At 59.4% G+C, this 57671-nt stretch carries 50 protein-coding genes, 1 tRNA gene and 2 pseudogenes (1 of these 53 running past the window's edge); 34 read left to right on the top strand and 19 right to left on the bottom strand.

Features of this window, described 5'->3' with window-relative positions; translation table 11 throughout:
* Positions 1-280: 280 nt before the first annotated feature.
* The 6 genes from B0G75_RS08025 (at position 281) to B0G75_RS08000 (ending at position 3404) form a co-directional block, all read left to right on the top strand.
* Entirely contained in the window at positions 281-1075 is a 795-nt protein-coding gene (locus tag B0G75_RS08025; RefSeq protein ID WP_106302912.1) for a metallophosphoesterase, read from the top strand.
* A gap of 326 nt (positions 1076-1401) precedes the next feature.
* Positions 1402-1659, top strand: a complete 258-nt coding sequence (locus B0G75_RS08020; RefSeq protein ID WP_106302909.1) for a hypothetical protein — start codon at positions 1402-1404, stop codon at positions 1657-1659.
* Positions 1656-1892, top strand: coding sequence for a hypothetical protein (locus tag B0G75_RS08015; protein ID WP_106302906.1), 237 nt, complete (start codon positions 1656-1658; stop codon positions 1890-1892). The genes B0G75_RS08020 and B0G75_RS08015 overlap by 4 nt, the downstream gene beginning before the upstream one ends.
* Complete coding sequence (locus B0G75_RS08010; RefSeq protein WP_106302903.1) at positions 1889-2107, top strand: hypothetical protein; 219 nt, start codon at positions 1889-1891, stop codon at positions 2105-2107. The genes B0G75_RS08015 and B0G75_RS08010 overlap by 4 nt, the downstream gene beginning before the upstream one ends.
* 142 nt (positions 2108-2249) lie before the next feature.
* Positions 2250-2492, top strand: a complete 243-nt coding sequence (locus tag B0G75_RS08005; protein ID WP_106302900.1) for a hypothetical protein — start codon at positions 2250-2252, stop codon at positions 2490-2492.
* Positions 2493-2933: 441 nt separating this feature from the next.
* The gene (locus B0G75_RS08000) at positions 2934-3404 is read left to right on the top strand and encodes a 3'-5' exoribonuclease (protein ID WP_106302897.1); all 471 of its coding nucleotides are present in this window, start codon (positions 2934-2936) and stop codon (positions 3402-3404) included.
* A 120-nt stretch (positions 3405-3524) separates the two neighbouring features.
* Here B0G75_RS08000 and B0G75_RS07995 read toward each other — a convergent pair whose 3' ends face one another.
* Positions 3525-3983: an HAD domain-containing protein gene (locus tag B0G75_RS07995; protein ID WP_106302894.1), complete on the bottom strand. Its 459-nt coding sequence runs from the start codon at positions 3981-3983 to the stop codon at positions 3525-3527.
* A 49-nt stretch (positions 3984-4032) separates the two neighbouring features.
* Positions 4033-4245, bottom strand: coding sequence for a hypothetical protein (locus tag B0G75_RS07990; RefSeq protein WP_106302892.1), 213 nt, complete (start codon positions 4243-4245; stop codon positions 4033-4035).
* A gap of 370 nt (positions 4246-4615) precedes the next feature.
* On the opposite strand from B0G75_RS07990, the gene B0G75_RS07985 reads away from it, so the two are divergent.
* From B0G75_RS07985 to B0G75_RS07930, 12 genes are all read left to right on the top strand, one after another.
* Positions 4616-7675 carry a type VI secretion system Vgr family protein gene (locus B0G75_RS07985; protein WP_106302889.1) on the top strand — a complete coding sequence of 1020 codons (3060 nt, stop codon included), beginning with the start codon at positions 4616-4618 and terminating at the stop codon, positions 7673-7675.
* Between the two features lie 45 nt (positions 7676-7720).
* The gene (locus B0G75_RS07980) at positions 7721-12421 is read left to right on the top strand and encodes an RHS repeat-associated core domain-containing protein (RefSeq protein WP_106302886.1); all 4701 of its coding nucleotides are present in this window, start codon (positions 7721-7723) and stop codon (positions 12419-12421) included.
* Positions 12418-12840 (top strand): hypothetical protein, encoded by a 423-nt coding sequence (locus B0G75_RS07975; RefSeq protein WP_106302883.1) that lies wholly within the window; start codon positions 12418-12420, stop codon positions 12838-12840. Before B0G75_RS07980 ends, B0G75_RS07975 begins: the two co-directional genes overlap by 4 nt.
* Before the next feature lie 113 nt (positions 12841-12953).
* On the top strand, positions 12954-13406 hold the full coding sequence (locus tag B0G75_RS07970) for a hypothetical protein (protein WP_106302880.1): 453 nt from the start codon (positions 12954-12956) through the stop codon (positions 13404-13406).
* A gap of 166 nt (positions 13407-13572) precedes the next feature.
* Entirely contained in the window at positions 13573-14103 is a 531-nt protein-coding gene (locus B0G75_RS07965) for a hypothetical protein (RefSeq protein ID WP_106302877.1), read from the top strand.
* Positions 14104-14236: 133 nt separating this feature from the next.
* Complete coding sequence (locus B0G75_RS07960; RefSeq protein ID WP_106302874.1) at positions 14237-14524, top strand: PAAR domain-containing protein; 288 nt, start codon at positions 14237-14239, stop codon at positions 14522-14524.
* Between the two features lie 244 nt (positions 14525-14768).
* Positions 14769-17450 carry a type VI secretion system Vgr family protein gene (locus B0G75_RS07955; protein ID WP_106302871.1) on the top strand — a complete coding sequence of 894 codons (2682 nt, stop codon included), beginning with the start codon at positions 14769-14771 and terminating at the stop codon, positions 17448-17450.
* Between the two features lie 2 nt (positions 17451-17452).
* Positions 17453-18880, top strand: a complete 1428-nt coding sequence (locus B0G75_RS07950) for a hypothetical protein (RefSeq protein ID WP_106302868.1) — start codon at positions 17453-17455, stop codon at positions 18878-18880.
* The gene (locus B0G75_RS07945) at positions 18877-19653 is read left to right on the top strand and encodes a hypothetical protein (RefSeq protein ID WP_106302865.1); all 777 of its coding nucleotides are present in this window, start codon (positions 18877-18879) and stop codon (positions 19651-19653) included. The genes B0G75_RS07950 and B0G75_RS07945 overlap by 4 nt, the downstream gene beginning before the upstream one ends.
* Before the next feature lie 320 nt (positions 19654-19973).
* Complete coding sequence (locus tag B0G75_RS07940) at positions 19974-20423, top strand: hypothetical protein (RefSeq protein WP_106302862.1); 450 nt, start codon at positions 19974-19976, stop codon at positions 20421-20423.
* Between the two features lie 275 nt (positions 20424-20698).
* Positions 20699-21097, top strand: a complete 399-nt coding sequence (locus B0G75_RS07935; protein WP_106302859.1) for a hypothetical protein — start codon at positions 20699-20701, stop codon at positions 21095-21097.
* Positions 21098-21143: 46 nt separating this feature from the next.
* Positions 21144-21905: a hypothetical protein gene (locus B0G75_RS07930; RefSeq protein WP_258194245.1), complete on the top strand. Its 762-nt coding sequence runs from the start codon at positions 21144-21146 to the stop codon at positions 21903-21905.
* A gap of 209 nt (positions 21906-22114) precedes the next feature.
* Here the strand turns inward: B0G75_RS07930 and B0G75_RS07925 are convergent.
* The 6 genes and pseudogenes from B0G75_RS07925 to B0G75_RS07895 form a co-directional block, all read right to left on the bottom strand.
* Positions 22115-22417, bottom strand: a pseudogene (locus tag B0G75_RS07925) (contractile injection system protein, VgrG/Pvc8 family); the annotation flags it as partial.
* A 210-nt stretch (positions 22418-22627) separates the two neighbouring features.
* The gene (locus tag B0G75_RS07920; RefSeq protein ID WP_106302853.1) at positions 22628-23506 is read right to left on the bottom strand and encodes a plasmid partitioning protein RepB C-terminal domain-containing protein; all 879 of its coding nucleotides are present in this window, start codon (positions 23504-23506) and stop codon (positions 22628-22630) included.
* Complete coding sequence (locus B0G75_RS07915; protein ID WP_106302850.1) at positions 23503-24405, bottom strand: ParB/RepB/Spo0J family partition protein; 903 nt, start codon at positions 24403-24405, stop codon at positions 23503-23505. The genes B0G75_RS07920 and B0G75_RS07915 overlap by 4 nt, the downstream gene beginning before the upstream one ends.
* Complete coding sequence (locus B0G75_RS07910) at positions 24402-25967, bottom strand: recombinase family protein (RefSeq protein ID WP_106302847.1); 1566 nt, start codon at positions 25965-25967, stop codon at positions 24402-24404. The genes B0G75_RS07915 and B0G75_RS07910 overlap by 4 nt, the downstream gene beginning before the upstream one ends.
* An 875-nt stretch (positions 25968-26842) precedes the next feature.
* Positions 26843-27316: a type VI secretion system Vgr family protein gene (locus tag B0G75_RS41985; RefSeq protein WP_106302844.1), complete on the bottom strand. Its 474-nt coding sequence runs from the start codon at positions 27314-27316 to the stop codon at positions 26843-26845.
* Positions 27300-27716: pseudogene (locus B0G75_RS07895) on the bottom strand (contractile injection system protein, VgrG/Pvc8 family); the annotation flags it as partial. The gene B0G75_RS41985 and the pseudogene B0G75_RS07895, both read right to left, overlap by 17 nt.
* 315 nt (positions 27717-28031) lie before the next feature.
* Here B0G75_RS07895 and B0G75_RS41980 point away from each other — a divergent pair.
* On the top strand, positions 28032-28412 hold the full coding sequence (locus B0G75_RS41980; protein WP_374956878.1) for a PAAR domain-containing protein: 381 nt from the start codon (positions 28032-28034) through the stop codon (positions 28410-28412).
* Between the two features lie 182 nt (positions 28413-28594).
* On the opposite strand, the gene B0G75_RS07885 is transcribed toward B0G75_RS41980, so the two are convergent.
* Both B0G75_RS07885 and B0G75_RS07880 read right to left on the bottom strand, forming a co-directional pair.
* The gene (locus tag B0G75_RS07885; protein ID WP_308705721.1) at positions 28595-29629 is read right to left on the bottom strand and encodes a reverse transcriptase family protein; all 1035 of its coding nucleotides are present in this window, start codon (positions 29627-29629) and stop codon (positions 28595-28597) included.
* A 970-nt stretch (positions 29630-30599) separates the two neighbouring features.
* Positions 30600-31466, bottom strand: coding sequence for a GyrI-like domain-containing protein (locus B0G75_RS07880; RefSeq protein WP_106302838.1), 867 nt, complete (start codon positions 31464-31466; stop codon positions 30600-30602).
* Between the two features lie 270 nt (positions 31467-31736).
* Here B0G75_RS07880 and eat point away from each other — a divergent pair, with 270 nt between their 5' ends.
* The 3 genes from eat to eutC are packed head-to-tail and all read left to right on the top strand — an operon-like array spanning position 31737 to position 35372.
* Positions 31737-33140: an ethanolamine permease gene (eat, locus tag B0G75_RS07875; protein ID WP_106302835.1), complete on the top strand. Its 1404-nt coding sequence runs from the start codon at positions 31737-31739 to the stop codon at positions 33138-33140.
* A gap of 43 nt (positions 33141-33183) precedes the next feature.
* Complete coding sequence (locus tag B0G75_RS07870) at positions 33184-34578, top strand: ethanolamine ammonia-lyase subunit EutB (protein ID WP_106302832.1); 1395 nt, start codon at positions 33184-33186, stop codon at positions 34576-34578.
* On the top strand, positions 34575-35372 hold the full coding sequence (eutC, locus tag B0G75_RS07865; protein WP_106302829.1) for an ethanolamine ammonia-lyase subunit EutC: 798 nt from the start codon (positions 34575-34577) through the stop codon (positions 35370-35372). The genes B0G75_RS07870 and eutC overlap by 4 nt, the downstream gene beginning before the upstream one ends.
* A gap of 5 nt (positions 35373-35377) precedes the next feature.
* Here the strand turns inward: eutC and B0G75_RS07860 are convergent, their stop codons facing one another.
* Both B0G75_RS07860 and adh read right to left on the bottom strand, forming a co-directional pair.
* Entirely contained in the window at positions 35378-35773 is a 396-nt protein-coding gene (locus B0G75_RS07860; protein WP_106303688.1) for a DUF779 domain-containing protein, read from the bottom strand.
* 65 nt (positions 35774-35838) lie between these two features.
* A complete protein-coding gene (gene adh, locus B0G75_RS07855) occupies positions 35839-37359 on the bottom strand; it encodes an aldehyde dehydrogenase (RefSeq protein ID WP_106302825.1) in 1521 nt (506 codons plus the stop codon).
* A 334-nt stretch (positions 37360-37693) separates the two neighbouring features.
* Between adh and B0G75_RS07850 the strand changes: the two genes are divergently transcribed.
* Entirely contained in the window at positions 37694-38743 is a 1050-nt protein-coding gene (locus B0G75_RS07850; RefSeq protein ID WP_106302822.1) for a helix-turn-helix domain-containing protein, read from the top strand.
* Positions 38744-38784: 41 nt separating this feature from the next.
* Here the strand turns inward: B0G75_RS07850 and B0G75_RS07845 are convergent, their stop codons facing one another.
* Positions 38785-41154, bottom strand: coding sequence for a heavy metal translocating P-type ATPase (locus B0G75_RS07845; protein ID WP_374956877.1), 2370 nt, complete (start codon positions 41152-41154; stop codon positions 38785-38787).
* Between the two features lie 79 nt (positions 41155-41233).
* Here B0G75_RS07845 and cadR point away from each other — a divergent pair, with 79 nt between their 5' ends.
* The 6 genes from cadR (at position 41234) to B0G75_RS07810 (ending at position 46759) form a co-directional block, all read left to right on the top strand.
* The gene (gene cadR / locus B0G75_RS07835) at positions 41234-41665 is read left to right on the top strand and encodes a Cd(II)/Pb(II)-responsive transcriptional regulator (RefSeq protein WP_012431139.1); all 432 of its coding nucleotides are present in this window, start codon (positions 41234-41236) and stop codon (positions 41663-41665) included.
* Between the two features lie 102 nt (positions 41666-41767).
* On the top strand, positions 41768-41968 hold the full coding sequence (locus B0G75_RS07830) for a hypothetical protein (protein WP_012431140.1): 201 nt from the start codon (positions 41768-41770) through the stop codon (positions 41966-41968).
* A 43-nt stretch (positions 41969-42011) separates the two neighbouring features.
* Positions 42012-43415 carry an ATP-dependent RNA helicase DbpA gene (gene dbpA / locus B0G75_RS07825; protein WP_012431141.1) on the top strand — a complete coding sequence of 468 codons (1404 nt, stop codon included), beginning with the start codon at positions 42012-42014 and terminating at the stop codon, positions 43413-43415.
* Positions 43416-43717: 302 nt separating this feature from the next.
* Positions 43718-44872, top strand: a complete 1155-nt coding sequence (locus B0G75_RS07820; RefSeq protein WP_106302812.1) for a pyridoxal phosphate-dependent aminotransferase — start codon at positions 43718-43720, stop codon at positions 44870-44872.
* Between the two features lie 124 nt (positions 44873-44996).
* Positions 44997-45782, top strand: a complete 786-nt coding sequence (locus tag B0G75_RS07815; RefSeq protein ID WP_106303685.1) for an ABC transporter substrate-binding protein — start codon at positions 44997-44999, stop codon at positions 45780-45782.
* 131 nt (positions 45783-45913) lie between these two features.
* Positions 45914-46759: an AraC family transcriptional regulator gene (locus B0G75_RS07810; RefSeq protein WP_106302809.1), complete on the top strand. Its 846-nt coding sequence runs from the start codon at positions 45914-45916 to the stop codon at positions 46757-46759.
* Positions 46760-46781: 22 nt separating this feature from the next.
* Here B0G75_RS07810 and B0G75_RS07805 read toward each other — a convergent pair whose 3' ends face one another.
* Together B0G75_RS07805 and B0G75_RS07800 are read right to left on the bottom strand one after the other, a co-directional pair.
* Positions 46782-47369: a LysE family translocator gene (locus tag B0G75_RS07805; protein WP_106302806.1), complete on the bottom strand. Its 588-nt coding sequence runs from the start codon at positions 47367-47369 to the stop codon at positions 46782-46784.
* Between the two features lie 168 nt (positions 47370-47537).
* Positions 47538-47613 (bottom strand) — tRNA-Lys (locus B0G75_RS07800).
* A gap of 204 nt (positions 47614-47817) precedes the next feature.
* Between B0G75_RS07800 and B0G75_RS07795 the strand changes: the two genes are divergently transcribed.
* Both B0G75_RS07795 and B0G75_RS07790 read left to right on the top strand, forming a co-directional pair.
* Entirely contained in the window at positions 47818-48222 is a 405-nt protein-coding gene (locus tag B0G75_RS07795) for a PaaI family thioesterase (RefSeq protein ID WP_012431371.1), read from the top strand.
* Positions 48223-48258: 36 nt separating this feature from the next.
* Positions 48259-49137 carry a patatin-like phospholipase family protein gene (locus tag B0G75_RS07790; RefSeq protein ID WP_106302803.1) on the top strand — a complete coding sequence of 293 codons (879 nt, stop codon included), beginning with the start codon at positions 48259-48261 and terminating at the stop codon, positions 49135-49137.
* Positions 49138-49239: 102 nt separating this feature from the next.
* On the opposite strand, the gene B0G75_RS07785 is transcribed toward B0G75_RS07790, so the two are convergent.
* On the bottom strand, positions 49240-50253 hold the full coding sequence (locus B0G75_RS07785; RefSeq protein WP_106302800.1) for a D-2-hydroxyacid dehydrogenase family protein: 1014 nt from the start codon (positions 50251-50253) through the stop codon (positions 49240-49242).
* A gap of 376 nt (positions 50254-50629) precedes the next feature.
* Between B0G75_RS07785 and B0G75_RS07780 the strand changes: the two genes are divergently transcribed.
* The 3 genes from B0G75_RS07780 to B0G75_RS07770 are packed head-to-tail and all read left to right on the top strand — an operon-like array spanning position 50630 to position 53929.
* Positions 50630-52486: a phosphoenolpyruvate carboxykinase (GTP) gene (locus B0G75_RS07780; protein WP_106302797.1), complete on the top strand. Its 1857-nt coding sequence runs from the start codon at positions 50630-50632 to the stop codon at positions 52484-52486.
* On the top strand, positions 52476-52790 hold the full coding sequence (locus B0G75_RS07775; RefSeq protein ID WP_106302794.1) for a hypothetical protein: 315 nt from the start codon (positions 52476-52478) through the stop codon (positions 52788-52790). Before B0G75_RS07780 ends, B0G75_RS07775 begins: the two co-directional genes overlap by 11 nt.
* Positions 52791-52825: 35 nt before the next feature.
* The gene (locus B0G75_RS07770; RefSeq protein ID WP_106302791.1) at positions 52826-53929 is read left to right on the top strand and encodes a LysR family transcriptional regulator; all 1104 of its coding nucleotides are present in this window, start codon (positions 52826-52828) and stop codon (positions 53927-53929) included.
* A gap of 162 nt (positions 53930-54091) precedes the next feature.
* Here the strand turns inward: B0G75_RS07770 and B0G75_RS07765 are convergent, their stop codons facing one another.
* From B0G75_RS07765 to dprA, 3 genes are all read right to left on the bottom strand, one after another.
* Positions 54092-56761, bottom strand: a complete 2670-nt coding sequence (locus B0G75_RS07765; RefSeq protein WP_106302788.1) for a DNA topoisomerase III — start codon at positions 56759-56761, stop codon at positions 54092-54094.
* Between the two features lie 249 nt (positions 56762-57010).
* The gene (locus B0G75_RS07760; RefSeq protein ID WP_106302785.1) at positions 57011-57388 is read right to left on the bottom strand and encodes a thioredoxin family protein; all 378 of its coding nucleotides are present in this window, start codon (positions 57386-57388) and stop codon (positions 57011-57013) included.
* 68 nt (positions 57389-57456) lie between these two features.
* Positions 57457-57671, bottom strand: partial view of a DNA-processing protein DprA gene (dprA, locus tag B0G75_RS07755; RefSeq protein ID WP_106302782.1) — the end only. The gene runs 1081 nt beyond the window's last position; 215 of the gene's 1296 nt are visible here — the last part of the coding sequence; its start codon lies beyond the right edge, outside the window; the stop codon is at positions 57457-57459.

Here is a 57671-nt window from a genome sequence, read left to right as displayed (position 1 = left end):
ATGCGCCGCTGGGATCTGGCGGAACTGCTGTTTGCAAAAAGGCACGAGGCATGGTTGCCTGCGCCCTCCGCAGCTAGACAGAATCGAAAATCAGACTGGGTTCGTTGATCTTGTGCGCGCGGTAGTGCGCCGGCTCAATCAATTGGTGCCGCTTGCGGCGGAACGCCGATGGAGTACAAAGCGCAGAATGGTCCTGATGCCGCCAGTGACCTGCTGCTATCAAACGCCCTGAATTGGCGCCAGCCAGTCAGCTCCGCAATCAAACCTTTGATGGGAAGCCATGAAGCTGCTTGTCCTGTCCGATCTGCACAATGAATTTGAGTCACTCGCGGCCGACGCTGAGATCATCGCGCAGGCGGATGCAGTTGTACTTGCCGGCGATATCCATACGAAGGATCGAAGCGTCGAGTGGGCGCAGTCATTCGTTAACGATCCAGCGAAACCAGTCTTTCTGGTGGCCGGGAATCACGAATTTTACGGGGGTCACTTTGACTACACGCTGGGCAAGCTTCGCGAGCGTGCGGACGGAACCAATATTCATATCCTGGAGAACGACACCCAGGCCCTGGGCGACGTTCGCTTTCTCGGATGCACGCTATGGACGGATTTCAGGCTATACGCCAGCGATGTTACCCCCGCGATCTGCATGCGGGATGCACAAAGTGCAATGCAGGACTTCCGGCTGATTCGCGCGACGCCGTCGTATCGGAAGCTGTACCCGGCAGATACGGTCCGGCGACATGAGTTGTCGCGCGCGTGGCTTGCCAACGCGTTGAATGAGCCATTTGACGGTAAGACCGTGGTCGTCACGCATCACGCGCCATCTCCAGGCTCTGTCGAGGTGCAGTATGAGGGAGATTCGTTGACACCAGCTTACGCGTCCGATCTTGAAAGTCTTATGGGACCCGCAGTCTGCTTGTGGATTCACGGTCACATGCATACAAGCTTCGATTACATCGCTCCGGCCGATGATGATTCCAATGGGTGTGGTACACGCGTGATCTGCAACCCGCGCGGGTATTCGCCGCGGCATCTGAACCCAGGCTTCAATCCTGGCCTGCTGGTCGAGGTATGAGCTGGGGTCCATTACCCACAACGAACATCACGGCGATGCGAATTTTTGTCGATACTGAGTTCACGATTTCATAGACAGCTAGCCGTTCAGTATTGCGCTGGAATATGGATATGACGACTGGCGCGCACTTTCCGGTGCATTGGATCGACGGTCGCAGAGTCGGACGGATGATGACCCCCTCCGCCGGAGTGGGCCCCGCGTCCGGCGTGGCGGGGAAGCCGGTCATTCCGCTGGAGCACCTACACGGCACGGTCCGGCGTTAAGACAACCCGACCGATGCTGCATGGCCGACAAACGACGAAATCTGACTGTAGGGATGACACAACATGAGCACCAAGGCGACCCTAGCGCATCACCACTCGGACGAAGCAGACATGCCGTCCTGGCACCTCTACGAAGATGTGTTTGATCCAGGCGTGGTTTATCTTCAGTTGGAAGGCGTGACCATGGAGTTGCGCACGCGGGAAGAAGGCGGAGCTGACGTAGTAGTACGATTGCCGATCGGAACGGCAAAACAGCTTGGCCTGGACACGAATGTGCCGCCAGGCCGTTGGGCGCTCGCGTGCGATACCGACAAGCCGTGAAAGCCGCCCACGTCCAGTTTGATTCCGCACTCAGACTGCTCGTCGGCACGTTCGACAACGGGCTGACCATCGAGAGCGCCGACCCGTGCGAGCTGGCCGAACGAATGTTTGCGGCCGGTGCTCGGCATGGACACGTCAGCATGCCCGACTGGCGCGAAGGTGACATCGCGCCCGCCAGCGGTCATAAAATTGCCTTTCAAGTGCGGCTTAACCAACTGGGTCGAACTGCATGACAGATGCCGAACGCCTCGCGCTGCAAGCCGTCCCGGTGCATGAGCACAAGGGCCGCCCGTACTACGTATGTCTGGGTGATATTCCTGCGCCGTGGCAGGACGCGTTTCGCGCGGCGCTGCGTGGGTCTGCCTGTCCCGTGATCGAAGGCAGGGGCGAATGCGCTTATGAGTGGGACTGGTCCGACTGGCTGCAGGGGCGATTTCCGCACGGGTGAAAGATGCTTTTCAACACCGGAATGAATGTCTCTTGATGGTCGAATTCACCCCGACAATAGAGTTCGCCAGTGTCAAGTGAAGAGCAGTGCACCTGATTGACCCACTCCGTTGGACACGGCAACGAACATTGGAGAGGTAATCATGGAGTCATCGGGCGCCGACGAATATCAGTGCTTTACCTGCAACCGCATGTTCGGCAATCCCGTGTTCAACATCACGCGGGAATCGGAGCGGACGCACTTCGATCAGGGGATATCGTCAGTCGAAATCCTAATAGTTATGGGCTTGAATGCTATTGCTCACGTGCAGGCGTCGACGCCCGGCGAGATATGGTTGTGCGCGACCAAGGAGTACCAATTCGACGTCTGGAATCGGCCCAATTGAATCCTGTGCGATATGTGGGAGGCCAGTTGATATGACCGAATCCCATCGTTCCTAGGTTGAAAGCGAGGAGATCGCAGTCAACATCTGATATTGAAGCCGGTCAACGTTGATTACCTGGCAGTGGTTTGCCGACAATGTCAGCCAATGAAATCCACGAATTCGGCGCTTCAAACTGAGAGATGTATTGATAGTCCAGGTGCGCAAGAATGAGTCAGGTGGATGGGGCCAATCCCGGCCTTCGACCGGTTCATCGCGATTCTGTTGAAGCACACGACGGATGGCTTTCTGCGTGGCTCGCGCCAGAACGGATCATCGTCGCTGCGGCGGTCGTCCTGTCGCATAATTGTAATTGTGGCCTCAGTCGCACGTACTCTGGCGCCCAACGCTTCAATCCGGCTCGCGCACCGCGACGGATCCAACCTGTCTTCAACGGGGTAACGCATGCGGCTTTTCGTGGACACGGAATTTACCGACTTCATCGACTGTGACCTCGTGAGCATCGCACTGGTGGCCGACGACGGCCGCGAGTTCTATGGCGAGCGATCGGATTACGATCGCGCGAGCTGCAATGAATTCGTGCGCGCGGCGGTACTATCCCAACTTGGCCAGTATCCCGGTCGAGTGTTCACTCGCGAGGCGCTACGTGCGGCGCTCGTCGCGTGGCTTGACCAGTTCGCGGACAAGCCCGATCGCGTGCTGTGCTTCGACTACGGCGGTGACTGGGAACTGCTGTGCGAACTGCTCGATGGCCCGCCTGCAGGATGGCAGGCGCACCACGTGGGCCAGCTACTCGATCCGGGACGCCAGGAGGAGTACTACCGCGAGCATCACGGGCGGCACCATGCGCTGGTGGATGCACGCGCAAACCGTTATGCGATGATGGGAAACGGACCCTCGCCGGACGCACCATAAAAGAGTCCGTGCGTTTTTGCCAAAAAATAAAATAGCGTGACCAAACTGTCGCGCGCTCCTGACGGCACGTGCATCATGGATAAACGCGCCGACAACGGGTCAGCGGACCCGGGTTCATGGCTAGCGAAGAAATTCCTCGACCTGCCTGATTACGCTCGGGTCATCGAGGCCACGGGCCGGATCGCAGGTAACGAGTCGAGGCAGGAGCGTGACCGCCGACGCAAATTCCTTTGGCGCGTCATCGAGTATGAGATATTCGTCGTGAGAAAGCCGCCGTCGCCGGACATAATTGAGAATACGAAGGGCCCGGCTTTCAATGCGTCTGTTCGTCAACAGGATTCGTGCCACTCGACCCAGTTGCGGCAGGTATTCCGCCCTAAGTGTTCTAGCGTCGAACATGTAAATCCATGTACTGTGGATTGCTATATCGACTGCTTTCCCTGAGACAAGCTCCGCCAGTTTTGCTTCAAGAGCGCACACGCCAAGTCCGGTCACCTTTGGCCCTTGTGGACCGTATTCGAGGTCGCCAACGGTGGACGGATGTAATACGCCGTCGATGTCCAGAAAAATCGTTTTCATTGCCACCGGGTTGAGAGTTTGACCGAAAGCATCAGGCGCAAGCCACGCGTCAGGACTCGTCGTGGGGCCAGACAGGATCGGTCGGGCCGTCGTAACCTTGGACCTTCCCGCGCAGCCGCTTCAGCAATGTCTCGGCGTCGCCGCCGGGAGCGCCGAATTCCCGGCCGACTGGTTGGGCCTCGGCCCATACTTCGCCTGCATAGGGCGCTGACGGATCGTATCGCGCGAGCAAATCGGCGAGCTTGAGTTTCTCACGTGTCATTCATGCCTCCGGCATAACACTGCAACCAGTGCATCGTGGCGATCGCTACTGTTCTAGATGCGCGCGATAGTCCCCCCGAGGTTAGCATATAGATGCTGCATGAATATCAACCTCGGAATTGGTACGAGAGTCAGTTCCGCCTCGATGTCGCAAACACCTAGGTCGCCTGAGATAGCCCGCTTTGCGTTAAGACAGCTGGGCGACGTTAGCGTCGACCACGTCATTAGTTCCGATATGAAGTCGCCCCGTCAAATCTGGAAATAAATTCCGATTTAACAATTGATTTTGAATGTACGATTGCGATCAGCCGGTAATCTTTTGTATTATCGCGCGGTAGCGCGGGGGCGCAATTTGCATAAAAAGAGGCAGTATGGGTGCGCAGGAGATAATCGCGGCAATAAAAGGTGGGCTCGCTCAAAGCGATCGGCTGCTTAAACTGGACACGCCGCTGGGTCCCGACGTCCTTTTGCCACAAAGACTGGCGGGCCGTTCGCGCCTCGGCCGGGATTACGAATTCACGCTGGATGCCGTTTCAACCAGCGACAATATCGAACTCAAGAAGCTGATCGCCCAGCCCGTTACGCTTTGGGTGCAGCAAACCGACCAGTCGTACGCCCCGCATCACGGTTATGTCCACACCGCTCGCCGTTTAGGTTCCGACAGCGCCATTACCAGCTATCAGATCGGTTTTGTCTCTTGGATGCATTTTCTGCATTTCAGAAAAGATGCACGCGTCTGGCAGGATAAAGCAGTCGATGAAATCCTCACCGATGTATTCAATATGCATCCTCAGGCGCAGGGCGCATTCCGCTTTAGCCTAAAAAACACATTGCCGCAGCGCTCATTCTGTGTGCAATACGAGGATGACTGGAATTTTTGCCACCGTTTGATGGAAACGGAAGGCCTGTTCGGCTATTTTGAACAGGCTGCGGATGGCAAATCTCATACCCTGGTGATTACCGACGATATTGGCAGTCTGCAACCCCTGTCGCCGCAGACGGTAGATTTCTACCGATCAGGCACTAACAGCGAAACCGATGCCTTCGTTCAGTGGAGCGGCACACGGACGCTGCAAAGCACCTCCCTCACTACACGCACGTTCGACTACAAGGCCCCGTCCGTACCTGCCAATCCCAAAGGAACAGCGATCCCGACGCTGACCACGCAGGGCGACCTGCCGCAGCAGGCCGAAGTGTACGAATACACGGGCGCTTACACCTACGGCAAGCAGGACCGCGGCGATCAACTGTCGAAAGTGCGGATGGAGGAGTGGGAATCGCGTGCGAAACGCTTTCACGGCGTAGGCGCGGTGCGCCGCATCGACGCCGGCCACTGGTTCGAACTGCAGGACCACCCGGAGCACAACTCGGGTAGCCAGCAGGACCGGCAGTTCGCGGTGATCGCGGTGGACTGGATCGTAGAAAACAATCTGCCGGTCTCTGCCGGCACAACAGACTTCCCGCATAGCCTGAACGAGACAATTTCTGCAGCCCGGGCGCAGCACGCGAGCGGTCCAGCGTTGCTCATCAAGGCGGCTGACGGTAGCGAAGGCTTCTTCATGGCTACCGTCGAAGCACAGCGCCGGGCCATTCCGTTTCGCAGTCCACTCGAGCACCACAAGCCGAAAATGCACATGCAGACGGCAACGGTGGTGGGCCCGGCGAATGAGGAAGTCTTCACAGACCAGTTGAACCGTATCAAGGTGCAGATGCACTGGGATCGACTGAACCCCGGCGATGAAAATGCATCGTGCTGGATGCGGGTGGTTCAGTCGGACACAGGTGGCAGTTACGGTGCAGTCCACGTGCCGCGTATCGGCGAAGAGGTCATCGTCTCGTTCCTCGACGGCGACTGCGACAAGCCGCTCGTGACCGGGCGCGTCTATAACGGTGCAAAAACACCTGACTGGCATTCGAACGGGATCCTGTCAGGCTACAAGTCCAAGGAATACCAGGGTAGCGGCTACAACCAGATCGTGATGGACGACGCGACCGGCCAGAATCGCGTGCAACTGTACAGCACGAGCGCCAACTCGCAGCTTCATCTGGGTTATCTGATCGCGCAAACCGGCAACGCGCGCGGTGCTTATCTCGGCAGTGGTTACGACCTGAAATCCGATGCCTTCGGTGCAGTGCGTGCGGCGCAGGGTATGTACGTATCGACCCATCCGACTACTGGCGCGGCGAGCCAACCTCTCGATGCACGCGACGCGAGCAATCAGCTGGTCAATTCGGAAAGCGTACTCGAGTCCCTAAGCCAGGCGAGCGAAACCCATCAGGCCGGAAGTCTGAAAGAGGGCTATGACTCATTGAAGGCCTTCACCGACGCGACGCAAAACAGCGTGACCGGCACCGCAAGCGACGGCGGCAACACTGCGGGCGGCGGCACCGGCAGCGCGAACGGCTTCAAGGAACCAATCATGCTGTTCGCGACGCCGGCGGGTATCGCAATGGCAACGCAGAAGTCGACTCACATCGCAGCCAACGAGCATGTCAACCTTGTCAGCGGCCAGAGCACGCACATCGCGACAGGCAAATCGCTACTGGCAAGCGTCGGCGAGAAAATCAGTCTGTTCGCTCAGAACGCGGGCATGAAGTTGTTCGCTGCCAAAGGCAAGGTTGAAATCAAAGCGCAGTCCGACGACGTGGAATTCACTGCGCAGAAAACGTTCAGGTTGCTCTCGGCAACCGAAAAAATCGAAGCGGCCGCCGACCAGGAAATCCTGTTGACGAGCGGCGGCGCATACATCCGTATATCTGGCGGCAACATCGACATCCATGCGCCGGGAAAGGTCGATGTAAAAGGCGCGCAGCACAGCTTCAACGGTCCGACCAGTCAGGGCTATCCGCTGCCGGCCGCGCGCCCTGATCAACCGGGGCAACTCGAGTTGCTGCACCAGTATGCGAATGGCGAGGCGTTCAAGGGTGGAACGTTCTCGGTGCTGGACGCCAACGGCGCAATTCTACGCAAAGGCGCACTGGACGGGAGCGGCCACACGATCGTAAGCGGCTTGCCGGCCGGTGCTGCACAGGTCCAGTTCGGCGAGGATCCGCGCAACCAGTACGACCCGTCCAGCGTATTCAAGACCGCGACATGGCCTGCACAGCCGCCTCAGTCAAGCGGCGTCGCCACATCGGCACTCTCGCAGCTTGGTGGGTTGTTGCCGTCCGCCACCGACGCCGGTACAGCGCTTTCCGGCGCAACGCAGTTCGCGAGTGTGGCGGGACAGGCGGCGCAAGGCAGGAGTGGGCTAACGCAGACGCTAGGCGGCCAGGCAGTCGGACTCGTTCAAGGCGCACTTTCGCAAGCCCTTCCGGGGCAAGCCAGTGCCGCCTTGTCGAAGGCGAGCCAACTGGGCGCCGCGGCGAAGCAGATCAGCACACTGGCGCAAACCGCGCGCGCGTCCGTACCTGCATTGACCTCTCTCTGAAGCACGCGTCAGACGCGAAACCTCACCTTCCCAGAAATAACCGCTATGGCCGAGTCTTCCGGTGTCCTACTTCCCAAACCGACAGAGGTGTTCGTCGGTCCGTTGCTCCAGATAGAAACTGTGGATGTGAGCGCTGGCATCAAGGCCTGTGATCGCTGGCTGCGCAGCATCAGCGATGACTTCATCACCATCGAGCGCATCCAGATGGTGGCCAACGCCTTGCCGGTCGTAGCAAACATCATGGCGGCCGTGGATCTTGTGCTCGACATCAAGGACATGGTCGAGCACGGCCAGCAACGGAAAGATCCCGATGTGTTCGACTGGATGAACCTCGGTCTCGACCTGATCGGTATCATCCCGATTCCGCTTGGAACTGCCGAATTTCGCATGGGCGCGCGGCCGGTAATGAAGCTGGTTCGACAAAAGATCGTCGAAAGCGGCAAAGCAGTCGGAGAGGCGACGTTGCAGGTGATGCAGACTGCACTGTTGCAAGCGGTGATCGACAGCCTGAGCGAACAGTTCGCCGGCCGGATACAAAGCTTCGTGGACGGCGTCAAAAAGGAACTGGACAGCCTGCTCAAGACCTGTGCGGAGTACATCGAGAAGTTCATGCTGGGCTTCGCTCATCTGTTCGCCCAGGCGGCAGGTGACGAGCCGCTCAGTGTAGCGGGAAATGTCCGCGCGGCTGGCCACCACCTGGACCAGGCCGCCGCTGGATTTGCGGCTCACGATGCCCGTAAAACCGCCAGCGGTCTCGGCCATCTGATCGTCGACTTCGTCAAGATCGAAGCGAAGGGGCTGATCAACACCGGCACGTACGTGGCGAAGGCGCTAGACGTCTCGTATCAGAAACCTTTACGTGAGATGGCGGCTGCGTTGCGGGCGATGGTGCCAATGGTCAAGGAGCGGATCCTGGCACTCGGCGGAACGGATGCTGGCAAGATCGGCTGGCTTATCAACCTCATTCAGGTCGCAATCGAAAAGAAGCGCGACATCCTGGCGCGTCAGCGCTTGCATTCGACTGGCATTAAAGAGCGTGGCACGGCGAAAGTGCATCGTCAGGAGGGTGAGGGGCAGAAGGAGACATTGCGGCATACGGAGGATGCGAAACATCCGGGACCCAACGACGGCAAAGTTCATTGTCCAAGACCATCCCCACCTGCTCGCACCGGTCACTCAGTGGGTTTTGCGCTGGGTGACGAGCGGCTGAATCATCAAGATTTCGTCCTCCCCGGCGCGATGGCGATCGATTGGACAAGAACTTACCGTTCGTTTTTCGACGCGAACGACGAGCGAGGCGAGCTGGGTGCACGCTGGATCACCGCGTACACCACGCGGCTCGATGTACGTCCCGACAAACTGGTGTATCACGACGCCACGGGACGAAGCCTCGATTACCCCCTTCTTGCACCGGGTGACGAGCACGACGATCGGTCCGAGGGGTTCACGCTCCTCCGTCTCGATGAGCAATGGCTGACGCTTGCGCGCGACCATGTACTGCTCGAAGTGTACGAAAAGCGAAACGACGCTTTTCGTCTCGCGTTCTATCGCGACAAGTCGGGAAACCAGGTCACGCTTGACTATGACGAGGCGCACCGTCTGTACCGGCTGATTACGCCGCAAGCCGTGGTGGCGTTCCGATACGACACCCACGATCGAATCATCGAGGTAGCTCACCACGACCTGGAGGGCAAACGAGTCGGCACGCTCGCTACGTACGCCTACAACGCCGACGGCGACTTGATCGGCGCAATGGATCGATTCGGCAACCGGCGTGAGTATGCTTATCGCCATCACCTGATTACGCGCTACACGGATCGGACCGGACGAGGAATGAATCTCGAATGGAGCGGCGCTGATCCAAAGGCCAAATGCGTCCGCGAATATGCGGACGACGGCAGTCGTGACACGCGACTGGTCTGGCATCCGGATTTCCGGAAGGTGAGCGTGACGGACGCAACGGGCAATGTTACGCAGCACTACTACGATCCGCACGGTTATACGTTCCGTATCGTTTATCCCGATGGTCGCGAGGAGTGGATGTATCGCGACACCAATCACAATCTTGTCCAGCATGTCTATCCGGACGGCACTAGCGAGCGCATGACCTACGACGCTCGTGGTCGATTGGCGCGACATGCTCGCGCGGACGGCAGCACGATTGAAATGGTCTACGACGAAAAGGACCACATGGTTCAGATCGTCGACCCCGAGGGGCATGCCTGGAAGCGTGCTTATGACGATGCTGGCAACGTGGTGGAGGAAACGGATCCGCTAGGCCATTCCACGAAATACAGCTACAACGCACAGGGCTTGCCTATCGAGGTAACGGATGCCAAGGGCGGAGCCAAGGTCATCGCTTACAACGAAGCCGGGCAGCTGACCTCATACACGGACTGCTCAGGCAAAACGACGGCTTGGGAGTACGACGCCCATGGGCGCCTAAAAGCCGTAAGAGACGCGGCGGGTGGCACGACGACCTACCGCTATGGTTCGAATGGTTTTCCTCAGGAAATCCAGAGTCCGGCCGGCATCGAACGCATTCAGTTCGACGCCGAGGGGCGCTTGCTGACGAGAACCGACCCGCTTGCGCGCACCACTCAGTACAGCTACGACGGCGCTGGGCGGATCGCCAGCCGTATCGATCCAATGGGCCATTCTCTGAGCTATGGTTACGACCGGCAGGACCGTCTGGTTCGGCTGACCGATCAGAACCAGGCGACCTATCAGTTCAAGTACGATCCCGCCGGCCACTTGCTCGAATCGATCGGTTTCGACGGGATGCTGACTCGTTACGACTATGACGCGGAAAGCGGTCGGTTATGCGCGATAGAGGAAGGCGGACAGAAAACGCATGTGGACTTCGATCGAGGTGGCCGGCTGACGCGCCGCGCCAGCGGCGAGGCTGAGGAACGATTCGCCTACGACGCAATGGGGCGATTGATCGATGCCCAGAACGCCTATAGTCGCGTACAGCATTTCTTCGACGCGACGGGCAACCTGGTACGCGAGCATCATGCCTACAATCTGTTCGGTGTCCAGCGTAGCTACGTGTGGCATCACACCTACGACGAGCTGGGTATGCGCGTTCGAACGGTGCGACCGGATGGTCACGCGATCGACTGGCTGACCTACGGCTCGGGCCACGTCCACGGCATGGCGCTCGATGGTGAGGAACGTCTTCAGATTGAGCGTGATGATCTTCACCGCGAAATTCGGCGCACGTTCCCCAACAAGATTGTTCAGCGCACGGACTACGATTCGGCGGGACGGATGCTGCGGCAAACCATCCAGCGCGGCAATGCGCCGGCGCCGCTTGCTGCACGCATGTATCGTTACGATGCAGCCGGCCAGCTCTCACACATTGAGGATAGCCGTAAGGGCCTGACGGATTATCGCTATGACCCGCTCGGCCGGCTGGTCGAATCGATTGGTCCGGGTGGCACGGAACGTTTCTCGTTTGATCCTGCGAGCAATCTGCTCGATGCGGGCAGTCCTGAGCATGCCCGAAGCCGGATGCCGCAAAGCCCATTGCGCCCGGAAAATACGTTGCCGCCAGAAATGCCAAAGGTGCTTGGCAATCTTCTCAAGAGCTATACGGGCATTCACTTTGCCTATGACGAGCGCGGCAACCTGATTGAAAAACGATCACCGGGATCGGTTCAGCACTTCGAATGGGATGCGTTCAACCGGCTGATCACCGCCCGAACCGAAAGCGTGACGCAGCACGCCGAAGCCCGGTATTACTACGATGCATTTGGTCGTCGGATAGCCCGGGAGGTTGGAGGTAAGCGCGTCACTTTCGGCTGGAGTGGCAATGCGCTGGCGTATGAAAGCGACGAAGACCGAAGCACACACTTTTTATACGAAGCCGGATCGTTCGTGCCGTTAGCCCAATACGTTAGCGAACCGGTATCGGGCATGCCCACACCAGTGCGCGGCGAGGACCATCGCTACACACCCGAGGACGATCCGCTGCAACGCATCCACGAGCCGGTCTCGAATGCGCAGATGTTTTACTACCATTGCGATCAGATCGGAACACCGCAGATTCTGACTGACGACGAGGGAGATGTTGTCTGGGACGCTACGTACAGGGCAATGGGCGAGGCTCGCGAAGTGATCGCGCGTGCTTCGCGCGTGACGGGCGTCACACCGCATAACCCCCTCCGTTTTCAGGGACAACAGTTTGATGAAGAGACTGGGCTGGCGTATAACCGGCATCGCTATTACGATTCGGATATAGGGCGTTTCGTCAGCAAAGATCCAATCGGCCTCGATGGCGGGATCAACGTTTACGCCTACGGCAGAAATCCCGTCAGTTGGACTGACCCTCTTGGGCTGGAAGGCACGACCGATATCCCCAGCATGATGGCCGCCGGCTGGCAAGGCAAAGGCAACTATCCCGGCGTAGATGCATGGACGGACACAGTCCTCCCGAAAGGCACGCTAGTTGCGCATGGTGCACCAGGTACGAGTAATTTTGTGACAACGCTGGATGCGGTAGACGGAAGTCAACGGTCGAAATCAACGATGTTCGGTGCCCTACAGGTCGCGCCGCACCCGGAAAAGGGATTCCGACCGGGAATGACCGTGTGCGAACTCACTGCGGATACGCCCGTGGCAGGTGCCAAGGCGCTGGCAAACCCACAGCATGGTCCTGGCAACGCACAGCAGTACTTCATTCCGGACGAGGGCTTGTCCAACCTGAAACCGCTCTACAGTGTCCCATTGACTAAACCATGAACATCGATACAACGAACGGTACCCTGACGGTCTGTCAAAGTGTCATTCCGTCGACGCTGACATTGCAAGAATTCCTGGCCGCCGCCATGTATCAGCCTCACACGAAGGTGCTGGAGAATGACCCTTTCGTGACGTACAAGATAGAGTCAATATGCGACGACCATAAGTACATATCTACGTTGTACTTTCAGTCCGGTCTCCTTGATTCGATTTCACTGTATGTCTCTGACTCAAGCCCGGCGACAGGTTGGGGGAGTTGGAGTGAAGCCGAGGAACAGAAGCGGTTGCAATCTCTTGTCGATCTTCTCACACAGCAAGGAATTGCCAACGGACAGCGCTTTGCCTGGGGCATTGTGAGTGCTTCGTACGATCAGCGTTCAGGGGACTCAAGCATTACGATCAGACATGTGCGACCGTAGATAAGTGTTCGACGAGTTCGGTCTAAGACGATGTGATCATCGGTATCTGGGAACGCGTCGAATGATTCCTCGACGCCGCATACGTCGACGGCGGCAGTCGCTAGTAGACGGCCATGTTTGATTTTTCCACGGGCACGCTGACCATTGATGTGTCTACGAACCTGTTTCATGGCGGGCCTTCGCCTAGCGACCGGCCGTTGATCGGGGCAACGGAACTGGCGAAGTACGGCGAGTGGGAAAACTATGGCATCAAGAACGTGACGGTTTGGGGGAAAACCTTTGACGTGACGGCTCGCTATTGCAACAAGAAGCTTGCAATGATCGACTTCGTATGGGTAGACGGCGTCGCCAAGAAAACCGACTGGTCAGCGACGGAAGCCGACCTTGTGAAGGAAAGGAAGGCGCTCTCGAAAATGATCGTTTCGGAAGCGCAACAGCCTTGCGTGTCTTCTACGATCGGCGCGGATACGTTTGTCTTCAACTGGGGAACGCTTACGGTACGGGCCGATCTGCGCTCAATGGTTGTCACGACTAGTGTCGCGTACACCGACTCGAAGGAAGAGTAGGCGGGTGACGTAGCGGCTCACCAAATAGAATTGAACACGCGAGAAATCTCAAACCTTAGAGACATCATGAAACGATTTCTAATTTTGAATGGTGACAGAACGACAGCTAGCGGCGTCGTTCAGACCGTGCCAACCACCATTCAATTGAGCGATAAAGACGTTGGCCATGAAAGGGATCCAGTCGCGTGCCCCGCTTGCAATACAACGGGGAAATGCTGGTTTTGATCTGAGCACCGAGACCTATCGAATGAGTACTTTAGAAAAAATCGCGGATCTTCGCATCGTCGACCACCACCCCGGTTACGACAAGGTCAACAATCCTCTGCTATTGAGCGTTGCGGAATTGGCGCCTGTTGGCCTTACGTGGCAGTCGGGCGGCGTTCAACACGCCATTCGCAGTCAGGCGGGCGTGAGTGGACGACTTCTTGGTGACGCGAGCGGTATCGCAGTCGTTGAAGGGCCATACGACCCTTCGGCGAATCGGGCTTATATCGTCAATGCAGACGGGTCATCGAGGGCGCGAATTCCCGCACAAATCGGAGCCGAGCGTGTCATGTTTTATACGTGGTCGAAGCTAACGGCTCAGTCGCATTTCTGGCTGCGGCGCCTGGACGAGACGTTCGTATCGAAGTGCGAGAGGCAGACGGTGCCATGGTGCAAGTCACAGGAAGTCGGTAAGTGCATGTCCACGCGATGAACAACGGCCTGAAGTCTTAGTGCGACTCGACGATCGCCGCGTTCGACGCGTCGTGTCCAATGATGGCCCGGTCGCATCGCAGGTCGCTAACCTGGACTAGATTCGAACGGCTGCGGTAGACCTAGGAAACACAATGAAACGATATCTGATTGTGAACGGCGACAAAACGACAGCTAAAGGCGTCGTTCAGGCAGCCCCCACCTCTATTCAATTGAGCGACAAAGACGTCGCCCACGAAGGAGATCCAGTCGCATGCCCGGCTTGCAATACGACGGGGAAAATCCAGTGCGACGGACCGCGCCAGATCATGACCGCGCCCGACGGAAGACACGCCGCATTAAGCGATGATTTATGTATTTGCGGCTGTCATCCGCCACCCCGGTTGGTGGCTTCACAACAGATGATGTCCACGGAAGCATAACAGTGCGGACTCGTTTCGGTTGGCTTGGCGGCAGTTGGCGCTGCTTGCCTTAAATATGCGACCCCATGACTTGTGACCGCATTCGAAGGGTGAGCTATTTTACCTCTATTCAGATAGCATGAAATGAGAGGCAATTATTTCCGATTTGACATTTGTTTATCAATACCTGATTGCGTTAAACGTCCAATTCTTTGTATTATCGCGCGATGGCGCGGGTGCGCAAATTGCATAAATAAGAGGCGGCATGGGTGCTCAGGACATAATCGCGGCGATAAAAGGTGGTTTGTTGCAAAGCGACCGGCTGCTGAAACTCGATACGCCACTGGGTACTAACGTCCTCTTGCCGCAGAGGCTGTTGGGCCATTCGCGCCTCGGCCGGGATTACGAATTCACACTGGATGCGGTTTCAACCAGCGACAATATCGAACTCAAGAAACTGATTGCCCAGCCGGTCACGCTCTGGATCCAGCAAACCGACCAGTCCTACGCCCCGCACCACGGTTATGTCCACACCGCCCGCCGCTTGGGCTCCGACAGCGCGATTACCAGTTATCAGATCGGTTTTGTCTCCTGGATGCGTTTTCTGCGTTTCAGAAAAGATGCGCGCATCTGGCAAGATAAAACCGTTGATGAAATCCTCACCGATGTATTCAATATGCATCCTCAGGCACAAGGCGCATTCCGCTTTAGTCTGAGAAACCCATTGCCGCAACGTTCCTTCTGCGTGCAATACGAGGATGACTGGAATTTCTGTCACCGGTTGATGGAAACGGAGGGGCTGTTCAGCTATTTCGAACAGGCCACCGATGGTAAATCGCATACTCTCGTCGTAACGGACGATATCGGCAGCCTGCAACCGCTTTCGCCACGGGTGGTGGATTTCTACCGCTCGGGCACCAACAGCGAAACCGACGCCTTCGTGCAGTGGAGCGGCACGCGTACGCTGCAAAGCACGACGCTCACGACCCGCACGTTCGACTACAAGTCGCCGTCATCGTCTGGCAATCCGAAGGGCACCACGGTTCCGACGCTGACCACCCAGGGCGACCTGCCGCAACAAGCTGAGGTGTACGAGTACACGGGCGCGTATACGTACGGACAGCAGGCCCGTGGCGATCACCTCACGAAGGTGAGGATGGAGGAATGGGAGTCGCGGGCGAAGCGCTTCCACGGCGTGGGCGCGGTCCGTCGCATCGATGCCGGTCGCTGGTTCGAACTGCAGGACCACCCCGAGCACAGCACGGGCAGCCAGCAGGACCGGCAGTTCGCGGTAATCGCCGTGGACTGGGTTATCGAGAACAACCTGCCGGTCTCAGGTGGCAAGACGGACTTCCCGCATAGCCTCAAGCAAACGATCGCCGCGGCCCGCGCGCTGCACGCAAACGATCCAACGCTGCTCATCAAGTCGACCGACGGCAGCGAAGGTTTCTTCATGGCGATGGTCGAAGCACAGCGCAAGGCCATCCCGTTCCGTAGCCCACTCGAGCATCAGAAGCCCGAGATGCACATGCAGACTGCAACTGTGGTTGGCCCTGCGAACGAGGAAGTCTTCACGGATCCGCTGAACCGCATCAAGGTACAGATGCACTGGGATCGGCTGAACCCCGGAGATGAAAACGCGTCCTGCTGGATGCGGGTGGTTCAGTCGGACACGGGTGGTAGCTACGGCTCGGTCCACGTGCCGCGCATCGGCGAAGAGGTCATCGTTTCGTTCCTCGACGGCGACTGCGACAAGCCGCTGGTCACCGGGCGCGTTTATAACGGTGCGAAGACCCCGGACTGGCATTCGAATGGGATTCTCTCGGGCTACAAATCGAAGGAATATCGGGGCAGCGGCTACAACCAGTTGGTGATGGACGATGCTACCGGCCAGAACCGGGTGCAACTCTACAGCTCGAGTGCAGATTCCCAACTGCATCTCGGCTATCTGATCGCACAAACAGGCAACTCGCGCGGTGCGTACCTGGGTAGCGGTTTCGACCTGAAGTCGGACGCATTTGGCGCGGTCCGGGCGGCACAAGGCATGTACGTGTCGACCCATCCAGCGACCGGGACCTCAAGCCAGCCTCTCGACGTACGCGAAGCAAATAGCCAACTCGTCAATTCCGAAAGCGTGATCGAAGCGCTGTCGCAGGCGAGCGAAACCCATCAGGCAGAAAGCCTGAAAGACGGTCACGACTCGCTCAAGACCTTTACCGATGCGACACAGAGCAGCGTAGCGGGCGTAACAGGCAGCGGCGGCAATACCGCAGGCGGTGGCACTGGCAATGCCAACGGCTTCAAGGAGCCGATCATGCTGCTCGCGACGCCATCGGGCATCGGGATGTCGACACAACGGTCAGCACACGTCGCAGCGACTGAGCATGTGAACCTCGTCAGTGGCCAGAGCACGCACATTGCGACCGGCAAGTCGCTGCTCGTGAGTGTCGCCGAAAAAATCAGCCTTTTCGCACAGAATGCCGGTATGAAGCTTTTCGCGGCGAAAGGAAAAGTCGAAATCCAGGCGCAAGGCGATAACCTTGAAATCACCGCCCAGAAGACGCTGAAGTTGCTTTCCGCGACGGAGAGGATCGATGCGGCTGCCAAGCAGGAAATTCTGCTCACGGCGGGGGGCGCGTACGTGCGCATTTCCGGAGGCAACATCGAGATTCATGCGCCTGGAAAGATCGACATCAAAGGCAGCCAACATTCCTTTGCTGGCCCAACCAGCCTTGATCGCACCTACAACACGGAAGGCAAGAAAGCCGACATGCGAATCCGCTACATGGACGCGGAGGGCAATGTGCCCGAAGGTGAGCCGATCAAGCTCGCGTCCGAGGACGGGGTGGTGCACAACCTTGTCCTGGATGGAGAAGGAAAAGGCGAGTTGAACGGAATCGATTTCGGCAGGTTCGTGGCCGACCAGGTCAAGCGAAGCGGAGAATAACCATGGGCAATCGTCCCCTGATCCAACATACCGTGTGCATCGATTTGCCGGGTGAGCCGGTCGAGTGCTGGGCCGAAAGCGATATCACCGTTCTGCTTCGCAAGCACCGCGACGTGATATTCGACGTACACCTTCTCAAAGGGAAAAGCTACACCGTCGAAGCGACCGATGACTGGTTCTACGATACGCGCAAAAAGCAGCGCGTAAAGAGCGCGACGTTTCAGGACGGCGAGCGTCTCCACGTTTGGATAGGTCGCGACTTCAAGGGTTTTCTTCTGTTGAAGGTCGGCACAATTGAGCTGCAACGCTACTCCATGTTGCTTCTCAACACCGATAACCATGGGGAAGATCCAAAAACAAAACCCGAACCAATTATCTTGACCTACGGAGCGCAGACAGGGGTCAGCGCGTCTCCAAAGCTCGCGCTGTTTGCTCCCGGCGGGAAGCCGTCCGTCACTCAGCCTGGGTTGGCCAGTCATTTTATGGAGCCGACCTGGCAGACAGGTTTGACGCCTTACCCGAGCACGACGGCGTTCCTCGATGATCCGTTCAGCTGTAAACGGCTTCTGCCGGTGAAGTTGCCTCCTGCCACGCATCCGGCACCTGAACAGATCGGGCATGTCTTTGAAGTGGACGTCACTACCATTCCTTCAGACCTGGTCAAGTTGCTCGAAACAGGGGGCGCTGACGAAACGGCCATTGATACTCAAAAAGTCGCGACGCGCAACTGGATCATCGGCCAATTCATCGGCACGGCCGGCTACTTCGGTGACAATTTCCCGTGGGTGTCCGAGCTATGGAAGTCCAACTTCAGGCTATTGAGGATTGTCCACAAACGAGCCGGACCCAAGTGGTACATCGTCTTCAAAGGCAGTCTTAAATCCCGTGAGGAAATCACCGCGGCGAAATACTCGGTCAAGAACTCAAAGATATTCGCGATAACAGGCGGGGCGGGCTCGGCCGAGTCGATGGCGCAGTCGGCATGGAAGAGCGCTAAAGGCGCGGTGACGACCAAGGCTGGTGTCATCACGATTGTGCTCACCATCGGACTCGATTTTGCTGAGTGGTACAACGATTACAAGCAGGTCGACAATGCGGGGCATCGCAAGAAGGACTGGTTCGATCTGTTCGCAAAGATAGGAATTGATCTCGCCGTCGCCGGCCTGACCGCTGCGTTGACTTCATTGATAGTGGGTGGTCTGGCGACCGCCAGCATTGCTGCGGGTCTCGCCACCTTCCCAGTTGTCGCGACTGTAGCTATAGCGATCGGTGTTGCCGTTGGCGTTGGCTACGTCGTCAACCTGATCGACAAGAAGGTGCATTTTACGGATTGGGTCGCATCCAAGCTCCGCGAGGCGGCGGCGCTGTACGAAAAGAACATGCCGACTGACTATAATCCGTACTCGCCAATGTTTGGAGGAATGCCGTGACGCATGTTGCAGTGGATAGAGACACCGGAAGCCAACTGCGTTCCACGATCTTTCGCGGCCTCGGCGCCACCGTGCTGCTGCACGGATTCTCCATCGTTCTGGCGTTCGCGGCGTATCGCTACGACTTTGAGGTTTCGAGTTTGCCAGGACAGATCAGCGTCGCACTGGCGGTGCTTTGCATTTTCTCGCCACTCGTCGCTCTATTGGTCTTTCGAAACACAAGACGGTTTGTCGTTTTCGGTTGTGTGAGGTTGTTCAATCTACTATCGGCTTATACGTTGGTCGGCATTACGTTCTACTACTTCTATTTCATTTTCGCGCCCATCTCCACACCAGCCAGGACGATTGGGTTGTTGGTGGGCAGCATCTTGACGTTATACTGGCTTGGGTTTTCGTATCGTGCGCTAAGTACCTTCATTCAGAAATCAAAGTTCGTCGAAAAAGCATTTAGCACCTCAGGCGTGTCGATTCAGTGCGACGACAGGTTCTTTGAAATTCTCAATAAGTTGTACGAGGAAAAGAATCCGTTCCCTGCCTGGCACACGTGGATCGTCATGGGAGTAGCACCTTTCTTTCTGGTGCTCAATCGGCTGCTGTCCGCCTATTTCGGCTCGCAAGGGGTCTTATTTTTCATCGCGGCTATCACGTTTCCTGCATCACTTTGGCTCATTGGCCTCACGGTTCGAGTCTTTGTCACAATGATCCAATTACCGCTATCGTTGGAAAAAGTCTCCGGCAAATCTGTCGAGATCAGTGCGGACGCCGTGTTTTAAATTGTTACGGCGAAGAAGCCACCTAGTGAGGGCTGAAAGCTTATCCTCCGGTCCGTTTCTATTGAGATATTTTGACCGTCACCTGCGCGGCAATCGCACAGTTCCAGGGTCACGTTTTCAAGGCATCGTCCACTCGGATATCGTGACAGACTTCACAGGTTAGGTTGATTTACGCACACACGGTAGCTCGCTCGCATCGCAACCTCCTGATCGTCCCGGCCTTTCTGCAACCTTTAGAAAATGTGCCATTCGTTCTGCAAGGGTTTTGTCTTCGCGGTCGTTTCGAGTCCTGACGTCCCCAAACTAGAGAGGGCTCAACAATGATGTCCGGCGCCTTTGATTTTTGGACAGGAGAGTTGGCTGTTGACACAGGGGCGAAACTCGCGCCACGCCGCACGACTCGAGCGGACTTGATTGCAGCAGGCTGGACAACGCTGGACTCCCAGAGCGACTGGGAAACGTTAAGCGTCAACCAGATCATGATCTGGGGGCACTCGTTTGCGGTGTCGGCACGATTCCACGAGGGCAGGTTTGTCGCGATTGACTGTCTCTGGAATGATGGAAGCATCCTGAAGCAAGACTGGTCGGCCACTGAAGACGACCTCATTCGGGAGAAAAAAGCTCTGTCCACACTAATCGCGTCAAAAGGGCAGACCGCACTTGCTGTCACTTCACTCGGTGTCGATGCGTTTGAATTCAGTTGGGGGACAATATCGGTTCGCGCCGATCCGCGGTCGATGATGGTCCTGCTGTCGATTGCGTATACCTGATCATCACGCGATCGCGCATGTCCATTTCAAAGAGAATGAGTGCGTCAAGGAAGACAGCGGCCAATGCCCGGACCTGTTTGCGGACCATATTCCGTCGCGACAGGTCATGCTACTCGTGCGCTGCACGACAGAGTACCTAGCCCTGGGCAGCGCACAATCAAACGCCACCGACGCCGAAGTGATGACAGCACCGTCGCGAACTTTGCCGGCAACCGGTACGACGGTGGTGCTATAGCATCGGAGCCTACCAGCCTTCAAAGATCGCGCTTCAAAGTGTGTCCCGAGGTATTGCAGGCGATGCCATCTGCGGCGCCGAAGCACTCGCGCGCATCGAAGAAGTGACCGACTCGAATACGCCGGTCAACGCGACCCGGGACGGGCAGCGGAAACTGTTTGTGCTTCCGATCGCCAAGAACAGAGAGTGGTCCGACGAGCTGACAGAAAACCTTACCTCGCATCGCGGCAGCGATCCCGAGATGCTGTCACCTATCGCCCTATTTCCCAATGTCATGTCATCGCTACTTGGAAAGGACCTGTTAGCGCTCGGACACACCACCGTGCATGTGACGTCATGGTTTCGGTCGATCGGGGAGTCGATGAAGCACGCGGCCGAATATCTGGAAAAGTCGATGCTAAAGACTATGATCAGTACCCCATTGATGTATGTGCCGTGAGACGGCATCCACTGGAAAGCGAACCGAGATGCCACGATCGCAATCGATGACCAAACCCGAGACCGAACCAAAAGACGCAGTTTGGGAGATGACGAAGAAAGCCACGCCGGTGAACTTCATATTTCCCATACTGGGCGCCGGCGTGTCGTACGCGGCATATGCAGATGAACTTGCAGTATCCGGATGGCCATGGAAAATCGGACTACTGGTTACGCTGGTCTGCCTCTTTGTACCGTTTACTGCCTCGACGATGTACCGCCGTTCGAATCTGCTGTGGGTATGCGGCTTGATACTATCGATTGCGACATTCGCTATGTACTTTTTCTTTGGCATATTCGCGTATTTCTACTATTTCGTGTTTGCACCGATGGCGCCCCTTCTGCGTTGGCCGGGGCTGCTTGGTGGGATTGGGCTAACGCTGTACTGGGCTCGCATGTCAAGGCAAACGGTGTTGCATACGATCACAAACACCTCTTTCGTAAAACGGGCCTTCGAAGAAAACGCATCCGACTTTCGTTATCGAACGCAAGCGGGAATGGCATTGTTCGAGCGGCTCAATAAAGAGCGGTCGCCTTTTCCAAAAATCTATTCCTATATCGTTTTCGGTATCGCGCCGTTCTATCTGATACTGGGTCGGCTACTGTCGTCAAATTTCGGGGCGAACGGTGTGTTGTTCGCTTTGGCGGTGTTGGGCATGCCAGTGTCGCTCTGGTTTGCCGGCCTGCTTGTCCGCGTCTATCTCGTGATGGTCAGCCTACCTAGAAAACTGGAGAGGGAACATCATAAGCCTGTGTTGGTGGCCGATTAGGAGAACGGGGCATTCTACGCAATGCGATGTCGCATGCATATCTTGGGACTAGGGGCTTTTGCCGAGCGTCATGGAAACTGAAGGTGGAAAACGATCTGCGAATCGTCAAAAAGTCAGACTTCGATAGAAGTCGAACCCTGAGAGTCGACCAGTCTCGGTGGCGGATTGCACTGACAGATGCAGAGATCGCCGCCCAGTGCAAATCAACAGCCAGACCACTGCACGACCGCATCGGTTTCGCTGTTGGCGCCCGCCCGATAGAACTGAACCGTTTGTGGAGAAAGCGGTTGAAATGAGTCGAGGTTGTCGGTGACGACGAGCGTATGCGACTTGCCGTCGCTAGCCTGTTCGAAGCATCCGAACAGGCCCTCGCGTTCCAACATCCGGTGGGTGAAATTCCAGTCGTCCTCGTATTGCATACAGAACGAACGCGAAGGTAGCGGCTTGCTCAGAGCAAAACGAAATGCCCCTCGCGCCTGCGGATGCATGGTGAAGACATCGGTCAAAATCTGGCCCGCAACACCGCTCGCGTCGTCGTAAGGCAGTCACTCAAATGAACGATTGTGCGCGACGGTGAATGATCACAGATGGCCGCCTACTACCTGTCACCTATGCGGCCCGTTCTCAAAGCGAAGGCCTTCGAATAGCGGCGCCGACCTAAGTGAGGTCATGGGGCGCGTCGATGATGCCGGGAGCAGCTAGGTGAGAACGCTGAATTGCTGCTATTCAAGTGAAACTGTCTCGACAATCGTTTCAAACTCAGCCAGCAGGTCTGGCTGCCGCTGCCGCAGGTATTGAGCTACCAGTTCGTTCTCCACGAGTCTGGCGAGATATCCCTTCGCGAGTACCAGGTTCAGCACATCCTGTCCGTAGGTCTGCTCGACAAGTTTGTATTGGCCCTGGAGGTTACTCATCTCCCGCTCCATTTTCGCCATCTGTTCAGAGGTGACGCCGGTCAGCTTTGGCGGCTTCTTTCCATCAACCAAGCGTGCTGCGGGTGTTGCGACAAGCAGCGCTTCGGCATAAGGCACGGTCACGTTGTTCGCCGCTATCATCAGTTCAACGCATTCAACCTGTCGCGTCGGCTTCATTTTTCGAATTGCGCGAGCGAGGTCTACTGAGAACTGGCGATCTCCCAGAAGTTCGGCGGCTTCAGGACATATGCCGTCCAGCAGCGAAAGCTTCTTGAGGATCATGGACACGTCCATAGCGAGAGCCTTTGCCAGCCGCTCCGGCGACACGCCCCGCTCGACGACGCGCCGGATCATATAGTGCTCCTGGATTGTGGAAAGCCGGTTGACGCGATTGTTGTAGGTGTAGCTTTCATCGTCGGTTGCAACTAGGCACGATACCTCGACAAATCCGAGCTTCTGCATCGCAATGAGGCGCAGGTGGCCATCAAGCAGCACATGCTGACCCGTACTCTGGTGTACTGCGGTAACCGACAGTGGCTCAATCAGGCCGATCTCCTCGATCGAGGCCTTGATCTGTTTGAACTTGCGGGAATCGATGATCGTCGCCGGCATTTTGCGCGACGGCAAGATGCACGCTACGGGAACAGATAGAGGCTCGGGAATGAAACCGAGCGTTACGCCTGTCATGCGACGCTCCCTCCCGACCAGACACGCTCGGCAAGATATCTCGGCAACGTTGCCAGCCCCTCTGCACGTAGCAGATTGACGAAGTTTTCATCGGCGAACATTTGCCGAAGCGCGCCCACGACGAACATGAGCCGCTGCTGCGCAAATTCGGCCTTACGCACCATCGACTTCTGGCGTTCGACTTCATGCTGATAGGTCCGCACCAGGCTCGATGTCGTCACATCCGCGAGCTTGCCCGACATGTTGCGGGCAGCGGAGCGCCCAAGCGTTTTACGTCGCTCGATAATCCGACGGGCATCTATCAATTGCTTGCCACGTAACTTGCCGGATTCGTAAGCTTCCTGCAGAGCAGCCTGCATTGCCGTGTCGTCGTCACCGGCGCTGACAATAGACAGTGCGGCGTTGAGTGGAATCCGTCCCTTCTCCACTGCTATGACCAGGCGCTCTTCACCATGATGCAGTAGCATCAGGATACCTTGGACATATGACTGCGTGAGCCCCGTTTTTTCCGCGATCACCTTCGAAGTGTAGCCCTGCTCCTGCAATTGCCGGATGCCGGCGAGGAGTTCGAGTGGTCGGCACTGACGACGCGCAATGTTCTCCGCGAGACTCATGATGAATGCGTCTTCGTCGCTGACATTCACGACCATCGCCGGAATGGTCGTCTCGCCGAGTGACCGAAAGGCCTTAAGCCGCCCTTCGCCGCACACGAGGAGATACTTCTCGACGCCATCGGCAGTGACACGTGGCGTGACCTTGATCGGCTTTTTCAGACCGATCGCCCTGATATTGCCGACGATCTCGTTGAACACGCGGCTATTACGTTCGCGCGGATTGATGACCTCGATCTGGTCGACCGGAATCATGCGTACCTCGCCCGTTTGTAGCTTCAGGTTCATGCCACCCTCCGGAGGCGGGCGCGCTCGGCCATGCCGTAGAGGTATTCCAGCGTGTCAAAACGGTAGCTCTCGAATTCAATCCTGTTCTGGTCGGCGAGGCTGATGCGCGGCTGGCCGAAATCCAGGCGCGGCAGGAGGTAATAATCGAGCGTTGCGGAATTCGCGTGGTCGAGCCTAACCGCTACCGTAATGTCCGGCAGCAGGCTCGCGTCAAACCGGATCTTCCACCGATGTCGCCCATTTTCGTGGGTCTGGCAACGCGCGAGCACCAGGCAGGTAGTGAACTCATGGTTGACTGTGAGCACGTCTGTGGCTGGATCGCGCAGCACCGTGCCACCGAGATCAGCGATCTTCTTCTCCGTCTGCGCAATGATTTCCGGGTGAAGCTGACGGAGGAACCGGTTGGTTTCGAGATAGCGGTAGTCGCGACCAGGCGTGAAACCCACGGTCTGGTATGCGCGGATCAGGCTGCCGAATCTGTACATGTAAACGGAGCTTGATGGCATGCCATCCGTCTCGTCGATAACGAGACCGGACAGGAACCCGCGATCGCGGTACAGGTTTCGCAGTCGCTGAATCAGCTCTTCATTCGAATAGCGCCGGGCACGCGCGCGCATGATGCCCTGCGCTGTGTAAAACACTTCGCTTGCTATGATCGACTGGAATGCACCTTCCTTCCGGATCCACATGTCCGGTGTATTCACGACGCGCATTTTCTTGAGCTTGAACGACACGCGGTTATAAACGTTGTTGCCGATGTATTTCTCGTTGGTCAATACCTCCCGGACAGTCGCACGTGTCCAGTCCCGATCGAGATTTGTGCGAACGCGCATGCCGTTCAGCCGCGCCGCAATTTCATATTCGTTTAACGACTCATCGATAAACCAGTTGTAGATGAGATTGACAATGCGGGTTTCACTCTCGGGACCCGGCCTCAGGATGACGCGATCGGTCTGCAGGCTCTTGTGCTCGCCTCGTTCAAGTTCACCTTTCATGATCCCGTGCTGGTCAATGAGCACGCGGCGCAGACCGTAGCCGGCCGGCCCTCCCTGCCGGAAGCCGAGTTCGATCAACCGGCACTGGCCGGCAAATACCTTGGCCGACAATTCCCGGCTGTATTCGCCGGCCATTGCCCGCTTCACTCCTTTCACGATGGTGGATACCGGCGAGCCGTCGTTTTCGAACTGCTCCGCGCAATAGGCGACCTGAATGCCGGCACGTCGGCAGACATACTCGTAATAGGCGCTTTCGTCCGCGTCCTGAAATCTCCCCCAGCGGCTCACGTCATAGACGAGGATGACCTGAAAATCCGCACAACCGCTTTCCACGTCCTTGATCAGCTGCTGCAGTGCCAGCCGTCCGTCAATACGCAGACCGCTTTTACCCTCGTCGGCGTAGGTGCGAACGATCTCGAGACCGCGCCGCGTGGCGTAATCACGGATCCTGTCGCGCTGGTTCTCGGTTGAGTACTGCTGGTGCTCAGTCGACATCCGGACGTATTCGGCCGCCCGTACCGAGGGGGCCTGCGCGACGACGGTATCGCCTATGTGATCGAGTGACACGGTCCTGCTCCCGCAGCTTCGAATCCTCGCTCCCCTGAGCTTGCGCGTCCGGCATCGTGTCGGACACGCAGATCGTCACTTTCGAAACGCAACCGCGTGACAACTGCGGTGGTGTCTGATTCAGAGCGGGTACAAGGCAAAGGTAGCAGGCGTGGCGCGAAAGTCGATCACGTCATCTCTTTGCAATCACGTATCGGTGGCCCGTTTGGTGTCGACAGTACGGCGATATGGACGGTGCACGCGTTCATCTTTGCAATGCCCGTTTCGACCGCGCGGCGCAGTATGTAGAAGCCTGATGCGAGCGGGTGTAAAGGAGGCGACGCGTCCATGTTTGCAACTGGACTGGAACTTCGTCGTGCATTCCGCTCCCGTTGCATCGCGCAATTGCGCTCCCGGTAGGCCGGGTGCGTCTCGCGGTATTGACGCCAGTAGTCCGGGTGACGAGCACGCCAGTTCGATTGCGCCCGCGCCTGGTTATCGCGGTAGTCGGCGTCGACGCGAAGTCGGCGCCGTTGCCAACGGCGCCGGCGTTCCCGCTGACACGCCGCGGCCGAACAGTACCGTTGATTGGGGACGCGCAAAAGGGGATGAAACGGATTGCCGCAGGCAAGGCAAAGTCGGGCCGATTTCATGATGGCGCTCCACGCGGATGTCATGAGTGGGCCCGTCATGCTCGGGGGAGATCCGGTTCGGTGCCTCCGGGCGGCGGCGACCCACCCGAGAAGATCTTCCCGCTTTCTACGACCGCTGGTTTCCGTTTCGTGGCCCGATCTCATCCCGGCGCGCCCGAGCCGGTGAAAAAGGGGGCTTTTAATTAGGGTCGCACCCAAACGCTACTACTTTGGCGCGCGAGTAGGCCAGTCGCAGGAACTCTGTCACACCCGACAAGACATCTGTGGCGCGGGCCGGCGTAAGTCTTTGATTTTTTGTATGCGCCGTCGCATTAACTGTGGCGCCCTACGGCCACAGAAAGTGAAAACTGTGCCAAGTAAGTGAAAAATTACTGTCACGGATAGTGAAAAAATCCGATGGATCTTAGAAGGCAAACGCCCGGCATGTCCGGGCGTTTGCTTTGATGTGGCGCTCGACGGCGTCCCGGCTTGTGGCGGGTAGCCGAGATTCAACTGTGCTGCGGTTTGCGTGCTGTAAAGCTGCGCGCGATTCTGACCGGTGGAATCGTCGAGCACTAGCTGGTTATACCCCGAGCCTTTATGTTCCTTCGACTTGTAGCCGGACAGCTGGCCCTGCGTGTGCCACTGCGGCGAGCTTGCGGAGTTATAGACGCGACCTGTAATCAGAGGCCGGTCAGGATCGCCGTCAATGTACGTGACGATGGCTGTTGAAGACATCCGTCACGATCTCGTCGACGCTTTTGTCCTGCCAGATACGCTGGTCGCGGCGGAACTTCAGGAAATGCATCCACGACGCGAAGCCGATCTGGTAGCTCGTCAGGCCGCTGTTCGAACCGAGTCGCCGTGCCGTATGCACGTAGCCGTTGTGCGGCAAATACGATTTGTCGGCTTGCTGAATCCAAAGCGTTACCGGTTGGGCAATTAGCTTCTTGAGTTCTATGCCGCCTGCAGCGGATACCACGTCGACGGTGAACTCGAAGTGCCGCCCGATGCGCGAGCGGCCCGCTACGAATTGAGGCACCAATATATTCGCCCCAAGCGGTGTATCCAATTTGAGCAAGCGATCACTTTGCGATAGGCCGCCTGCAATTGTGCTGATAATGTCTTGCGCTCCCATACCGCCTCTTTTTATCCCGTAGCCGAATGCGCCCCCGCACTGCCGCGCGATAATACAAAAATACAGACGACTCCGCCAGCTTGTGAATATAAGAAATTGTAAAGCAGGATTTCTGACTGCACTTAATGCAAGAGGCATATAGGTGAGGTCGTAATTGGTCTTCGGTCAGCCGGGCGACTGGGCAATCCGATCCGATACGGTGTTTCGAGAACGGAGCCGCTGGCGAAGGCGCTTGAACGCCGTGGGCTCCTTTCGGGAGCTTCGGCATAAGGCCATTCATGTATTTTCCACGCCGGTTTCATCACTCATGGATCTATGGGGCATTGCCCCTCCATTTCACATGATGTCCAGCTAATTGCACAGAAGGGAGAAAAAATTTTCCAAATCCAATTGTTAAACAGTAATATTTTCGAGCGACGACGAGTGCGGCGGTCGAGGGAAATTTGCGTCTTTAATAGAATTAATATTCTGGCGGGCTCGACAAGACGACACACGGCGGCATGTGACGACCGCCTGCGACGATTTCAAGGTGATGGACGTGCCCGTCGCACTCGAGGGTGGCAAGACATGGTGTCCGCAGTGCCAGGCACCTATGCCATCTTGCCGAAGGACAGCACACGCCAGCATTTCGGTAAGGCGGTCGCTTATCACGGAGATCCGACCGAGTGCGGTGCGACGCTGATCTCGTCGCTGTGAACGGCGCTCATGGTACCGACGCCTACCTGCTATCCGGGAAGAGCCACGCCTGATGCCTCAGGCAAAACGATCAGGCTGATCCGTCGCCGCTCGCGCTCAACACATTGTTAGCGGATTTCACGCGGCGTGGCTTGAGACCGGCGCTACCGACGGGAGACACGAAGCATGCTTAACAAGTTGATTCACGCGTTCGACTCCGCGTTTGCCTCGCTCTCCTCATCCCACTCGATCCGCTCAAGCAAAGCCCTCAGCTTCGCCCCCCTCGCCGCATTCACCATGCCGACATACGCCACACGCCCCGCAAGATGCGCCCGAAACTCCGGATGATCATCCCGATTCTGTGAGCGCGGCCCATGTCGCACGCAATTGGTCAGCACGGCTTTCAGCGCATCGAACTCCGGCCGCGCCACATTCGCATGGCTGTTGACCACAACGCCGGCCAGATGCTGCCGCGCACTTCGCCGCATCACGCGCGTCTTCCTCAGATTGACGCCGAAGCCTTCTTCAAGAGCAATCGCCGCGACTCGAATGCATAAGCGATCAGCCATACGCGCAAGCTCCTCGTCTCCGGAAAACGCCAGGTCATCGGCATAACGCGTATAAGCCGCCCCGACGGAACGCGCCAGACCCGCCAGCCGAAGATCGAGCCGAAAAGCGCACAGGTTCGCCAACGCCGGTGACGTCGGCGCGCCCTGCGGCAAATGCCGGTTCCGATAGCGCTGCCGCTCCCGCCAATCGATCCGGTCGCGCACATCAGCCGCAAGCAAGCGGCTGCTCGGGATGCGATTGGTACACAGCGCAGTCAATGCCCTTGCGACGGCCCGCGGGTAGCCCAAAGCGTAAAAAGCGGAGTAAACGCGTCCCGCATGAACTGACGCGAAGAAATCGGTCAGATCGAAGCGCATCACCACCGCTTTCCCCACATGCGGCGCGGCAAAAGTCACGATATTCCGGCCATGTCGAAAACCATGCACCGATTCGTGCGCCGGAATACGGTCGATCAAACCCGACAACACTTTGCGTTGCAAAACCCGCAACCGCGGCTTGGGAATCTCGATGATCCGACATCGACCGTCGCGCTTCTCGACCGTCTTGTACGCGTAGTGATGAAGCGGCGTTGCCGCGCTATGCGTCGGCACCCGCCAACGGTCGGCAAACCAGTCCAAATCTCCCGGCTCGATATTTAGCCAGGCGGCCAGATCGCCGAGCGTCGGCAATTGAGGCAACGCCACGCCGTGCAACCACGGCGGAGGCGGGCGCTGAAACGGCGGCCGCGTCAGCACACGAACAACTCTCGGCGGCTGCTCGCTGCGCCACGCTGACACGAAGCCGGGCATCCCGGCCACGACCGTCGCAAGCTCCTTGCGCCCGACGCTATCCCAACGCGCAGCGAATCGCTGCGCTACGTGGCGCGCCAATCCATCCATCCAGCGGGCGCTTTCGCCCAGCACGAGCGTCATCCGCTCGACCATTCCGACGGGCTCAGGCGAGCCCGCCAGCATGGCATCGGCGATCGCGTAGGTGACGTGTTGCAGCGAAGATAACGACATACCAAAGGGAAGGCGGGGCGGCCAGTCAACGCGTCTTGTGCTGCGTGAGCGCTCTTGCGTAAGACGCAACTGAGGCTCATGCGACGAACTGCGGAGTAATGTTGATCCACGGGGTAGCCCCGTGGTGCCCGGAACCTATGTAGCCAGCATCCAGGCGTGCTTGACCAGCCGTCCCGCGTGGCGACGATAAGCGAGTCGGCCGAAGCTTGTCAACGCATAGGCACTGCGAAGGGATTTTTCGCCATGCATGGATGACGTTAATCTGACGGTTGCATCACGCGAGGCGCGAGTTAAAGCGGCAAGGTTTCACAACCTCGCGTGCTTGCAACTTATCCACAACCCCCTCTGGACAACTCTTGTACAAGCCACCTGACACGTTGTGGGTGAAACCTTGATAAAAACGCCCCCTCGCCAGGTCGCACAAAAGTTGTCCCTGGCTCCGTGTTCCTGTCCGAGCACGCTCCGCAGGGTTATCGATTCCGCAGTGCCTTGATCGGTATGCGAAGTTTCAGGTTATCCACAGCAGGATGCGAGGCTTGTTAACTATCACTACGTATACATATACAAAGACTATAAAAACCAGAGAGGCACGCGCGCGGCACGCTGCACAAGCGAGCAGAGCAGAGCAGGCATACGCTCAAGCAAGCGGTAAACAAATCTCCGTGACGAGATCCGCCGGCGCCGTATCCTTCGGGCTATTCAAATACTCTTCGAACACCGGCGCATCGGCCGCTTCTCGCCCCGACTGCACAAGCCACGTTCCGTACAGCCACTCATACGCGGCACGCATATCGCTATAGGGCCCTCGATGCCTCAACACCGCATACTCACCGCCCTTCACGTGCGCCACGGAAACCGGCGGACTCACCGTCACGGATGCCTGAACCGGATGCGGCAACAACACACCGGCGTTGGACCGCAACTCACTCTCCGCGACAACGCCAGGATCGTCGTAGTAAACGCCGATCATGCGCATCTGGCCTGCAAGTAAATTGTGTTTCGCGAGCCAGCCGAACAACGCATCGAACGCTTTACCGATCTGCATATACGGCCCGACGTGATCGACCGACAGAACCTCCATCGGCTCCACGTGACGAATCACCACTTCACGCATCGTCATTTGATCGTCTCCTGATAGCGCCGGACGAAACCGGCTATGGGTGCCTTGCTTGCGATACTGCGCCGGCGGCACGCCGAACACCGCACGAAAGGTGCGAGAAAAAGATTGCAGACTGCTATAGCCGGAGCGCTCGGCGATTTCCGCAATCGGCATCGAACCGTTCGCCAGATAGCCCGCCGCGCGATGCAGCCGTAAACGTCGCACGGTAGTGGCCACCGTCTCGCCATACATCGCCTGATAAATCCGGTGCCAGTGATACGGCGACAAACAGGCGATTTCCGCCAGACGATTAATGTCCAGCGGCTCATCGAGATGATCGTAACTATGGTCGAGCACTCGGCCCAGCCGGGTTTCGTAGCGAGCCCGATTACCTGATTCATTCATGACTGGGTGAATACAAAATGAGCACAAATATTGTCGAACGGATGCGAATGAAAGTACCACGTCCCCGTTTACCAAATCCTGCGAACTTCACTCGAATGCCCGGTGAGCGCAATGCGCAATTAAGTGTGCACTAACACTGAGCCGCCCAGAACTTTGCCGAATTTCGATAACACCTCGAATAATGGCTCACTACTATCGGCTGAAGCCTGTCCGCCCGTGCACCGCAAAGCCTTGCGGCGTCGGGCTGCCGGCACCATCAGGGAGCGTCCGATGAAATCAGAGTCCACCAATCAGCACGTCGGCAAAGTCACGCATCACGAGTTGAAGCAGACGCTCGGCACGTGGCAACTGTGGGGCATCGCGGTCGGCCTCGTCATTTCCGGCGAATATTTCGGCTGGAGCTATGGCTGGGCAAGCGCCGGCACGCTCGGCTTCGTCATCACGGCAATTTTCATTGCCGCGATGTATACGACGTTCATCTTCAGTTTCACCGAGCTCACCACGTCCATTCCGCATGCGGGCGGTCCGTTCGCCTACGCTCGCCACGCCTTCGGCCCGACCGGCGGTTATCTGGCCGGCGCGGCGACGCTGGTGGAGTTCGTGTTTGCGCCGCCGGCCATCGCGCTTGCGATCGGCGCGTACCTGCACGTGCAGTTTCCCGGGCTGGAACCGAAACACGCGGCGATGGGCGCATACCTCGTCTTCATGGCGCTGAATATCGTCGGCGTGCAGATCGCCGCGGCGTTCGAGTTGTGCGTGACGCTGCTTGCGATCTTCGAACTGCTGGTGTTCATGGGCGTCGTGTCGCCCGGCTTTCAGTGGTCGAACTTCACCAAGGGCGGCTGGGCCGGCGCCGACACCTTCAGCATGGGTTCGTTTCACGGCATGTTCGCGGCGATTCCATTCGCCATCTGGTTTTTCCTCGCGATCGAAGGCGTGGCGATGGCCGCCGAAGAAGCCAAGAATCCGAAGCGCTCGATTCCGATCGCCTATGTCGCCGGCATTCTAACGCTCGTGGTGCTTGCCATCGGCGTGATGGTGTTTGCGGGCGCGGCAGGCGACTGGACCAAGCTGTCCAACATCAACGATCCGCTGCCGCAGGCGATGAAATACATCGTCGGCGAACATAGCGGCTGGATGCATATGCTGGTGTGGCTCGGGCTGTTCGGACTCGTCGCGTCGTTTCACGGCATCATCCTCGGCTATTCGAGGCAAATTTTCGCGCTGGCTCGCGCGGGCTATCTGCCGGAATGGCTCTCAAAAGTGCATCCGCGCTTCAAGACGCCGCATCGCGCGATCATTGCGGGCGGCGTGGTCGGCATCGCCGCGATCTACAGCGACGAGCTGATTCAGTTCGGCGGCCAGACGCTGACAGCGAACATCGTGACGATGTCGGTATTTGGCGCTATCGTGATGTATATCATCAGCATGTTGTCGCTGTTCAAGCTGCGCCGCACCGAACCGAATATGGAGCGCCCGTTCCGCGCGCCGCTGTTTCCGGTCTTTCCGGCGTTCGCACTGGTGGCGGCGGTCATCTGTCTGGCGACGATGGTCTACTTCAATTTTCTGGTGGCGATCGTGTTCGCAATCTTTCTCGCGCTGGGCTACGTCTACTTCCTGATGACGCGCCATCAACGCGAAGCCGCGCCGGCGGATGCCTTGCTCGAGGAATGACGGATCGAGCCGCTGCGCAAGCAGCGGCGATGGAGTCGTAAAGATGAGCTACACCGAGACGATCGGCACCCGCACGTATCGCTTTGCCGATCTGAAAACCCTGCTGGCGAAGGCCAGCCCGCAGCGTTCTGGCGACCAGCTGGCGGGCGTGGCGGCGGCGAGCGAGGAAGAACGCGTCGCGGCCAAGATGGCGCTCGCGCAGGTGCCGCTACGCACCTTCCTCAACGAGGCGCTGATTCCCTACGAAAGCGACGAAGTCACGCGTCTCGTGATCGACGATCATTCGCCGCAGGCTTTCGCCGAGATCTCTCACCTCACGGTCGGCGATTTTCGCAACTGGCTGCTGAGCAGCACGACGGATGCCGACGCGCTCACGCGTGTCACCGCGGGCCTGACGCCGGAGATGGTCGCGGCGGTCTCCAAGCTGATGCGCAATCAGGACCTGATCGCGGCGGCGCGTAAACGTCCGGTGATTACGCGCTTTCGCAACACGGTCGGTTTACCGGGGCACATGTCGGTGCGTTTGCAACCCAATCACCCGACCGACGACGTCAAAGGCATTGCCGCATCGATGCTCGACGGCCTGATGTACGGCTGCGGCGACGCGATGATCGGCATCAACCCCGCCAGTGACAATCTCGCCGCGATCACGAAGTTGTTGCTGATGATCGACGACTTCCGCCAACGCTATCAGGTGCCGACACAATCGTGCGTGCTGACTCACGTCACCAACACGATTGCCGCAATCGAAAAAGGCGCGCCGGTCGATCTGGTGTTTCAATCGATCGCGGGCACGGAGAAAGCGAACGCGGGCTTCGGCATTTCTCTCGCGCTGCTGCAGGAAGCGTATGAAGCGGGACTCTCCTTGAAGCGCGGGACAGTCGGCAATAACCTGATGTACTTCGAAACGGGTCAGGGCAGCGCGTTGTCGGCGGATGCGCATTTCGGCGTGGACCAACAGACTTGCGAAGTACGCGCCTATGCAGTCGCACGCAAGTTCAATCCGTTCCTGGTCAACACGGTGGTCGGCTTTATCGGCCCGGAATATCTCTACGACGGTAAACAGATCACGCGCGCTGGCCTTGAAGATCACTTCTGCGGCAAACTGCTCGGCGTGCCGATGGGTTGCGACATCTGCTATACGAACCATGCGGAAGCGGATCAGGACGACATGGACAATCTGCTCACGCTGCTCGGCGTAGCGGGCATCAACTTCATCATGGGCATTCCAGGCGCGGACGACGTCATGCTCAACTATCAGAGCACTTCGTTCCACGACGCGCTGTACGTACGCGACGTACTCGGCTTGCGCCGCGCGCCGGAATTCGAAGAATGGCTGGAGTCGATGCAAATCACCGACGCGCGCGGCGCGTTGCTGAGCGCATCGACGCAACAACCCTTGCTGGAAGGCGCGCGCGACTGGATGGGCATTGCATGAGCGACTTCCTTGAAAAGAACCCCTGGAACGCGCTGCGGCAGTTCACCAACGCGCGCATCGCGCTGGGCCGCGCGGGCAATAGCTTGCCGACCGCGCCGCTGCTCGCGTTCAACCTGTCGCACGCGCAGGCGCGCGACGCTGTGCATCATCCGCTCGATACCGAGGTGCTGCACGAGCAATTGCGCGCGCAAAACTTCAAGACGCTCGACGTGCATAGCGCCGCGCCGGACCGCGAGCATTATTTGCGGCGTCCCGATCTCGGGCGGCGTTTATCGGAAGAAAGTCGCGTGGCGCTGGCAGCGGTGCCGAACGATTCACCCGAAGTGGTCTTCGTGATCGGCGATGGTCTTTCGGCGTTCGCCGCATCGAAGCAATCGATCCCGTTGCTGCAAGCCGTCGTTCCGCGACTCGCGGATTGGAAGATCGGCCCGGTCGTGGTTGCGCGTCAGGCGCGGGTCGCGTTGGGTGACGAGATCGGCGAGTTGCTCGATGCAAAGTTGGTGGTGATGCTGATCGGTGAGCGGCCAGGTTTGAGTTCGCCCGATAGCCTCGGAATTTATCTGACGTACGCGCCGAAAGTCGGCTGTAGCGACGCGCAGCGCAATTGCATTTCGAATGTGCGTCCAGAGGGACTGGACTATCCGTTGGCCGCACACAAGCTGCACTATCTGTTGACGCATGCAAGGCGTTTGGGACTGACCGGCGTCGGCCTGAAAGACGACAGCGATGCGCTGCTGGCAGAGACACCAGCGGCACCCGCCGTCAGCGATGATTCAAACTCAAGCACGCCATAAAGCGATCAAGCATCGGCGCGTTCCACCGGATGCGTTTCCAGCCACGCATTCTCTTCGTCCTCGAAAAGACGGGAGCGCGTCAGAAACCGTAAACCACTGGGCCGCTCCAGAGAAAACATTCCACCATTTCCCGGCACCGCGTCGATGATCAACTGCGTGTGCTGCCAGTATTCGAATTGCGACTCGCTCATGTAAAACGGCACACCCGCAATCGTGCCGAGTTTGACATCGGACGAGCCGACCATGAACTCGCCTTGAGGAAACATCATCGGTGCGCTGCCATCGCAGCATCCGCCGGATTGATGGAACAGCACCTCGCCATGCGCCGCGCGCAACTTGTCGATCAACTCGACAGCGGCAGGCGTTGCGATCACGCGGGCAACTTCCTTCTCGTCAGCCATCACATGCCCTCGCAGAAAAAAGAGCGAGCCGCGCAATGCGGCCCGCTCGAACAGGAACGCGACGCTTAGAAGAAACCGAGCGGCTTGTCGCTATAGCTGACCAGCAGGTTCTTGGTCTGCTGATAGTGGTCGAGCATCATCTTGTGATTTTCACGTCCGATGCCTGATTGCTTGTAGCCACCGAATGCCGCATGCGCCGGATAGGCGTGATAGCAGTTGGTCCACACGCGGCCCGCCTGAATCTGCCGGCCGAAGCGATAGGCACGCGTGCCGTCGCGCGTCCATACGCCGGCACCCAGACCGTAGAGCGTGTCGTTGGCGATCTCGAGTGCTTCTTCTTCGGTCTTGAACGTCGTGACCGACACCACCGGTCCGAAAATTTCTTCCTGGAAGATGCGCATCTTGTTGTGGCCGCGGAACACAGTCGGCTTCACGTAATAACCTTTGCTCAATTCACCGGCGAGCGCATTGCGTTCGCCGCCGATCAGGCATTCGGCGCCTTCCTGTTTGCCGAGGTCGACATACGAGAGGATCTTTTCCAGCTGTTCCTGCGAGGCCTGCGCGCCGATCATCGTCTTCGTGTCGAGCGGATGCCCCTGCGTGATCGCCGCCACGCGCTTGAGCGCACGTTCCATAAAGCGGTCGTAGATCTTTTCATCGATCAATACGCGCGACGGACAGGTGCACACTTCGCCCTGATTCAGCGCGAACATCGTAAAGCCTTCGAGCGCCTTGTCGAAATAGCTGTCGTCGGCGTTCATCACGTCGTCGAAGAAAATATTCGGGCTTTTGCCGCCGAGTTCGAGCGTCACCGGAATGATGTTCTGGCTCGCGTACTGCATGATCAGACGGCCGGTCGTGGTCTCGCCGGTAAACGCGATCTTGGCAATGCGCTTGCTCGAAGCGAGCGGCTTGCCGGCTTCGAGACCGAAGCCGTTCACCACGTTCAGCACGCCTGCTGGCAACAGGTCCTGAATCAGTTCGACGAGCACCAGAATCGAAGCGGGCGTTTGCTCGGCCGGCTTGAGCACCACGCAGTTGCCGGCAGCGAGTGCGGGCGCGAGTTTCCATACGGCCATCAGGATCGGGAAATTCCACGGAATGATCTGGCCGACCACGCCGAGCGGTTCATGAAAGTGATACGCGACGGTGTCGTGATCGATCTCGGAGATCGAGCCTTCCTGCGCGCGCACGGCGCCGGCGAAGTAGCGGAAGTGATCGATCGCGAGCGGTATGTCGGCGGCCATGGTTTCGCGTAGCGGCTTGCCGTTGTCGATCGTTTCGGCCACGGCGAGACGTTGCAGGTTCGCTTCCATCCGGTCGGCAATGCGCATCAGAATGTTCGACCGGTCGCCGGCGGAGGTTTTTCCCCACGCGGCTTTCGCACGGTGCGCCGCATCGAGCGCGAGTTCGACGTCGGCTTCGCGCGAACGTGGGATCGACGTGAAAGCTTCACCGGTGATCGGCGACACGTTGTCGAAGTACTCGCCGCCTACAGGCTTCACCCATTCGCCGCCGATGAAATTCGCATACTGCTTCTTGTACGGGAATTCGGTGGTCAGAAATTGCATCTCTGCGTGATTCATCTGTGTGCTCCTCACATGTTTGAATGGGCTATATTCGGCTCGATGTATCGATTGGCCGCGAGATGCTAGAGCCAGAAGTGTGCCAATGCACCGCGCAGGTGATCCGTGCACACGTAGCAGGCACTCGCGCACGGTATGCGGTGTCACGCTGTTCAACCGGCGCAAGGTGAGCGTTTCGTTTCTGAGCAGAGTGTGCAGCGCTGTTCATCCAATGAACACTGGCTTTGATGTCTACCGATACAAAGGCGCGAGCAGGCATCGGATTCGTTCGGCATGGGAATTGCCTTCTTTTTGCCTTCGATCCTCCTCGATATTCCATTTGGGCAGATCCGGTATGACGATCGACACTCTCAGCGACACCCTGACCAGTCCAACGCTCACGCCGCAGCCGAGCTTCCGTGTGCAGACCTGCGTCGCGCACGACGCCGACGAACAGGCGCGCAATCTTCATGGCTGGAGTCAGACCTACGACCAGTTGACGGCAGGATGTTTTGTCGGCGGCTTGACGGAACTGTGCCTCGATCACATGCAGGTGTTCGTCGAAACGACCAGCCACACGCTGCGGCAAACCTGCGAAGTGCAAAAGGACGCGTACTGGTTCGGTGTCCCGACTTGCCCCGCGGGTTCGGGACGCATCGACGCTCAGGTGATTGCCGGCGATGCGCTCGCGTTTCGTCCAGGCGGCATCGAATTCGAACTGCTGACCTCAGCGGGTTACGAGATTTTTGGCGTGGTGGTCAAAGGCGAAGTGCTGCGCCGTTACGCGGCGGAAGTCGAGCGCGTCGGTCTGGCGGATCATGTGCCGAATACGCCGGTCGTGCCTATCGGCATGGCTCGCAAGCAGCAGTTGTGCGCCACGCTGCGTCAATTGCTCGACGATGGCGCGGCGCGCGGCACGCCGCTCTCTTCGGTCGCGCGCAACAATCTGCAGGCGTCGGTGCTGGCTTCGCTCTTCGACGTCGGCGCGTTGCCGGCGTCGGAGCCGGTCGCGATGCCGGCGCGGCCACGCCGTCAGTCGATCGTGTCGGAAGCGCGCGACTATGTGCTGGTCAATCGCGAGCGGGCAGTGAGCGTGCCGGAGTTGTGCGAGCAGCTGCACGTGAGTCGGCGCACGCTGCAGTACTGCTTTCAGGACGTGCTCGGCATGGCGCCCGCCACGTATCTGCGCGCAATCCGTCTGAATGGCGCGCGGCGCGATCTGTCGAATGCGTCGCGCGAATCACGCTCGGTGCAGGACGTGGCGGCGGCGTGGGGCTTCTGGCACTTGAGCCAGTTCGCAACGGATTACCGGAAGCTGTTCGGCATGCGGCCCTCGGATACGTTGAAGGCCGCGATCGGTTCGCATCACCACCCGATCGCGGATGAGCGCTCGTTCGCGCATTGACTTCAAGGCGCGCGTCGCGCAGTCGCTATGCGGGCGCGCGCTCATTTGCGCAATAGCCGCAAGCCGTTCGCCACCACTAGCAGGCTCGCACCCACGTCGGCGAACACGGCCATCCACATCGTGCCCAGACCCATTACGGTCAGCACGAGGAAGACGCTCTTGATGCCGAGCGCGAGCGTGATGTTCTGCACCAGCACCGAATGCGTCGCCTTCGACAGACGAATGAACGACGGAATCTTGCGCAGGTCGTCGTCCATCAGGGCGACGTCGGCGGTTTCGATCGCCGTGTCGGTGCCCATCGCGCCCATCGCGAAGCCGATGTCGGCGCGCGCCAGTGCAGGCGCGTCGTTGATGCCGTCGCCGACCATGCCGACCGTCGCGCCGTCGTCCGACCACTGCGCGACTGCGTTTAGTTTGTCTTCCGGCAGCTGATTGCCGCGCGCTTCGTCGATACCGACCTGTTGCGCGATCGCGGCGGCGGTGTGCGGGTTGTCGCCGGTGAGCATGGCCGTGCTCACGCCGAGCCGCTGCAATTCGGCGATGGCCGCGCGGCTCGTCTCCTTCACCGTATCGGCGACCGCGAACAGCGCGAGCACGCGTTCGGCGTCCACCAGCATCACGACGGTCTTGCCTTGACTTTCGAGCGTATCCAGCCGCGCTTCGAGCGACGCGGAGCAGTGTCCCAGTTCTTCGATCAGCCGATGATTGCCGAGCCAGTACGGCACGCCGTCTATCTCGCCACGCACGCCGCGTCCCGCGATTGCCTCGAAGGCTGCGACTGTGACGTGCGTCAGGCCATCGGCCTTGGCTGCCGTCGCAATCGCCGTCGAGACAGGATGATCGGAGCGCCCCGCAAGACTCGCCGCAAGCGTGCGGCAACGCAGGGCGTCGATCTCAGCGAGTATTTCGAACTCGGTCTGCACGGGCTTGCCGTGAGTGAGCGTGCCGGTTTTGTCGAGCGCGAGCTGCGTCAGCTTGCGGCCTTGCTCGAGATAGGCGCCGCCTTTGATCAGAATGCCTTTGCGGGCCGCCGCAGCGAGACCGCTGACGATGGTCACCGGCGTCGAGATCACGAGCGCGCACGGGCAAGCGATCACCAACATTACCAGCGCCTTGTAGACCCACGCCTGCCACGATCCGTCGAACAGCAGCGGCGGCACAATGGCCACCGCAAGCGCGACGGCGAACACGATTGGCGTATACACGCGGGCGAACTGGTCGACGAAGCGCTGCGTCGGCGCCTTGGTGCCTTGCGCTTCCTCGACTGCGTGGATGATGCGCGCGAGTGTCGTGTTGCTGGCCGCGGCGGTGACGCGATAGTCGAACGAGCCGGTCTGATTGATCGTGCCGGCGAACACCGCGTCGCCCACGGCTTTACCGACCGGCAGGCTCTCGCCGGTGATCGGCGCCTGGTCCACGCTCGAGCGGCCCGCGACGATTTCGCCGTCGAGTGCGATCCGCTCGCCCGGCTTCACGCGAACCACCGCGCCGAGCGCAATCGCCTTGAGATCCACTAGTCGCCAATTGCCGTCGAGTTGCTGCACGCTCGCCTGTTCAGGCGTGAGTTGCATCAAACCCTGGATCGCATTGCGGGCGCGGTCGAGCGATCTCGCCTCGATCAGTTCCGCGATGGTGAAGAGCACCATGACCATCGCGGCTTCCGGCCATTGGCGCAGGATCAGTGCGCCGGTTACCGCGATGCTCATCAGCGCGTTGATGTTCAGGTTGCCGTTGCGGATGGCGAGCCAGCCCTTCTTGTACGTCGTGAGGCCGCAGGAGAGGGTGGCGAGGATCGCCAGACCCGCAGGCAGCCAAACCGGTGCGCCGAGCCAGCCAGCGGCCTCTGAGCCTGCCGCAGCCACGCCGGCGAGCGCCAGCGGCCACCACGGCTTGCTCGGCGCGCGCGGGGCGGCCGTGGGCGCGGCGTTCGGACCGGTGTCGGCGAGTTCGGGCGTGAAGTCGAGCGAGCGCAGCGCGGCGAGGATCGAGTCGAGCGCCTCGGGCGCGTGGACGACCGTCAGAACCCGCTGCATCAGGTTGAAATCCATGCTGCGCACGTGTGGCATGCGGCTGAATTTCTTGCGGATCAGCGCTTCCTCGGTCGGGCAATCCATCTGCATGATGCGGATGGCGGTGCGCATGTTGTTGCTGCCGATGGCTTCCGACGGCGGCAGCGGGGCCGGCGCGGCTACGGCTGCCGCTGTTGCTGCCCTTGCTCCGCAGCACGCCGCATCGGCATGACTGTGGGCGGGTGCGTGGCTGTGGCCGTCGTGAGCATGGTCGTGATCGTGCGCATGGTGGCGATGACCGCGGGTCCCGGCGTCGTGGGCATGCGTGTCCCCTTCGTGCCCGTCCGCAGGGGCTTTCGCCTGCTCGAGGTGGTCGGCGTCGGCGTGGTCGGCTTGAGGCATGGTGGCTTCCTGGTTCGATTTGTGGTCTAGTAAACACCCTGAAGCCACTACAAGGTCAAGGCCGCCATCCGGAGGGTCCATGAAAATCGGCGAATTGGCGAAAATCGCCCATTGCACGACCGAAACCATCCGTTTCTACGAAAAAGAGGGCTTGTTGCCCGAAGCGGAGCGCACCGAGGCCAATTACCGCAGTTACACGGCAAAGCACGTCGAACGGCTGCGTTTCATCCGCAATTGCCGCGCGCTCGACATGACCCACGACGAAATCCGTGCGCTGCTGCGTCTGACCGACGCACCGGCGGACGGCTGCGGCGGCATCAATGCCTTGATCGACGAGCACATTGCGCACGTCGACATGCGCATCGACGAACTGAAGCAGCTGAAAGTGCAATTGACTACCTTGCGCGAGCAGTGCCACGGCGAACAGGCCGTGGAAGACTGCGGCATCGTGCAGGGCCTCACCGAGATGGATGTGAGCGCGCCGCGGGCGCGGCATACGCATCTGGGTTGACGTGGATCAGCCGTCGCCACCTTGGCAGCAACCGTCCCATTCACGGCGGGCCGTCCGTACGGCCTGCCGGACAAGCAATCGAATCCAGTTGGAGAATCAAACGTGTTTACCTGTAGAAACCAGTCCTGCCAGGCGCAGTGGGAGCAATCGGACGTCGTCATCAAGAACGAAGGGCAGGGCCTCCTGTTCCGTTGCCCGATGTGCGGCGCGCGCAATTACGTCGAGCGTTTCGACGGGGACGATGGCTCGGTGCTATACGAGCAGATCGAAGGCCGTCCCGACACCGGCCCGATGGCCGAATAATAGTTGTCCCTAGCCGCCTATCCGCTTTGCGAGTCATCACCCTATGAACAGTCCCACCACCGCCGGCGCGCCGTTTAGCCAGCTACCGCTGCCGCCCGCGACGCTCGCCAACCTGACGCAGCTCGGCTACGTCGAGATGACGCCGATTCAGGCCGCAAGTCTGCCGATCGCGCTCGCCGGCCACGATCTGATCGCCCAGGCGAAAACCGGCAGCGGCAAGACGGCGGCGTTTTCGCTAGCACTGCTGGCGCGTCTCGACGCACGCAACTTCGCCGTGCAGGCGATGGTGCTGTGCCCCACGCGCGAACTCGCCGATCAGGTCACGCAGGAAATCCGCCGCCTCGCGCGCGCCGAAGAGAACATCAAGGTGCTGACGCTGTGCGGCGGCACGCCCATGCGTCCGCAAACGGCCAGCCTCGAACACGGCGCGCACATCGTGGTCGGCACGCCGGGCCGCATCATGGATCACCTCGAGCGCGGCAGCCTGCCGCTGCAGTCGCTCAACACGCTGGTGCTCGACGAAGCGGACCGCATGCTCGACATGGGTTTCTTCGACGATATCGCCACCGTCGTGAAGCAATGCCCGAAAGAGCGCCAAACGCTGCTGTTTTCGGCAACGTATCCCGAAGGCATCGTCAAACTGAGCCAGCAATTCCTGCGCAATCCGAAGGAAGTGAAGCTCGCCGAAAGGCATGACAACACCAAGATTCGTCAGCGCTTCTATGAAGTGACCGAAGACGGACGGCTGCACGCCGTCGGTCTGTTGCTGAATCACTATCGTCCGGTGAGCACGCTGGCGTTCTGCAACACCAAGCAGCAATGCCGCGATCTGCTTGACGTGCTGCGCGCGCAGGGTTTTCATGCGCTCGCGTTGCATGGCGAACTCGACCAGCGTGAACGCGACCAGGTGCTGATCCAGTTCGCCAACCGCAGTTGCTCGGTGCTGGTCGCCACCGACGTCGCCGCGCGTGGCCTCGACATCGCTCAGCTCGAAGCGGTGATCAACGTCGACGTGACGCCGGATCCGGAAGTGCATGTGCACCGCATTGGCCGTACGGGCCGCGCCGATCAGGAAGGCTGGGCGCTGAGTTTGGCGAGCATGAACGAGATGGGCCGCGTCGGCAGTCTCGAGCAGGCGCAAAAGCGGGAGGTGGAATGGCACAAGCTGTCCGAACTCACCGCAGCGAGCAATGAGCGGCTGCTGCCGCCCATGGAAACGCTGCAGATTCTCGGCGGCCGCAAAGAAAAGATCCGTCCGGGCGATGTGCTCGGCGCACTGACCGGCGAGGCGGGTTTCGCCGGCTCGCAGATCGGCAAGATCAACGTGACGGAAATGTCGACCTATGTGGCTGTGGAACGCAGCATCGCGCGTGAAGCGCTGCGCAAGCTCAGCGCCGGCAAGGTGAAGGGCAAGAAAGTCAAAGTCCGCATGATGGACGACGCCTGATAGACGGCGAGGCCGGTCACGAGCGCTTCGCTTGTGACCGGCCGCATCACATTACGTCATACCTCTGCAGTTTTCCGCGTTCTCCGCGCAGTCCCGTTTCTCCCCCGAAAGTACCGATCAGACCGGCTTTGCGCGCGGCGGCGCGCCTTCGCGTAAGGCATGAGGTAAACGCATGCCGCGCATGACAAAGTTTCGATTGTGACGGTTCTTTGGCTGATGCCTAATCACCAAACCGGAAGGGACCGCCGCGCAGCGGGCTGTTCCGTGAATCCGCTGCCGGATGGAGAAAGGGAGAAAGCCTTATGCAGAGCGCCACGCAAGCCCGCTCGAAATTGCCTGACGTAGGCACGACGATTTTTACCGTGATCGGCCAACTGGCCGCTCAGCACGACGCGCTGAATCTGTCGCAAGGCGCGCCGAATTTCGCGCCGGACGCCAAACTGATCGACGGCGTTGCGCAAGCCATGCGCGCCGGTCATAACCAGTACGCGCCGATGGCCGGCATTGCCGCCTTGCGCGAAGCGCTCGCCGACAAGGTCGCCACGCTGTACGGCGTGCGCTACGACCCGGCGAGCGAAGTCACCGTGATCGCCAGCGCGAGCGAAGGTCTGTATTCGACGATCAGCGCATTGGTGCATCCGGGCGACGAAGTGATCTACTTCGAGCCCTCGTTCGACAGCTACGGTCCGATCGTGCGGCTGCAAGGCGCCACGCCCGTGCCGATCAAGCTGTCGTTAAGCGACTTCCGCGTGAACTGGGACGAAGTCGCCGCCGCGATCACGCCAAAGACGCGCATGATCATCACCAACACGCCGCACAATCCGACTGCGACCGTGTTCAGTGAGGCCGATGTAGAGCGCCTGAAGGCCGTTACGCGCAACACCGATATCGTGATTCTTGCTGACGAGGTCTACGAACACGTGGTGTTCGACGGCGCAAAACATCAGAGCATGGCGTGCCATTCCGAACTCGCGGAACGCAGCGTGATCGTCTCGTCGTTCGGTAAGTCGTATCACGTGACCGGCTGGCGCGTCGGCTACTGCCTCGCGCCCGCTGCCTTAATGGACGAGATTCGCAAAGTCCATCAGTTCATGGTGTTTTCCGCCGATACGCCGATGCAGTACGCGTTCGTCGACGCATTGGCCAATCGCGAAAGCTACCTCGGCTTGTCCGCGTTCTATCAGAAGAAGCGCGATCTGCTCACGGAAGCACTGCGCGATTCGCGGTTCGAGTTGTTGCCGAGCGAAGGCAGCTTCTTCATGCTCGCGCGTTTTCGCGGCTTCTCCGATGAAAGCGATAGCGATTTCGTGTTGCGTCTGATTCGCGATGCACGTGTCGCGACTATTCCGCTGTCGGCGTTCTACACCGATGGTACGGACTCCGGCTTGATCCGCCTGAGCTTCTCGAAAGACGATGCGACCTTGATCGAAGGCGCGCGGCGTCTCTGCGAGATCTGATCGGAAAGACAACACGGCGCCACGCGACAGCTCCATTATTGAACGCAGTATGATCGTCGCGCGGGCACGCATCAGCGAGCCGCAAGGCGGCGTGACAACAAAATCGAAGGAAAAGGGACCTGCTATGAAATTGCTCAAGCCTCTTTTGGCGCTGGCCTGTGCGTTCGCGGCGCTCGCGGCGTCGGGTGCAAGCGCTGCCGATACGCTGCGTTTCGGCCTCGAAGCGCAGTATCCACCGTTCGAATCGAAAGGCCCGAACGGCGAGTTGCAAGGCTTGGATATCGACGTCGGCAATGCGGTTTGCGTGGCCGCCCATATGACGTGCAAATGGGTCGAGACCTCGTTCGACGGGCTGATTCCCGCGCTGCAGGGCCGCAAGTTCGACGCGATCAATTCGGCGATGAACGCAACCGACGCGCGTCGTCAAGCGATCGATTTCACCGCCGTTGTGTATCGTGTGCCGACGCAGTTGATCGCCAAGCGCGACAGCGGTCTGCTGCCGACGCCGGCCTCGTTGAAGGGCAAGCGCGTGGGCGTGTTGCAGGCGTCGATTCAGGAAACCTTCGCGAAGGCGCATTGGGAATCGGCGGGCGTGACCGTCGTGCCGTATCAGGACCAGAACCAGGTTTATACGGATCTCGTGGCGGGGCGTCTGGACGCGACGCTCGTGCTGGCGCCGGCCGGACAGGCCGGCTTTCTGTCGAAGCCGAGCGGTGAAGGTTACGCTTTCGTTGGCGAGCCGGTGCGCGACGACAAGATTCTCGGCAGCGGCATTGCATACGGAATTCGCAAGGGCGATACGGCATTGCGTGACCGCTTGAATGCGGCAATCGCTAAGGTGCAAGCCGACGGCACGGTGAAGACGCTGGCCACGAAATATCTCGGCAACATCGACGTGTCGGCGAAGTAATCTTTCGCGTATCTGCGTGCGCCTCGGTGTCCGGGTTGTTCGTGAGGCTGCTTGTTGATGGTGCGTTTGGCGGCTACGATACGTAGGCTTTGCTTCGGCGAAGCCTACGCAAATATCGGAGAGCGCGCTAAATGGGCGAGATCATCGAGGCGGCACTTCAGGCGAAACGCGCTTCTGCGCCGCGGTTCTGGCGCGATGACGCGTTGCCGTTCATCGAGGTACGTTCCATTGAAGACGGTCGCGACGTCTGCTACGCGAAACACTCGCACGAAACCTTCTCGATTGGCGCAGTCACCGGCGGCCGCAGCGAATATCTGAATCGCCACGCGCGTGAATGGATCGGCGCGGGCGCAGTCGTCATGATGAATCCGGACGACGTGCATGCGTGCAATCCGGTAGCCGACGAACGCTGGTCGTATCGCATGATGCATGTCGATGTGGCGTGGCTCACGGGCTTGCAGCATGAGTTGGGTTTCAGCGAGAACCACGCGTTTCGCGCGTTCTCGCAGACCATGACAACGGACGCCGGATTGTTCAACGGCTTGAACCGGCTGCACGCGATTCTTGTCGACGGCGAAGCCGACATGCTGCGCAAGCAAAGCGCGGCCATCACCTTTTTCTCCGAAGTACAAAACACACTGAACCCGGCGGTCGTGCCGGATCATGATGCGAGCCGCCAACTCACGCGCGCGGCGGAATTCATTGCGGAAAACTGCACGCGGTCGCTGAAGCTGGAGGACATTTGCGAGGCGGCTGGTTTGTCCGCGTCGCATCTGATTCGCGCGTTCAGGCAACGCTATGGCATGACGCCGCACGCCTATCTGATCAACCGGCGTATTCAATACAGCCGCGCGCAACTCAGGCGCGGACGTGTGATCGCCGATGTCGCACTCGACGCCGGTTTTGCGGACCAGGCGCATTTGCAGAGAACCTTCAAGCGGCTGGTCGCGGCGACGCCGGGACAGTATCGCAGTTGAAACCTTGGGCCGCGAGGCGTCTTCACGCCACAAGCAGATAAAGCGCGCTCGCCGCGAGCAATGCCGCCATCACGCGATTGAAGCACCTCACATGCTGCGGCCGCTGCAAGTGTTTGCGCAGGAACGTGCCTGCGTACGCCCAACTGGCGATCGAGACATAGCAGATCACGAAATACACGACGCTGAATTGCCAGACGAGCCTGCCGTCGCCGTCCGCCGCGTAGGCGCCCATGCCGGCCAGCGACGCGAGCCAGGCTTTCGGATTGAGCCATTGCATCGCCGCGCCGTACGCGAAGGAGGGTCCGCGAGCCGGTTTGTTCGCGCCGAGTTGGCCGTCGTCGGTGGCGAGTTTGCAGGCCATGTAGAAGAGGAAAGCTACGCCCGCCAATTTGACGACGGTGATCAGGTTGGGGAAATGCGCGAGCAGTTCATGCAGCCCCAGGCCGATCAGCAAAAGCAGCACGGTGAAACCGATGGTCGCGCCGGTGACATGCCGCATGCTCGCGGCAAGCCCGTGCTGCGCGCCGGCGCTGAGTGCCACGATATTCACCGGGCCCGGCGAAATTGAGCTGGCCAGCGCAAAGGCGGCCATGGAGAGTAAAGCGGTCATCGGATGCCTCAATACGGATGTGTGCAGGATTTGCGACGGTCAACGGTATCGGGCGAAGCGGTGGGGTGTATTGAAGGAAATTGCTGTGGGCTGGCGATATGCAGTGTGTGAGCAGCCCGAAACGCAAAAAGCCCGGTCGCATGGACCGGGCTTTTTGCTTTGAATCTTTGGTGGGGCGTGAGTGACTCGAACACTCGACCTACGGATTAAGAGTCCGCTGCTCTACCAACTGAGCTAACGCCCCCAACAGAAGCGAAATTATGCAGAAATTTTTCGGGCTTGCCAAGTCCCTTTAGCAGATTTCTTAAAAATATTCGCATCCGCGGCCCCGAGGCATTCCTCGACGGGCGCGCTGTCGTGAAAAAAGCGCTGGCTGCATCGTCCCGGTATCATGTCGCGGAACACCTTGCCGCACGAAGCCTCGCGCGGCTTTCGAGCGGGGATTTCCATGGATGACAAAGAGATTATCGAGTTGCTCGACCGCATCCTCGCGCCGTGGGTGCGTGCGCTCACGCTGACGCCGGTCAAGGTCGATGAGGAAGCCGCCACGCTGCGCCTACCGTTTTCCGGCGGCCTGCGTCATGCGGGCGGCGTGATTTGCGGGCAGGTGTTCATGGCCGCGGCGGATACGGCCATGATCGTCGCCATTTCAGCCGCGCTCGGCGGTTTCAAGCCGATGACGACGGTCTCGCTCAACATCAATTTCATGCGCGCGGTGCGCAAGGGCGACGTGCTGATCACCGCGCGCGTGCTGCGCATGGGCCGCAATCTGGTGTTCGGCGAAGTCGAGTTATTCGACGAATCCGGCAATATGGCCGTTCACGCCACCACCACCTACGCACTGCTCGACTAGACGGGCCAAAAGAGCCGCATTAGAGGAAACATCAGGATGTTCGATCAGGTCGTATTCGCCGGCGGCGGCAATCGCTGCTGGTGGCAGGCGGGTTTTTGGGATGTGATACAGCCGGAGCTGCGGATCCGGCCGCGCGTCATCACCGGTATTTCGGCCGGCGCCGCCACTGCGTGCATGCTCTACACGCGCGATTCCGACTGGGTCATGCGCTATTACGAAGACGCGCTACGCCACAACACCCGTAATGCCTACTGGGGCAATCTGCTGCGCGGCGAGTCGGTGTTTCCGCATTACCGGATCTACCGTCAGGCGCTGCTCGACATCTACGGTGAGAAGTTTTCGACGCTCGCCGATGCGCCGGAAATCCGCATCGGCGTATCCCATCTGCCGCGCTGGCTCGGCGCGCGAAGCGCGGTCGCGGCGGGCCTGATTGCGTACAACATCGAAAAATACGTGCGCAAGACGCTGCATCCGACGCTCGGTCAGACGCTCGGCTTTCATCCGGAATTCGTGCGCGCACAGGATTGCGCCAGCGTCGAGGATCTGGCGGATCTGATTTTGCAGTCGTCGAGTACGCCGCCGTTCACGCCGGTTTTGCGACGCAACGGCCGGCCGGTGCTGGACGGCGGGATGGTCGACAACGTGCCGGTGGGCGCGCTCGACGCCGAGGCGCCGGGCAACGTGCTGGTGATGGTCACCCGCCTCTATCCTCGCCCGCAGATGTTCGTCGTGCCGCACGGCGCGCAGCAACGGCTCTACGTGCAGCCGTCGCGCAAGGTGCCGATTTCCAGCTGGGACTACACGAGTCCTTCGCAGATGGTGCACGCGTACAACCTTGGCCGTACCGATGGCGAGACCTTCCTCGAACGCATGCCCGATCTGCTGGAAGCCGGCGCGCACGAAGCGGCGCGGTAAATTGAGCGACAGCGGCGGCGCGTCAGCGCGAAAGCCAAAAAGCGATAAGAGCGCCGCGCGAATTCGCACGACGCTCCTATCGCCGTAAAAAACCGGTGGCTCTTAACGCCGCCGACCGCCCTGCAATGCTTCCGGATTCGCCACGCTGCTCGTATCGCCTGCGTCGAAAGCCAGAATGTTCTTGAATGCCGCGGTGAAATACTGCTCGTAGCTTTCGCGTTCCACATAGCCGATGTGCGGCGTGCAAATCACGTTTTCCATGCGCAGCAAGCTGTAGCCCTGCAGAATCGGCTCGCTTTCGTAGACGTCGATCGCGACCATGCCGGGACGGTTGTGCGACAGCGCATTCACCAGCGCGTTTTCGTCGAGCAACTCGGCACGGCTCGTGTTCACGAGCAGCGCGGTCGGCTTCATCCGCATCAGGTCTTCCTGCTTGACGATGCCGCGCGTGTCGTCGTGCATGCGCAAGTGCAGCGACAGTACGTCGCTCTGCTCGAACAGTGCCTCGCGGCTCTCCGCCACACTATAACCGTCCGCTCGCGCGGCTTCGCGCGAATGCTCGCGGCCCCAGATCAGCACGTTCATGCCGAATGCCTTGCCATAACCGGCCACCAGCCTGCCGATCTTGCCGTAGCCCCAGATTCCCAGCGTCTGGCCACGCAATACCTGGCCCAAACCGAAGTTCGGCGGCAGCGCCGATGTCTTCAAGCCCGACTGCTGCCAGGCTCCTTGCTTAAGGTTTGCTACGTATTGCGGAATCCGCCGTTGCGCCGCCATGATGAGAGCCCACGTCAACTCGGCGGGCGCGAACGGTGAGCCGGTGCCTTCAAGCACGGCAATGCCGCGCTCGGTACATGCGTTCAGATCGATATGGCTCGAGACCTTGCCGGTCTGACTGATCATGCGCAGACGCGGCAGTTTATCGAGGAGTTGCGAGCTGATGCGGGTACGTTCGCGAATCAGGACGAGGGCGTCGACTTCGGAAAGACGGCTTGCCAACTGGCCGAGACCGCGGACGGTGTTATTGAAGACCTTGACCTCATGGTCGGCCAGCAAATGAAAGCAGTCGAGCTTGCGAACGGCGTCCTGATAATCGTCGAGGATGGCAATCTTCATGGTATGTGTCTTGCGACGCACCTTGGTGGTGCGGAACGGAGTGTTATGCTGACTGTCCCATCATGTGACCTAGGTCACATGCCGGTCTGGCTGAATGGCTTACCGTAGTAGCTACCGCACAGAATGGCAGCGCCACGGCAAGGCCGATTGACATCGTTTTTAACAGTTTGTTGCGTGTTGAGGCAAGCCGCTTTACAGACGGTTGCAGAAGCCCGTCGGCTGGCGCCTCCGCTCAACAGGCTTTGTAGCCCGGAACGACCTGCACAATTGTGCGTCGGGTGGCAGCAACCCGGCGTGAAGAATTGAATGCCTCTCGCATGCTGCGTCTCTGGGCTCGTACCGTTTTTCTATTGCTTTTCAAAACGGAGACAAGTCGATGAACCACCCCTCATTCGAAGGACAGCCCACAATCGAGGCGCCCGCGTGGGTCAAACACCGAAAGCTGATCGAGTGGGTCCGGCGCGTTGCCGCGAAGACCAAGCCCGACAGGATCGTCTGGTGCGACGGTTCGCAGGAGGAATACGACCGGCTTTGTGCCCAGATGGTCGAAGCAGGCACACTCAAGAAGCTCAATCCCGCCAAACGCCCCAATTCTTATCTTGCATGGTCCGACCCGTCCGATGTGGCGCGCGTCGAAGATCGCACCTTCATCTGCTCGCAGCGCCGCGAAGACGCAGGTCCCACCAATAACTGGATCGCACCGGCCGAGATGCGCTCGACCCTCGACGGCCTGTTCGAAGGCGCCATGCGCGGCCGCACCATGTACGTGGTGCCGTTTTCGATGGGCCCGCTCGGTTCGCCGATCGCGCACATCGGCGTCGAACTGAGCGACAGCCCGTACGTGGTCACCAACATGCGCATCATGACGCGCATGGGCCGCAAGGTTTACGACGTGCTCGGCGAAGACGGCGAGTTCGTGCCGTGCGTCCACTCAGTTGGCGCGCCGCTCGCCGCCGGCGCGAAAGACGTCTCGTGGCCTTGCAACGAAACCAAATACATCGTCCATTTCCCTGAATCGCGCGAAATCTGGAGCTATGGCTCGGGCTATGGCGGCAACGCGCTGCTAGGCAAAAAGTGTTTCGCGTTGCGCATCGCCTCGACCATGGGCCGCGACGAAGGCTGGCTCGCCGAACACATGCTGATTCTCGGCGTGACCTCGCCGGAAGGCCGCAAGCATCATGTCGCGGCGGCGTTTCCGTCGGCGTGCGGCAAGACCAACTTTGCGATGCTGATTCCGCCGGAAGGCCTGAACGGCTGGAAAATCTCCACGATCGGCGACGATATCGCCTGGATCAAACCGGGCAAGGACGGCCGCCTATACGCGATCAATCCGGAAGCCGGCTACTTCGGCGTGGCGCCGGGCACGAGCGAGAAGACCAACTTCAACGCCATGGCCACGTTGAAGGAGAACGTGATCTTCACGAACGTCGCGCTCACCGACGACGGCGACGTCTGGTGGGAAGGCATGACGGACGATGCGCCCGCGCACCTGATCGATTGGCAAGGCAAGGACTGGACACCGGCCAGCGCAAAGGAAAGCGGCCGCAAGGCCGCGCACCCGAACGCGCGCTTTACGGCGCCGGCCTCGCAATGCCCGTCCATCGATCCCGACTGGGAAAATCCGGCGGGCGTCGCGATTGACGCGTTCATCTTCGGCGGGCGCCGCTCTACCACCGTGCCGCTCGTCACCGAGGCGCGCAACTGGGTGGAAGGCGTCTACATGGCCGCGACCATGGGCTCCGAAACGACCGCCGCCGCGGCCGGCCAGCAGGGCGTGGTGCGCCGCGATCCATTCGCGATGCTGCCGTTCTGCGGCTACAACATGAGCGACTACTTCGGTCACTGGCTGAAAACCGGCGAGCGTCTGGAGCAATTGAAGGCGAAGCTGCCGAGAATCTTCTGCGTCAACTGGTTCCGCAAGGGCGCGGACGGAAAGTTCGTATGGCCGGGCTTTGGCGAGAACATGCGGGTGTTGAGCTGGATGGTCGGCCGGATCGAAGGCTCGGCTCAGGGTGAGGAACACGCTTTCGGCGTGTCGCCGCACTACGAGGACATCGACTGGAGCGGGCTGGATTTCAGCCGCGAGCAATTCGAGCAGGTCATTTCCGTCGACGACGCAGCCTGGCGCGCAGAACTGGCGCTGCACGCCGAGCTGTTTGACACATTGCAGCAAGGCCTGCCGCCGGCGCTGACCGAGGCCAAACGCGCGCTCGAAGAGAAGCTTGCCGCCTGAACAGGTGAGTGTTCACTTCGCATGGAAACCGCCTTCGGGCGGTTTTTTATTGCAATCTGTGCCGCGTGACAAGTTTTCTGATTTTTACAGCGTCGGCGCCATCTGGCGTCTGTTCGAACAAAAAAGACAGTTCAAGCTGCACTGCAGCAGATTGTTTCCTTTCGAGGAACAATCGATGGTCACGCCCCACATTGGGGAGCACAGTCGCACAAATATTGACAATATTTCCGCTTTCGCGGGCAACTTCTGCATGATTTCGCGAGTCGTAGGAGAATTCCAAGTTCGCTTCACTGGTTTTCACTAATTGTCAGGAAGCTGTAACACGGCAGGAGTTGTCCTATGGATCATTTGCAGTCGATGCGAGTTTTCGTCAGAGTGGCGGATCTCGGCAGTTTTGCCCGCGCTGCGAGCGCGATGGATATTTCCAACGCAGTTGCCACCCGTCACGTTGCCGACCTCGAAGGCCGTCTAGGTACGCGGCTGCTCAATCGCACCACCCGCAGCTTGTCTCTGACCGAATCAGGTCAGGTTTATCTCGAGCGCGCGCGCCAGATTCTCGACGAGCTGGAAGACGTTGAGCAGATGGTGGTCGCGCGCAATCACGAACCCGTCGGCACCTTGCGAATCGTCGCGCCGGTCGTGTTCGGGTTGCACAATCTGGCGCCCGTGCTCCAGACGTACGCGGAGCGCTATCCGAAAGTCATTCCCGATGTCACGCTGGTCGACCGTCAGGTGGATCTGGTCGAAGAAGGCTTCGACGTGGGCGTGGTGATCGCGCGGCAAATGCGCAGCGCAAGTATCGTCACGCGGCGCCTCACCACGGGCTGCATGACGGTGTGCGCCACGCCGGCTTATCTGGAGAAGCACGGCATGCCCACGCGTCCGGAGCATCTGCTCGAACATCCGTGCCTGAGCCTGCCCTCCGAATATTGGGGCGACGAGCGCGTGTTCACCGGCCCGGAAGGGGAGGTGCGCGTGCGTCCGTCCAACGTGATCGTCGCGAACAATACGGAGATGCTGCGTCAGTTTGCGTTGCTCGGCATGGGTATCGCGATTCTGCCGAGCTATCTGATCGGCCGAGACATGACGCGCGGCAGGCTCGTGCGTTTGCTCGGCGATTACCGGCTGCCGCAAGTCGAGATCAACATTGCGTATCCGAGCCGCCGTCACTTGCCGGCAAAGGTGCGCACGTTCATCGACCATCTGGTTGAGCATTTCAGCCAGACGCCGAATAGCTTGCTCGGCGAACAGTGGATCAAGGAGGACGGCCTGGGCCGGGCCGCCACGACGACGGCGCTCGATTCCGCGGATCCCATGCCGCCGGAAGCGTTCGACGGCGCTGAGCCGCTCTCGCGGCTGCTGGACAGCGAGTTATCGCCGCTGCCGAAGACGTTGGCCAAGACTACGCCTCGCACCCGGCCTACGGCTCTGTCGCCGTTGTAAGTGGCGAATCGATCAAGCCGCCAAAGTCGCCGCTAGGCGCTTTCCGGCGGACAAACAAAAAGGCGCGGTCACTTTATGTGATCGCGCCTTTTTTCATGGCAAGCTCAAATGAAGCAAGCCGGAAACGAGTCCTCTTCCGGCCTTCCCCGCCACCAGTTCGACTTACGAGCCGGTCTTGCGCGCCACCGCTTTCTTGGCGGGTGCCTTCTTGGCCGCAGCGGTCTTGGTGGCCGGCGCTTTCTTCGCCGCCGCCTTTTTAGCTGCCGGCGCGGCCTTCACGGCCACCGACACTTCGTCGTCGTCCGACTCCGCTTCCGGGGCGGCCTTGGCAGCGGACTTCGCTGCCGCGGTCTTCGCGGCAGTCTTCGCCGACGGCTCCTTCTTTTCGAACTCGAAACCGATCTTGCCGTCGTTCTGCTTGACGAGGAACGCCTTGAAGTTACGGCCGGTACGCGACGACTTGAAGTTCGTCAGCAGATCCGTACGGCCTTCTTCGAGCAGCTTGGCCATTTGTTCGCGAGCAATTTCCTGCTGCAGGATCACCTTGCCAGAGCGGAAGTCGCAAGTCTTCGGATTGGCGACCGAGTTTTCGCAGACGTAGCTCATGCCGTGCTCGAACACGCGGCCCTTGCACTTCGGGCAGGCGCCGACCGGCTGCTGATCGGAGAAGTCAGGCGGTTCACCGTCTTCGCCGCCTGCATCCTGGCCGAAGTCGAATTCGAGCTTGTAGTTCTTGATCTCGTCGTCGAACGAGAGCTTCAGGATCGCCGAGAACGGCCGGCCCATCTTGCTGCGGAATCCCGACAGCGGACCAATCGTCTTGTTCTGCAGCAATTCCTCGACTTCCGGAATTTCAAACTGACGTCCACCCGGAATTTTCGAAATCGAGAACTCGCATTTCGAGCAGGCAAAGCGCCGGTAATTTTCCTTCACCTGACCGCCGCAATTCGGACACGGCGTCTGCAACGTCGCGTAATCGCCCGGGATCGTGTCGGAATCGTACTCTTTCGCGCGTTTAACGATGGTCTGCGTCATGCGGGCGATTTCCTGCATGAACGCGTCGCGCGGCAGGTTGCCGCGTTCCATTTGCGAGAGCTTGTACTCCCACTCGCCGGTCAATTCGGGCGCCGTCAGTTCCTTCACGCCCAGTCCGCGCAACAGCGTCATGAGCTGGAAAGCCTTGGCGGTCGGAATCAGATCGCGGCCTTCGCGGATCAGATACTTTTCACCCAGCAGACCTTCGATGATCGCGGCGCGCGTGGCCGGCGTGCCGAGCCCCTTGGCCGCCATGGCTTCGCGCAGTTCGTCGTCTTCGACGAGCTTGCCCGCGCCTTCCATGGCCGACAGCAAGGTTGCTTCGTTGTAGCGTGCAGGAGGTTTCGTCACCAGTTGCTGGGCGGCGATCTTGTCGGTCTTGACCTTCTCGTCTTTCTGCACCGGCACGAGGTTCGCGTCTTCGCCGCTGATCTCGCGGCCGTAGACTTGCAACCAGCCCGGTTCGACCAGCACCTTGCCTTCGGTCTTGAAGTGATGGCCGACCACTTCCGTGATCCGCGTCGTCACCTTGTATTCGGCGGCGGGGAAGAACACCGCGAGGAAGCGCTTCACGACGAGGTCGTAGAGCTTCTGTTCCGGCTCCGACAGATTCTTCGGCGCCTGCAGCGTCGGGATGATTGCGAAGTGGTCGCTGATCTTCGAGTTGTCGAAGATGCGCTTGTTCGGCTTCACCCAGCCCTTGTCGAGCACCTGCTTGGCGAACGGCAGATAGTTGTTGCTCTCCTTGAGCATGCCGAGCGTCTCTTTGACCGTATCCATGTAGTCTTCCGGCAGCGCGCGCGCGTCGGTACGGGGATAGGTCAGCACCTTGTGCTTTTCGTACAGCGCCTGGGCGAGGCCCAAGGTGTTCTTCGCCGAGAAGCCGAAGCGGCCGTTGGCTTCGCGCTGCAAGCTGGTCAGGTCGAACAGTGCCGGCGACAGTTGCGTGGACGGCTTCGATTCTTCGGTCACCGTGCCGATCTGGCCGCGACAGGCGGCGACGATCGTTTCGGCCGCGGGCAGCGCCCACAGACGCGAGTCGCGTTTTTCCGGATCGAACTCGTCGCGCTTGAATTTCGGATCGAACCAGCGGCCTTCGTAGAAGCCGGCCGAGCAGACGAACTCCGCTTTCACTTCCCAATAGTCGCGCGGCACGAAGCGGCGAATCTTTTCTTCGCGCTCGACGACGATGGACAGCGTCGGCGTCTGCACCCGCCCGACCGTGGTCAGGAAGAAGCCGCCGCCCTTGCTGTTGAACGCGGTCATGGCCCGCGTGCCGTTGATGCCCACCAGCCAGTCCGCCTCCGAGCGGCAGCGCGCCGCATCGGCGAGCGGTTGCATCTCTTCGTCGCTACGCAGACGGGCGAAGCCGTCGCGGATCGAGCCCGCCGTCATGGATTGCAGCCACAGGCGCTGCACCGGCTGCTTGGCTTTCGCGTGCTGCGCAATCAGGCGGAAAATCAGCTCGCCCTCGCGCCCCGCGTCACATGCGTTGATCAGGCGGTCGACGTCCTTGCGCTTGAGCAGCTTGGTCAGCACCTTCAGGCGCGACTCGCTCTTGGCGATCGGGTTGAGATCGAAGTGCGGCGGAATGACGGGCAGATTGGCGAAACTCCACTTTCCGCGTTTGACTTCGTAGTCTTCGGGCGCGGCAATTTCCAGCAGATGGCCGACTGCCGAGGAAAGGACGTACTCGTCGCTCTCGTAGTATTCGTCATGCTTGGTAAAGCCGCCCAAAGCGCGCGCGATGTCGTTCGCGACGGAAGGCTTTTCGGCGATGATCAGTGCTTTGGACATGACTCGATGTGAGGTTGGTAGATCAGGGTTGATGGCCGTGAGTGCGCTTCTGTTAGCGCGACCCTCGTTTGCGACCTTTGCGACCCATTAACGACCGCTTTATAGCACACGGCGGGAGACCGGCGTGTCAAGTGCCATAAAAGCGCGAAATCATAATTGCGTGCTCAGGCATTGAGCAAGCTGTGGCAAACGCCGTGTACACCGCTCGCAACGCCCGGGCCGCCGGGCTAGCGAGCCGGCGAGCCTGAATCAGGCAACCGCCAGCGCGGGCCGCAGTTTCGGCGCACCGCTGACGCCGGGCACGGCGGTCAGATCAGACAACATCCGTTCCACAATCGCCGCCTGCGGCAAAACCGTGCCGAAGAACCGCGTCGTAACCGAATCCTCGATCAGGACGGTCGGAAAATTCTCCACGTCCAGATCCTCGAACCGGTCCGCATGGGTCTCGATATCGATCCATGCGAAACAGATTTCCGGGTGCCGGTCGGCCAGCTTGTCAAAAGCGTCCCGATACTCGCGGCAGGTTCCACACCATTCCGCACACAGGCAGGCAACGAACAGCGTGTCGGGTTCGTTGACGCGCTCGGCGATCCGGTCTTGTTCGGTGTCGAGGTTTAGCGCGGGCATCGTGGTTCCTTGCGTACTTTTGTCAGGTGCTTTGGCGCGAATGTAGCATGGCCGATCGCGAATGGTGGTCAACTCTGATCAATGCGGGGTCGGCCGTGGCTAGCTCGCATGAAGCGGCCGCCGGGCAGCATGGTCACCTGCCCGGCGAGTTCGAGTTTCAGCAAGGCGGTTTGCAGATCCGCATCCTCCATCTCGGTACGGGTCGCGAGAATTTCAAGCGTGGTGGGCGAATGGCCGAGCGCGGCGAGGAGGCGCTGTGCTTCGGAATTGGCCGGCGGGCAGG

Origin of the sequence: Paraburkholderia sp. BL18I3N2 (assembly GCF_003001875.1) — a bacterium.
Lineage (GTDB): Bacteria > Pseudomonadota > Gammaproteobacteria > Burkholderiales > Burkholderiaceae > Paraburkholderia > Paraburkholderia phytofirmans.
Note: the sequence above shows the minus strand (reverse complement) of the source record. Positions and strands in the feature narration are given on the sequence as shown.

What these genes read in the sequence shown, in the direction of transcription:
- B0G75_RS08025 (WP_106302912.1), top strand. Translation starts at nt 281, where the DNA reads ATGAAGCTGCTTGTCCTGTCCGATCTGCACAATGAATTTGAGTCACTC.
- B0G75_RS08020 (WP_106302909.1), top strand. Translation starts at nt 1,402, where the DNA reads ATGAGCACCAAGGCGACCCTAGCGCATCACCACTCGGACGAAGCAGAC.
- B0G75_RS08010 (WP_106302903.1), top strand. Translation starts at nt 1,889, where the DNA reads ATGACAGATGCCGAACGCCTCGCGCTGCAAGCCGTCCCGGTGCATGAG.
- B0G75_RS08005 (WP_106302900.1), top strand. Translation starts at nt 2,250, where the DNA reads ATGGAGTCATCGGGCGCCGACGAATATCAGTGCTTTACCTGCAACCGC.
- B0G75_RS08000 (WP_106302897.1), top strand. Translation starts at nt 2,934, where the DNA reads ATGCGGCTTTTCGTGGACACGGAATTTACCGACTTCATCGACTGTGAC.
- B0G75_RS07995 (WP_106302894.1), bottom strand. Translation starts at nt 3,983, where the DNA reads ATGAAAACGATTTTTCTGGACATCGACGGCGTATTACATCCGTCCACC.
- B0G75_RS07990 (WP_106302892.1), bottom strand. Translation starts at nt 4,245, where the DNA reads ATGACACGTGAGAAACTCAAGCTCGCCGATTTGCTCGCGCGATACGAT.
- B0G75_RS07985 (WP_106302889.1), top strand. Translation starts at nt 4,616, where the DNA reads ATGGGTGCGCAGGAGATAATCGCGGCAATAAAAGGTGGGCTCGCTCAA.
- B0G75_RS07980 (WP_106302886.1), top strand. Translation starts at nt 7,721, where the DNA reads ATGGCCGAGTCTTCCGGTGTCCTACTTCCCAAACCGACAGAGGTGTTC.
- B0G75_RS07975 (WP_106302883.1), top strand. Translation starts at nt 12,418, where the DNA reads ATGAACATCGATACAACGAACGGTACCCTGACGGTCTGTCAAAGTGTC.
- B0G75_RS07970 (WP_106302880.1), top strand. Translation starts at nt 12,954, where the DNA reads ATGTTTGATTTTTCCACGGGCACGCTGACCATTGATGTGTCTACGAAC.
- B0G75_RS07965 (WP_106302877.1), top strand. Translation starts at nt 13,573, where the DNA reads ATGAAAGGGATCCAGTCGCGTGCCCCGCTTGCAATACAACGGGGAAAT.
- B0G75_RS07960 (WP_106302874.1), top strand. Translation starts at nt 14,237, where the DNA reads ATGAAACGATATCTGATTGTGAACGGCGACAAAACGACAGCTAAAGGC.
- B0G75_RS07955 (WP_106302871.1), top strand. Translation starts at nt 14,769, where the DNA reads ATGGGTGCTCAGGACATAATCGCGGCGATAAAAGGTGGTTTGTTGCAA.
- B0G75_RS07950 (WP_106302868.1), top strand. Translation starts at nt 17,453, where the DNA reads ATGGGCAATCGTCCCCTGATCCAACATACCGTGTGCATCGATTTGCCG.
- B0G75_RS07940 (WP_106302862.1), top strand. Translation starts at nt 19,974, where the DNA reads ATGATGTCCGGCGCCTTTGATTTTTGGACAGGAGAGTTGGCTGTTGAC.
- B0G75_RS07930 (WP_258194245.1), top strand. Translation starts at nt 21,144, where the DNA reads ATGACCAAACCCGAGACCGAACCAAAAGACGCAGTTTGGGAGATGACG.
- B0G75_RS07920 (WP_106302853.1), bottom strand. Translation starts at nt 23,506, where the DNA reads ATGACAGGCGTAACGCTCGGTTTCATTCCCGAGCCTCTATCTGTTCCC.
- B0G75_RS07915 (WP_106302850.1), bottom strand. Translation starts at nt 24,405, where the DNA reads ATGAACCTGAAGCTACAAACGGGCGAGGTACGCATGATTCCGGTCGAC.
- B0G75_RS41985 (WP_106302844.1), bottom strand. Translation starts at nt 27,316, where the DNA reads ATGTCTTCAACAGCCATCGTCACGTACATTGACGGCGATCCTGACCGG.
- B0G75_RS41980 (WP_374956878.1), top strand. Translation starts at nt 28,032, where the DNA reads ATGGGGCATTGCCCCTCCATTTCACATGATGTCCAGCTAATTGCACAG.
- B0G75_RS07880 (WP_106302838.1), bottom strand. Translation starts at nt 31,466, where the DNA reads ATGAATGAATCAGGTAATCGGGCTCGCTACGAAACCCGGCTGGGCCGA.
- eat (WP_106302835.1), top strand. Translation starts at nt 31,737, where the DNA reads ATGAAATCAGAGTCCACCAATCAGCACGTCGGCAAAGTCACGCATCAC.
- B0G75_RS07870 (WP_106302832.1), top strand. Translation starts at nt 33,184, where the DNA reads ATGAGCTACACCGAGACGATCGGCACCCGCACGTATCGCTTTGCCGAT.
- eutC (WP_106302829.1), top strand. Translation starts at nt 34,575, where the DNA reads ATGAGCGACTTCCTTGAAAAGAACCCCTGGAACGCGCTGCGGCAGTTC.
- B0G75_RS07860 (WP_106303688.1), bottom strand. Translation starts at nt 35,773, where the DNA reads ATGGCTGACGAGAAGGAAGTTGCCCGCGTGATCGCAACGCCTGCCGCT.
- adh (WP_106302825.1), bottom strand. Translation starts at nt 37,359, where the DNA reads ATGAATCACGCAGAGATGCAATTTCTGACCACCGAATTCCCGTACAAG.
- B0G75_RS07850 (WP_106302822.1), top strand. Translation starts at nt 37,694, where the DNA reads ATGACGATCGACACTCTCAGCGACACCCTGACCAGTCCAACGCTCACG.
- B0G75_RS07845 (WP_374956877.1), bottom strand. Translation starts at nt 41,154, where the DNA reads ATGCCTCAAGCCGACCACGCCGACGCCGACCACCTCGAGCAGGCGAAA.
- cadR (WP_012431139.1), top strand. Translation starts at nt 41,234, where the DNA reads ATGAAAATCGGCGAATTGGCGAAAATCGCCCATTGCACGACCGAAACC.
- dbpA (WP_012431141.1), top strand. Translation starts at nt 42,012, where the DNA reads ATGAACAGTCCCACCACCGCCGGCGCGCCGTTTAGCCAGCTACCGCTG.
- B0G75_RS07820 (WP_106302812.1), top strand. Translation starts at nt 43,718, where the DNA reads ATGCAGAGCGCCACGCAAGCCCGCTCGAAATTGCCTGACGTAGGCACG.
- B0G75_RS07815 (WP_106303685.1), top strand. Translation starts at nt 44,997, where the DNA reads ATGAAATTGCTCAAGCCTCTTTTGGCGCTGGCCTGTGCGTTCGCGGCG.
- B0G75_RS07810 (WP_106302809.1), top strand. Translation starts at nt 45,914, where the DNA reads ATGGGCGAGATCATCGAGGCGGCACTTCAGGCGAAACGCGCTTCTGCG.
- B0G75_RS07805 (WP_106302806.1), bottom strand. Translation starts at nt 47,369, where the DNA reads ATGACCGCTTTACTCTCCATGGCCGCCTTTGCGCTGGCCAGCTCAATT.
- B0G75_RS07795 (WP_012431371.1), top strand. Translation starts at nt 47,818, where the DNA reads ATGGATGACAAAGAGATTATCGAGTTGCTCGACCGCATCCTCGCGCCG.
- B0G75_RS07790 (WP_106302803.1), top strand. Translation starts at nt 48,259, where the DNA reads ATGTTCGATCAGGTCGTATTCGCCGGCGGCGGCAATCGCTGCTGGTGG.
- B0G75_RS07785 (WP_106302800.1), bottom strand. Translation starts at nt 50,253, where the DNA reads ATGAAGATTGCCATCCTCGACGATTATCAGGACGCCGTTCGCAAGCTC.
- B0G75_RS07780 (WP_106302797.1), top strand. Translation starts at nt 50,630, where the DNA reads ATGAACCACCCCTCATTCGAAGGACAGCCCACAATCGAGGCGCCCGCG.
- B0G75_RS07770 (WP_106302791.1), top strand. Translation starts at nt 52,826, where the DNA reads ATGGATCATTTGCAGTCGATGCGAGTTTTCGTCAGAGTGGCGGATCTC.
- B0G75_RS07765 (WP_106302788.1), bottom strand. Translation starts at nt 56,761, where the DNA reads ATGTCCAAAGCACTGATCATCGCCGAAAAGCCTTCCGTCGCGAACGAC.
- B0G75_RS07760 (WP_106302785.1), bottom strand. Translation starts at nt 57,388, where the DNA reads ATGCCCGCGCTAAACCTCGACACCGAACAAGACCGGATCGCCGAGCGC.